At 74.8% G+C, this 57,671-nt stretch carries 47 protein-coding genes and 1 tRNA gene (1 of these 48 running past the window's edge); 19 read left to right on the top strand and 29 right to left on the bottom strand.

What is annotated here, in order from left to right:
- The 4 genes in view from FB00_RS08190 to FB00_RS08175 are tightly spaced (at most 40 nt apart) and all read right to left on the bottom strand, a layout consistent with a single transcriptional unit that may run on beyond the window.
- A protein-coding gene (locus FB00_RS08190) for a sacsin N-terminal ATP-binding-like domain-containing protein (protein WP_047232422.1) crosses the window boundary here: on the bottom strand, positions 1–2,943 show its 5' portion. Its footprint begins 198 nt before the window's first position; the window shows 2,943 of its 3,141 coding nt (coding positions 1–2,943); it begins with the start codon at positions 2,941–2,943; its stop codon lies off the left edge, out of view.
- On the bottom strand, positions 2,940–3,881 hold the full coding sequence (locus tag FB00_RS08185; protein ID WP_047232421.1) for a DUF3027 domain-containing protein: 942 nt from the start codon (positions 3,879–3,881) through the stop codon (positions 2,940–2,942). The genes FB00_RS08190 and FB00_RS08185 overlap by 4 nt, the downstream gene beginning before the upstream one ends.
- A gap of 1 nt (position 3,882) precedes the next feature.
- Positions 3,883–4,266 (bottom strand): cold-shock protein, encoded by a 384-nt coding sequence (locus tag FB00_RS08180; protein WP_047232420.1) that lies wholly within the window; start codon positions 4,264–4,266, stop codon positions 3,883–3,885.
- Positions 4,267–4,306: 40 nt separating this feature from the next.
- Positions 4,307–5,056: a TetR/AcrR family transcriptional regulator gene (locus FB00_RS08175; RefSeq protein WP_047232419.1), complete on the bottom strand. Its 750-nt coding sequence runs from the start codon at positions 5,054–5,056 to the stop codon at positions 4,307–4,309.
- A 121-nt stretch (positions 5,057–5,177) separates the two neighbouring features.
- On the opposite strand from FB00_RS08175, the gene FB00_RS08170 reads away from it, so the two are divergent.
- The 6 genes from FB00_RS08170 (at position 5,178) to FB00_RS08145 (ending at position 16,063) form a co-directional block, all read left to right on the top strand.
- Positions 5,178–6,116 (top strand): NAD-dependent epimerase/dehydratase family protein, encoded by a 939-nt coding sequence (locus tag FB00_RS08170; protein WP_047232418.1) that lies wholly within the window; start codon positions 5,178–5,180, stop codon positions 6,114–6,116.
- Between the two features lie 51 nt (positions 6,117–6,167).
- A complete protein-coding gene (locus FB00_RS08165; protein ID WP_047232417.1) occupies positions 6,168–8,684 on the top strand; it encodes a helicase-associated domain-containing protein in 2,517 nt (838 codons plus the stop codon).
- A gap of 84 nt (positions 8,685–8,768) precedes the next feature.
- Positions 8,769–10,448, top strand: a complete 1,680-nt coding sequence (locus FB00_RS08160) for a DNA repair helicase XPB (protein ID WP_047232416.1) — start codon at positions 8,769–8,771, stop codon at positions 10,446–10,448.
- A 309-nt stretch (positions 10,449–10,757) separates the two neighbouring features.
- Positions 10,758–12,956, top strand: a complete 2,199-nt coding sequence (locus FB00_RS08155; RefSeq protein ID WP_156186341.1) for an adenylyl cyclase — start codon at positions 10,758–10,760, stop codon at positions 12,954–12,956.
- Positions 12,957–13,098: 142 nt separating this feature from the next.
- On the top strand, positions 13,099–15,153 hold the full coding sequence (locus FB00_RS22975) for a TPM domain-containing protein (protein WP_047232415.1): 2,055 nt from the start codon (positions 13,099–13,101) through the stop codon (positions 15,151–15,153).
- A 106-nt stretch (positions 15,154–15,259) separates the two neighbouring features.
- The gene (locus tag FB00_RS08145) at positions 15,260–16,063 is read left to right on the top strand and encodes a PspA/IM30 family protein (RefSeq protein WP_047232414.1); all 804 of its coding nucleotides are present in this window, start codon (positions 15,260–15,262) and stop codon (positions 16,061–16,063) included.
- A gap of 7 nt (positions 16,064–16,070) precedes the next feature.
- On the opposite strand, the gene FB00_RS08140 is transcribed toward FB00_RS08145, so the two are convergent.
- On the bottom strand, positions 16,071–16,829 hold the full coding sequence (locus FB00_RS08140) for a type 1 glutamine amidotransferase (protein WP_047232413.1): 759 nt from the start codon (positions 16,827–16,829) through the stop codon (positions 16,071–16,073).
- A gap of 92 nt (positions 16,830–16,921) precedes the next feature.
- Here FB00_RS08140 and FB00_RS08135 point away from each other — a divergent pair, with 92 nt between their 5' ends.
- Positions 16,922–17,521, top strand: coding sequence for an NYN domain-containing protein (locus FB00_RS08135; protein WP_047232412.1), 600 nt, complete (start codon positions 16,922–16,924; stop codon positions 17,519–17,521).
- Between the two features lie 21 nt (positions 17,522–17,542).
- Here the strand turns inward: FB00_RS08135 and FB00_RS08130 are convergent, their stop codons facing one another.
- The gene (locus FB00_RS08130; RefSeq protein WP_047232480.1) at positions 17,543–18,772 is read right to left on the bottom strand and encodes a winged helix DNA-binding domain-containing protein; all 1,230 of its coding nucleotides are present in this window, start codon (positions 18,770–18,772) and stop codon (positions 17,543–17,545) included.
- Positions 18,773–18,888: 116 nt separating this feature from the next.
- Here FB00_RS08130 and FB00_RS08125 point away from each other — a divergent pair, with 116 nt between their 5' ends.
- The 4 genes from FB00_RS08125 (at position 18,889) to FB00_RS08110 (ending at position 22,706) form a co-directional block, all read left to right on the top strand.
- Complete coding sequence (locus FB00_RS08125) at positions 18,889–19,626, top strand: response regulator transcription factor (RefSeq protein WP_047232411.1); 738 nt, start codon at positions 18,889–18,891, stop codon at positions 19,624–19,626.
- Positions 19,623–21,308, top strand: a complete 1,686-nt coding sequence (locus FB00_RS08120; RefSeq protein ID WP_082141127.1) for a sensor histidine kinase — start codon at positions 19,623–19,625, stop codon at positions 21,306–21,308. The genes FB00_RS08125 and FB00_RS08120 overlap by 4 nt, the downstream gene beginning before the upstream one ends.
- A gap of 248 nt (positions 21,309–21,556) precedes the next feature.
- On the top strand, positions 21,557–22,288 hold the full coding sequence (locus tag FB00_RS08115; protein ID WP_047232410.1) for a hypothetical protein: 732 nt from the start codon (positions 21,557–21,559) through the stop codon (positions 22,286–22,288).
- A 124-nt stretch (positions 22,289–22,412) separates the two neighbouring features.
- Positions 22,413–22,706: a WXG100 family type VII secretion target gene (locus FB00_RS08110; RefSeq protein WP_047232478.1), complete on the top strand. Its 294-nt coding sequence runs from the start codon at positions 22,413–22,415 to the stop codon at positions 22,704–22,706.
- Positions 22,707–22,734: 28 nt separating this feature from the next.
- On the opposite strand, the gene uca is transcribed toward FB00_RS08110, so the two are convergent.
- The 7 genes from uca to urtA all read right to left on the bottom strand — a co-directional run bounded on the left by uca (position 22,735) and on the right by urtA (position 32,933).
- Positions 22,735–26,442 carry an urea carboxylase gene (gene uca, locus FB00_RS08105; protein ID WP_047232409.1) on the bottom strand — a complete coding sequence of 1,236 codons (3,708 nt, stop codon included), beginning with the start codon at positions 26,440–26,442 and terminating at the stop codon, positions 22,735–22,737.
- A gap of 535 nt (positions 26,443–26,977) precedes the next feature.
- On the bottom strand, positions 26,978–27,676 hold the full coding sequence (locus FB00_RS08100) for a GntR family transcriptional regulator (RefSeq protein ID WP_047232408.1): 699 nt from the start codon (positions 27,674–27,676) through the stop codon (positions 26,978–26,980).
- Positions 27,677–27,787: 111 nt separating this feature from the next.
- Positions 27,788–28,480 (bottom strand): urea ABC transporter ATP-binding subunit UrtE, encoded by a 693-nt coding sequence (urtE, locus tag FB00_RS08095; protein WP_047232407.1) that lies wholly within the window; start codon positions 28,478–28,480, stop codon positions 27,788–27,790.
- Positions 28,480–29,406, bottom strand: coding sequence for an urea ABC transporter ATP-binding protein UrtD (urtD, locus tag FB00_RS08090; RefSeq protein ID WP_082141126.1), 927 nt, complete (start codon positions 29,404–29,406; stop codon positions 28,480–28,482). The genes urtE and urtD overlap by 1 nt, the downstream gene beginning before the upstream one ends.
- Positions 29,403–30,596: an urea ABC transporter permease subunit UrtC gene (gene urtC, locus FB00_RS08085; RefSeq protein WP_082141125.1), complete on the bottom strand. Its 1,194-nt coding sequence runs from the start codon at positions 30,594–30,596 to the stop codon at positions 29,403–29,405. The genes urtD and urtC overlap by 4 nt, the downstream gene beginning before the upstream one ends.
- Complete coding sequence (gene urtB / locus FB00_RS08080) at positions 30,593–31,477, bottom strand: urea ABC transporter permease subunit UrtB (protein WP_047232406.1); 885 nt, start codon at positions 31,475–31,477, stop codon at positions 30,593–30,595. The genes urtC and urtB overlap by 4 nt, the downstream gene beginning before the upstream one ends.
- 190 nt (positions 31,478–31,667) lie before the next feature.
- Positions 31,668–32,933, bottom strand: a complete 1,266-nt coding sequence (gene urtA / locus FB00_RS08075; protein WP_047232405.1) for an urea ABC transporter substrate-binding protein — start codon at positions 32,931–32,933, stop codon at positions 31,668–31,670.
- A gap of 373 nt (positions 32,934–33,306) precedes the next feature.
- Between urtA and FB00_RS08070 the strand changes: the two genes are divergently transcribed.
- A complete protein-coding gene (locus FB00_RS08070) occupies positions 33,307–33,801 on the top strand; it encodes a GNAT family N-acetyltransferase (protein WP_047232404.1) in 495 nt (164 codons plus the stop codon).
- Positions 33,802–33,970: 169 nt separating this feature from the next.
- Here FB00_RS08070 and FB00_RS08065 read toward each other — a convergent pair whose 3' ends face one another.
- The 8 genes from FB00_RS08065 to groL form a co-directional block, all read right to left on the bottom strand.
- The gene (locus FB00_RS08065; protein WP_047232403.1) at positions 33,971–35,017 is read right to left on the bottom strand and encodes an energy-coupling factor ABC transporter permease; all 1,047 of its coding nucleotides are present in this window, start codon (positions 35,015–35,017) and stop codon (positions 33,971–33,973) included.
- Position 35,018: 1 nt separating this feature from the next.
- Positions 35,019–35,996, bottom strand: a complete 978-nt coding sequence (locus tag FB00_RS08060; protein WP_052877541.1) for an urease accessory protein UreD — start codon at positions 35,994–35,996, stop codon at positions 35,019–35,021.
- Between the two features lie 20 nt (positions 35,997–36,016).
- Positions 36,017–36,850, bottom strand: a complete 834-nt coding sequence (gene ureG, locus FB00_RS08055) for an urease accessory protein UreG (protein ID WP_231581773.1) — start codon at positions 36,848–36,850, stop codon at positions 36,017–36,019.
- Positions 36,843–37,751: an urease accessory UreF family protein gene (locus FB00_RS08050; protein WP_231581772.1), complete on the bottom strand. Its 909-nt coding sequence runs from the start codon at positions 37,749–37,751 to the stop codon at positions 36,843–36,845. Before FB00_RS08050 ends, ureG begins: the two co-directional genes overlap by 8 nt.
- Before the next feature lie 3 nt (positions 37,752–37,754).
- Entirely contained in the window at positions 37,755–39,473 is a 1,719-nt protein-coding gene (locus FB00_RS08045) for an urease subunit alpha (protein WP_047232402.1), read from the bottom strand.
- 3 nt (positions 39,474–39,476) lie between these two features.
- Positions 39,477–39,926, bottom strand: coding sequence for an urease subunit beta (ureB, locus tag FB00_RS08040; protein WP_082141124.1), 450 nt, complete (start codon positions 39,924–39,926; stop codon positions 39,477–39,479).
- A 53-nt stretch (positions 39,927–39,979) separates the two neighbouring features.
- Positions 39,980–40,282, bottom strand: coding sequence for an urease subunit gamma (locus FB00_RS08035; RefSeq protein ID WP_047232401.1), 303 nt, complete (start codon positions 40,280–40,282; stop codon positions 39,980–39,982).
- A gap of 168 nt (positions 40,283–40,450) precedes the next feature.
- On the bottom strand, positions 40,451–42,076 hold the full coding sequence (gene groL / locus FB00_RS08030; RefSeq protein WP_047232400.1) for a chaperonin GroEL: 1,626 nt from the start codon (positions 42,074–42,076) through the stop codon (positions 40,451–40,453).
- A 479-nt stretch (positions 42,077–42,555) separates the two neighbouring features.
- Between groL and FB00_RS08025 the strand changes: the two genes are divergently transcribed.
- On the top strand, positions 42,556–43,005 hold the full coding sequence (locus tag FB00_RS08025) for a hypothetical protein (RefSeq protein WP_047232399.1): 450 nt from the start codon (positions 42,556–42,558) through the stop codon (positions 43,003–43,005).
- 66 nt (positions 43,006–43,071) lie between these two features.
- On the opposite strand, the gene FB00_RS08020 is transcribed toward FB00_RS08025, so the two are convergent.
- The 4 genes from FB00_RS08020 to FB00_RS08005 form a co-directional block, all read right to left on the bottom strand.
- A complete protein-coding gene (locus FB00_RS08020) occupies positions 43,072–44,571 on the bottom strand; it encodes a phytoene desaturase family protein (RefSeq protein WP_047232398.1) in 1,500 nt (499 codons plus the stop codon).
- 19 nt (positions 44,572–44,590) lie between these two features.
- On the bottom strand, positions 44,591–44,794 hold the full coding sequence (locus tag FB00_RS08015; RefSeq protein WP_047232397.1) for a cold-shock protein: 204 nt from the start codon (positions 44,792–44,794) through the stop codon (positions 44,591–44,593).
- A gap of 181 nt (positions 44,795–44,975) precedes the next feature.
- Positions 44,976–45,629, bottom strand: a complete 654-nt coding sequence (locus tag FB00_RS08010) for a LytR C-terminal domain-containing protein (protein WP_047232396.1) — start codon at positions 45,627–45,629, stop codon at positions 44,976–44,978.
- A gap of 80 nt (positions 45,630–45,709) precedes the next feature.
- The gene (locus FB00_RS08005) at positions 45,710–46,030 is read right to left on the bottom strand and encodes a DUF3263 domain-containing protein (protein ID WP_047232395.1); all 321 of its coding nucleotides are present in this window, start codon (positions 46,028–46,030) and stop codon (positions 45,710–45,712) included.
- Positions 46,031–46,272: 242 nt separating this feature from the next.
- On the opposite strand from FB00_RS08005, the gene FB00_RS08000 reads away from it, so the two are divergent.
- Both FB00_RS08000 and FB00_RS07995 read left to right on the top strand, forming a co-directional pair.
- A complete protein-coding gene (locus FB00_RS08000) occupies positions 46,273–46,932 on the top strand; it encodes a uracil-DNA glycosylase (RefSeq protein ID WP_269430000.1) in 660 nt (219 codons plus the stop codon).
- A 473-nt stretch (positions 46,933–47,405) separates the two neighbouring features.
- Positions 47,406–48,275 carry an SGNH/GDSL hydrolase family protein gene (locus FB00_RS07995; RefSeq protein ID WP_419865521.1) on the top strand — a complete coding sequence of 290 codons (870 nt, stop codon included), beginning with the start codon at positions 47,406–47,408 and terminating at the stop codon, positions 48,273–48,275.
- Between the two features lie 58 nt (positions 48,276–48,333).
- Here the strand turns inward: FB00_RS07995 and FB00_RS07990 are convergent.
- The 4 genes from FB00_RS07990 to FB00_RS07975 all read right to left on the bottom strand — a co-directional run bounded on the left by FB00_RS07990 (position 48,334) and on the right by FB00_RS07975 (position 51,833).
- Positions 48,334–48,409, bottom strand: a tRNA-Thr gene (locus FB00_RS07990).
- Between the two features lie 92 nt (positions 48,410–48,501).
- The gene (locus FB00_RS07985; protein WP_047232394.1) at positions 48,502–49,356 is read right to left on the bottom strand and encodes a DsbA family protein; all 855 of its coding nucleotides are present in this window, start codon (positions 49,354–49,356) and stop codon (positions 48,502–48,504) included.
- An 88-nt stretch (positions 49,357–49,444) separates the two neighbouring features.
- The gene (locus FB00_RS07980) at positions 49,445–50,020 is read right to left on the bottom strand and encodes a hypothetical protein (protein ID WP_156186340.1); all 576 of its coding nucleotides are present in this window, start codon (positions 50,018–50,020) and stop codon (positions 49,445–49,447) included.
- An 88-nt stretch (positions 50,021–50,108) separates the two neighbouring features.
- Positions 50,109–51,833: a serine/threonine-protein kinase gene (locus FB00_RS07975; RefSeq protein ID WP_052877539.1), complete on the bottom strand. Its 1,725-nt coding sequence runs from the start codon at positions 51,831–51,833 to the stop codon at positions 50,109–50,111.
- 192 nt (positions 51,834–52,025) lie between these two features.
- Here FB00_RS07975 and FB00_RS07970 point away from each other — a divergent pair, with 192 nt between their 5' ends.
- The 4 genes from FB00_RS07970 (at position 52,026) to FB00_RS07955 (ending at position 57,631) form a co-directional block, all read left to right on the top strand.
- The gene (locus tag FB00_RS07970) at positions 52,026–53,489 is read left to right on the top strand and encodes an alpha,alpha-trehalose-phosphate synthase (UDP-forming) (protein ID WP_419865520.1); all 1,464 of its coding nucleotides are present in this window, start codon (positions 52,026–52,028) and stop codon (positions 53,487–53,489) included.
- Positions 53,486–54,352: a trehalose-phosphatase gene (gene otsB, locus FB00_RS07965; protein WP_197088778.1), complete on the top strand. Its 867-nt coding sequence runs from the start codon at positions 53,486–53,488 to the stop codon at positions 54,350–54,352. The genes FB00_RS07970 and otsB overlap by 4 nt, the downstream gene beginning before the upstream one ends.
- Positions 54,353–54,601: 249 nt before the next feature.
- Positions 54,602–55,729, top strand: a complete 1,128-nt coding sequence (locus tag FB00_RS07960) for an ABC transporter ATP-binding protein (RefSeq protein WP_047232391.1) — start codon at positions 54,602–54,604, stop codon at positions 55,727–55,729.
- Between the two features lie 189 nt (positions 55,730–55,918).
- Positions 55,919–57,631 (top strand): discoidin domain-containing protein, encoded by a 1,713-nt coding sequence (locus FB00_RS07955; protein ID WP_082141123.1) that lies wholly within the window; start codon positions 55,919–55,921, stop codon positions 57,629–57,631.
- Positions 57,632–57,671 lie beyond the last annotated feature (40 nt).

The raw sequence follows: 57,671 nt of genomic DNA, 5'->3' as shown, positions 1-57,671 counted from the left end.
CCACCACGAGACCGCGACCCCGCCCACGCGGAGGTCGTCGTGGCGCTCCCAGGTGCGCGGCACCGGCCCGTCGAGGACCGCGTGCACCACCTCGGGGACGTCGGCACGACGACCGGCGGCGTCGGGGGCGGGGGCGTCGCGCGGGACGGTCGCGACGTCCAGGAGATCGGCGACCTCAGCGACGAGGCCCGGCGGCGCGGGGAGGACCGCGCGGACGGGCGACCACATCGGGTCGGGCGAGACGGCGACGTCGTCCGCGCCCACCACGAGCACCGCGCCGGCGCGCAGCGCGGGCACCCGGTCCGGCGGCGGGTCCAGGCGCTCGCCCCGGCCCGCGAGGACGCCGAGCGCACGCCAGAGCGTCAGCGCGGCCTGCGCGTCGACGTCCTGCCCGACGCCGGGCAGGACGTCCAGGAGCTCGACCCACTCGTCCGGCTCGAGCTCGGCGAGGTCCCGCACGCCGCCCAGCGCGACCAGCGCCTCGTCGTCGAGCCCTGCCACCTCCGGCGGCGCCGGGCGCAGGAACGGGACCCGCCCGGGGCCGGTCCCGAGCGCGAACGCCCCACCGAGCTCCTCGCGCAGCCACCACGCGGTGTACGAGCGTGCCGTCGCGCCCCGACCGCCCTCGGCCCGCACGGGGGCGAGCAGCGCCTCGCGCGCGGCAGGGTCCGCGGCGAGGCGCGCGAGGACGTCGGGCCACGCGACGTCGTCGACGGCGTCCAGGTCCGCGACCGCGACGACGTCGCCCACGTACGCCTCGGGGCCGAGGGTCGTCGCGAGGTACGCGAGGTACCCGCCCCAGTCGGACAGCCACCCCTCCGGCGCGTGCGGGTCCAGGTCTGGCTCGTCGTCGGCCGACGCGGGCGTGAGCACGTCGTGCACGCGCAGCACCCCGAGCCCGACGGCCGCACCCACCGCGCGCAGCACCGGCTCGCCCCAGCGGTCGACGACCGCGGGATCGACGAGGCCGAGCGTGCCGAGCGCGTCCGCGGCCCACGTCCCGGGCAGCGCGCAGCCGCGCACGGGTGCACGGTCGCCGTCGGCCGTCGGGACGGGCAGCTCGCCCCACCAGAACGGCAGCCCCGCCCGCGCCGCGTCCGGCACGTCCCGTACCGCCGCCGCGACCAGCGCGAGCAGCCGCTCGACGTCCGAGGAGGGGTCGTCGCCCGCCTCCGCCGCGTCCGACGCCGCGAGGACGCGTTCGCGGACGGCCCCGTCGGCGAGCACCGTCCGCAGGTCGGTCACGCGCACCCCGAGGCGTTCCAGCAGCGGGTGCGCCGCGCGCGGGTCGACGACGCGTAGCCCGAGGTCGGCCGCGTCGCGGGCGTCCAGCACCCCGCCGCCGGCGTCCGACTCCTCGCCCGGCCCGGCGTCCAGGAGGAGGAGGCCGCGGGCGCCGCGCACGACCTGCCCGCCGAGCAGCGGCACAGGGAGCGCGCCCAGCGCCTCGAGCACCGACCGGTCGGCGGCGTACGGCGCGAGAGCGTCGTACAGCGCCCGCCAGCGCGCCGGGTCGGCGACGAGCGGGAGGTCGTCCACCACGTCCGCGAGGTCCACGACCCGCGCCCCGAGAGACCGCGCGACCGCGCGGAGCGGACCCGAGACGTCCACCAGGTGCGCGACCCCGAGCTCGGCCCGCACGCGCGCGTCGCCCACGTCGCCCGCGAGGACGCGCGCCTCTGCCGGCGCGACCAAGGAGTGCCGGGCGGCATCGGCGTCCTCGTCGTCGGCCACCCAGGTCGGCTCCTCGGCGCCACGCGCCGGCGGCGCGTCGAGCGGGAGGAGCGGGGTCCGCGCGAGCTCCGCCTCGGCCGACGCCCGCACCTCGGCGTCGACCGCGCTCGCCGGCAGCCCGGTCGGGACGAGGGCCAGCACGTCGGCGCCGCGCGACCGCGCCAGCCCGCCGAGCAGCTCCGCGTACGCCCGCCCCGCCGCGCGCGCGACGTGCGCGGTGAGCGGCCCGGGCGGGACGTGCCGGCGCGCCGGGTCCAGCGGGAAGGTCGCCAGCAGGAGCGCGGGGAACGTGAGGTGCTCGTCGGTGGGAGTCGGTGCGTGCAGGACGTCGGTGCGCGCACCGACGTGGGGCAGCGCCCACGTGACCGTCCACCGCGTCGTCGCGCGTTCCTCGACCGGGCGGTCCGCGAGCAGCGCCGGGTCGATCGCCCCCTCCCGGCGCAGGACGGTCCACCGGTCGGCGACGTCGGCGACGCGGCGCTCCTGGACGCCGTCCCCGACCACGACGACCTCGGCGAGCGCAGGGAGCGCGAGCAGGAGCGGGTCCCCCACGTCGGCGAGCTCCGCGCGGACGGCGGCGAGCGCCTCGGCGTCACGCAGCTCGAGCTCGACGACCGTGTCGTAGCCCGACGGCACCTCGACGCGGGTCGGGAACGGGAGCCGCAGCACCGGGAGCCGGTCGCCGCGGCGCGCCACCTCGGCGGCGAGGTCAGGGCGGTCGGCGACCACGTCGTCGAGCGCGGCGCGCGTGCGCGCGAGCGACAGCTCGACGGCACGCTCCCCCGCGCCGACCCGCACTCGGTCGGAGACCGAGCGGACGGCGGCGAAGCCGACCCCGAACCGGCCGACCGTGGCCGTCCCGCCGTCGGCGTCCCGCGTGCCCCGCCCCGTCGCGGACGCGCGCAGCGCCACGAGCGACGCGACGCCCGGCGCGTCCAGCGGCTCGCCGGTGTTCGCCGCGCGCAGGACCCAGGTCCCGTCAGGAACCGACGGCGCGCGCAGGCTCAGGCGCAGCCGCCCCGGGACCCCGGCACGGGCCGCGGCGTCCGCGGCGTTCTGCGCGAGCTCGACGACGACCCGCCCCCGGTACGACCCGTGGGCGTGGTCCTCCTCGGTGTTCGCGTCCTCGCGCAGACGCGTCGGCGACGACCGCCACGCCTCCAGGACCGCACGGCGCAGCGCGGCCGTCCCGAAGACGTCGTCCGTCACTCCTGCGGCTCGTCCGCCGCGGGCTCGGAGGCCGGCCGAGCGTCCGGCTGCGCGTCGACCGAGACCTCGTCGAGCACGGGCCCGGGGTCCGCGTCCGCCGACGCGACCACCGCGGTCGCGGGCTGCGCCGTCGGGGCGACCGACTCGAGCAGCGAGACGATCTCGACGTGCAGCTCGTCGACGAGGGGGTCGGCGTCGGGCCAGTCGCTCCGCTGCGGCTCGACGTCGGTCTCCGAGTGCGCGCCGCAGCCGTGGTCGAGGCTCACGACCTTGCCGTCGTCGGGCGACCACTCGTTCGCGCACACGCCGAACACCTGGCCGAGGCTGCCCTGGAGGGTGACGAGGAAGCCGCACGACCCGCACTCGGCGGCCGACGCGACGGCGCCGCGCGCCGTCGGGCCGCGCGAGCCGCGGTACCAGCGCTCGGCGGCCTCGTCCCGGCCCTGCGGGGACAGGACGCGGGCGCGTGCGAGGGCGAGCTCGTCGATCGCGACGGCGTCCTCCTCCTCGTCGCCCGTGGGCACGTAGCCGGGCTCGAGGCGCGGGTCGTCGGCGCGGAACGGGAGCACGTCGCCCGGCCCGACGTCGCCCGGACGCAGGCGCTCGGACCACGGCAGCCACGACGGCGCGAGCAGGGCGCCGTCACCCGGCAGCAGCTCGACCTCGCACACCGTGGCCGTCCGACCGCGCGGCACGCGCGCGAGCGTGACGGTCCAGTGCCAGCCGCGGTAGCCGCGCATCGTGCACGCGAACCGGTGCGAGATGAGGCGGTCCGCCTCCGCGTACGTGCCGAGGTGCTCCCCGACGTCCTCGGGGCTCTCGGCGACCTCCTGGGCCGCGGCGCGCGCGAGCTCGACCGCGCCCGTGAGCACGGCGTCGCGCGCGGCACGCGCGGACACTCCCCGGGAACGCTCCTCTGCGGCAGCCACGGCGACCATGTCAGCCCTCGATCTCGTCGGCGACCACGCGCAGGACCTTGGCGACCATCGTCGCCTTGCCCTTCTCCGGGTAGCGGCCCTTGCCGAGCCCGTCACGGATCCGGTCGAGCTCCTTGATGAGGTCCTCCACGATGACCGCCATCTCGTCCGCCGAGCGACGCTTCGCCTTGACCACGGACGGGGCCGGGTCGAGGAGCTTGACCGCGAGCGCCTGCGGGCCGCGGCGGCCGTCCGCGACGCCGAAGTCGACGCGCGCACCCGGCTTGGGGGCGGGCGCGTCCGCGGGCAGCGCGGAGGCGTGCAGGAAGACCTCGCCGCCGTCGTCGTTGGCGATGAAGCCGAACCCGCGTTCGGTGTCGAACCACTTGACCTTGCCGGTGGGCACGTGAACCTCGTTCGTGCTCGTAGGAACCAGAACCCCCAGGCTACCGGCCGTGCGGCGGCAAAGCCGCATCCGTACCGCGGGGGACGACGCCGGCGTCCGCCCCCACCCGCAGCGCGACGGCGTCGAACCAGTCGGTGTAGTCGGCCACCGTGCGGTGGAGGTGGCCGAACAGCTCGAAGGAGACCGTGCCGAACAGCGTGGTCCAGGCCATGAGCGTGCGCACGACGGCCTCCGCCGGGGCGTCGGGCGTGACGAGGCCTCGCGCGCTCACGAACGCGAGGGCCGGGGCGACCAGCTCGGCCGCGTCACCTCCGGCGCGCGGGGCGCGTGCGGGGCCCGCGCCGCCGGCCCAGGAGTCGGCGACGATCCCGACGAGCGCGCGCACGACCCGGGTCGCGGGCTCGACGGTGTCCTGCGGCGCCGCGTACCCCGGGACGGGCGTGCCGTAGAGCAGCGCGAAGTCGCCGGGACGCTGGACGCACCACGACCGCAGCGCGCGGCACGCGGCGAGCCACCGGCCGGTCAGGTCGTCGCGCGCGACGGCGGCCTCCGCGGCCTCGACGGCCGCGCCGAGCTCGTCGTAGCACTCGACGAGGAGCGCGGTGAGCAGCGCGTCGCGGCTCGGGAAGTAGCGGTAGACGGCCGACGACACCATGCCGACGTCGCGCGCGACGGCGCGCAGGGAGAGCGCGGCGGGGCCGTCGGCCACGAGCCGCGCTCGGGCGGCGTCGAGGATGTCGCGCGTCAGGGTCTCGCGCGCCAGGGCGCGCGCCGTGCGAGGGGCCGTCATCCCGCCAGGGTGGCAGACGAGAGCGCCGCCCACAAACGAGAGCACCGATCTTGCACTGGAGCGGCACCCGTGCCATGCTCCTCGACGAAGCGAGAGCACTGCTCTCGGAAAGGAGACCACCATGTCCAGCACCCCGTCCTCCTCCGACCGGCACGTCGTCGTCGGCGCCGGTCCCGTCGGCCGGCACGTCGCGGCCGAGCTCGCGGCCCGCGGCTCGCACGTCACCGTCGTCACCCGCAGCGGCCGGGACACCGGCCTCGACGGCGTCACGCACCTCGCCCTCGACGCGTCCGACGCCGACGCCCTGACCCGGGTCGCGGAGGGCGCCGACGTGCTCTACAACTGCGCCAACCCCGGCGACTACACGCAGTGGGAGCGCGTGTGGCCGCCCCTCGCGACGGCGCTGCTCACCGCCGTCGAGCGCACCGGCGCGGTGTACGCGATCACGGGCAACCTCTACCCGTACGGTCCCGTCGACGGGCCGATGACCGAGGACCTGCCCGACGTCGCGACCGACCACAAGGGCGTCCTCCGCGCCCGGCTCTGGGCCGACGCGCTCGCCGCGCACCGCGCCGGTCGCGCGCGCGTCGTCGAGGTCCGCAGCTCCGACTTCGTCGGGCCCGGGGTCGGGAGCAACGGGCACGTCTCGCGCGTCGTGCCGGCCGCCCTGCGCGGGCGCGCCGTGACGATGATCGGGCGCACCGACCTGCCGCACTCGTTCACCGACGTCCGCGACGCCGCGCGCACGCTGGTCGCGGCGGCGGCCGACCCCGACGCGCACGGCCGCACGTGGCACACCCCGAGCAACCCGCCGCGCACGCAGCGCGAGGCACTCACGGACGTCCTCGCGAGCGTCGGGCGACCGCCCGTCCGGGTCCGCTCCCTGCGCGGCGCGGGCCTCACCGCCGCCGGCCTCTTCTCACCCCTCCTGCGCGAGCTGCGCGACCTCGCCTACCAGTGGGACCGCCCCTACGTGCTCGACGACACGGCAGCGCGCGACCGCTTCGGGATCGAGCCGACGCCCTGGGACGAGGTCTGCCGACGCACCGCCCGCGGCTGAGCACCCGGACCGTCCGCGGGCCGTGGCCGCGCGGCGCGTAACATCGAACGGATGGCCACCTCCCGGCCCGAGCGGGCTCCGACGTACAGCGAGTCGCTGCGCCAGCGCGACGACGCCGCCCTGGTCGCGCTGCTCGGACGGCGGCCCGACCTCGCGACGCCGTCGCCCTCGACCCTCCTCTCGCTCGCCGCGCGCGCGATGAACCGGACGAGCCTGGAACGCGCGCTCGCGGGGCTGGACGAGCTCACGCTCCACGTCCTGGAGTCGGTGCTGGTCCTCGACTCCGTGGGGACCTCCGCGACGGCGGCGGCGGTCGCCCGGGCGACGGGCGTCGACCGGGCCCGCGTCACCACCGCGCTCGCCCTCCTCGACGAGCTCGCGCTCGTCTGGACGCCCGGCACCCGGTCGGCCGGGTTCCGCCCGGCGCCAGGTGTCGCCGAGGTCCTCGGCCCCCACCCCGCCGGCCTCGGCCCCGTCGCGGCTCTCGCCGCCGGCGACGCGAGCGCGGCCGGGACGAGCGCGCCGCCCGGCGACCTGCCCGACGACGCCCCGCCGGGCGCCCGGGCGATCCTCGACGCCCTGGCCTGGGGGCCGCCCGTCGGGGTCGCGCCCCGCGCGGACGCGTCGGCCCGGCGCGCGACGGGCTGGCTCGTCGAGCACGGCTACCTGCGCGCCACGGACGAGCGGCACGTCGTGCTGCCGCGCGAGGTCGGGCTCGCCCTGCGCGGCGGTCGCACGCACCGCGACGTCCGGACCGCGCCGCCCGTCCCGGAGGTCCGCGAGCTCCCGACGACGACGGTCGACGCGGAGTCCGCGAGCGCCGGGCTGGAGGCCGTGCGGCTCGTCGCGCGGCTCGTGACGCACTGGACCGAGCACCCGCCGGGCGTGCTGCGCGCCGGCGGGCTCGGGGTGCGGGACCTGCGGCGGGCCGCGCTCGCCCTCGAGGTGGACGACCCGACGGCGGCCGCGGTCGTCGAGCTCGCGGCGGCGGCCGGGCTCGTGGCCGACGACGGCGACGACCCGCCCACGTTCGCCCCGACCCTCGCCGCGGAGGACTGGCTCGACGACGACCTGGGCGACCGCTGGGCGACGCTCGCCCGCGGCTGGTGGCGCTCGCGCCGCACCCCCTGGCTGGTGGGGAGCCGCGACGAGAAGGGCGCCCTGCGCGCCGCGCTCGACCCGGAGCTGTGGCGCCCGTGGGTGCCCCGGCTGCGCCGGTCGGTCCTGGACGTCCTCGACCTCGCCCCCGGGCGCCCGCTCGCCGCGGCCGACGTCGTCGCGGTGCTCCGCTGGCGCACGCCCCGGGCGGTGCCGCCGGAGCAGGCCGTGGCGGGGCTGCTGCGCGAGGCCGCGCTGCTCGGGGCGACCGGTGCGGGCGCGCTCGCTCCCCCGGGCCGGGTCCTCCTCGGGTCCGACGACGCGGCGTCGCCGACCGGGACCGTCCCGGCCGACCTCGGCGCCGCCTTCGAGGCGGTGCTCCCGGCCGAGGTCGACGACCTGCTGCTCCAGGGCGACCTCACGGGCATCGTGCCGGGGCGGCCGTCGCGCACGCTCGAGCGGCTCGTGGAGGTCGCGGCCGACGTCGAGTCCCGCGGCGCCGCGACGACGGTCCGGTTCACCCCGGACTCCGTCCTGCGCGCGCTCGACCGCGGCGCGACGGCCGACGAGCTCCTCGCCGAGCTCGCGGCGCACTCGCGCACGCCCGTGCCGCAGCCGCTCGAGTACCTGGTGCGGGACACGGCCCGCCGCCACGGCCGGGTCCGTGTGGGGACGGCGTCGTCGTACGTGCGCGCCGAGGACCCGGTCCTGCTGGCCGGGATCGCGGAGGACCCGGCACTGCGCGGGCTGGGCCTGGTGCTCCTCGCACCGACCGTGCTCGCGTCGGCCGCGCCCGCGGGAGAGCTCCAGGAGGCGCTGCGCGCCCGCGGCGTGCCGGCGGTCGTCGAGGGCCCGGACGGCCGCGTGCTCATCGCGGACCGGGCCGGGCGGCGGGGCGCACCCGACGCCGTCGCACCGTCCCGACGCGGCCGGGTCGCCCCCGCGGGGCGGCGCGCGGGCGGGCGCTCGCGGACCGGCGTCGTCCCCGGTTCCGGGGCGCGCGTCGACGAGCCCGGCGGCTCCCCCGAGCGCACGCAGCGGTTCGCGGACCTCGTCGCACGCCTGCGCGCGGCGGACGCGCGCTCGGCCGAGCGCGCGGGTGACGGAGCGGGCGGGCGGCCCGGTCGGACGGCCCACGCGGAGGGCGACGGGCCGCGCGCGGGCGAGCGGACGCCGTCGGGCACGAACGGACACCGCGACGGGTACGCCCCCGCGGAGGGAACATCCGACCCGGTGGCCGCGTTGGGTCTGCTGCGTGAGGCCATCGCGGACGGGGCGTTGGTCTGGCTCGAGGTGGTCGGGCCGACGGGCTCGCAGGACCGCCGCCGCGTGCGACCCCTCACGCTCGACGCCGGACGGCTGCGCGCGCAGGACCCGGCGCGCGACGCGGAGCTCACGGTCGCGGTGCACCGCATCGCGTCCGTCGCCCCCGACACCCCGCCGACGGAGAGCCCTGGTGGCGCGAGGTAGAGCCGTGGTCACGACCACGCCTCGACCTCGCGGTGCCACGGCTCTACCCCGCGAGACCACGGTTCTACCTCGGCAAGGAGACACATGACCGACGGACCACTCATCGTCCAGAGCGACAAGTCGCTGCTGCTCGAGGTCGACCACCCGCGCGCCGACGACGCGCGCCGCGCGATCGCGCCGTTCGCCGAGCTCGAGCGCGCCCCCGAGCACGTCCACACCTACCGGCTCACGCCGCTCGGGCTGTGGAACGCGCGCGCGGCCGGCCACGACGCGGAGCAGGTCGTCAACACGCTCATCGAGTACTCGCGCTACCCGGTGCCGCACGCGCTGCTCGTCGACGTCGCGGAGACGATGTCACGCTACGGGCGGCTCACGCTCGCGCAGCACCCGACGCACGGCCTCGTGCTCGAGGCGACCGACCGCGCCGTGCTCGCCGAGGTGCTCAAGTCCAAGCGCACCGCCGGGCTGGTGGGCGAGCGGATCGACGACACGACCGTCGTCGTGCACCCCTCCGAGCGCGGCCACCTCAAGCAGGTGCTCGTCAAGCTCGGCTGGCCCGCGGAGGACCTCGCGGGGTACGTCGACGGCGAGAAGCACGCCATCGCGCTCAGCCCGACGACGCCCCCGCGCGCCGAGGGCGAGGCGCCGAAGCCGTGGGAGATGCGCCCGTACCAGGCGCAGGCGGTGGACGGGTTCTGGCACGGCGGGAGCGGCGTCGTCGTGCTGCCGTGCGGCGCGGGCAAGACGATCGTCGGCGCGGGCGCGATGGCGAAGTCCGGGACGACGACGCTCATCCTCGTGACGAACACCGTGAGCGCGCGCCAGTGGCGCGACGAGCTCGTGCGGCGCACGACGCTCACCGAGGACGAGATCGGCGAGTACTCCGGCGCGCGCAAGGAGATCAAGCCCGTCACGATCGCGACCTACCAGGTGCTGACGACCAAGCGGAAGGGCGTGTACACGCACCTCGAGCTGCTCGACGCGCGCGACTGGGGCCTCGTGGTCTACGACGAGGTCCACCTGCTGCCCGCGCCGATCTTCCGCATGACGGCGGACCTCCAGGCGCGCCGCCGCCTCGGGCTCACCGCGACGCTCGTGCGCGAGGACGGCCGCGAGGACGAGGTGTTCTCGCTCATCGGCCCCAAGCGCTACGACGCGCCGTGGAAGGACATCGAGGCGCAGGGGTACATCGCGCCCGCCGACTGCGTCGAGGTGCGCCTCACGCTGCCGGAGTCCGACCGCATGACGTACGCCGTCGCGGAGCCGGAGGACAAGTACCGGCTCGCCGCGACCGCCACGGGCAAGAACCGGGTCGTGGAGCAGATCGTCGCGCAGCACCCGGACGACCAGGTGCTCGTGATCGGCCAGTACCTCGACCAGCTCGAGGAGCTGTCGCAGCACCTCGACGCGCCGCTCATCACGGGCGCGACGACGGTCCGCGAGCGCCAGCGCCTGTTCGACGCGTTCCGCTCGGGCGAGATCTCGCGGCTGGTCGTGTCGAAGGTCGCGAACTTCTCCATCGACCTCCCCGAGGCGTCCGTCGCGATCCAGGTCTCCGGGTCGTTCGGGTCGCGCCAGGAGGAGGCCCAGCGCCTCGGCCGCGTCATGCGCCCGAAGTCGGACGGCCGCACCGCGCACTTCTACGCCGTCGTCGCGCGCGACACGGTCGACCAGGACTTCGCGGCCCACCGCCAGCGGTTCCTGGCGGAGCAGGGGTACGCCTACCGCATCGTCGACGCGGAGGACCTGGGCGTCGTGCAGTGACGGGTGGGGGCCCCGCGACGCAGGAGCGCGGCACCCGCCCGGCACGGAACGACGCCCAGTCCGACCGAGAGCACGAGGACCTGGGCGTCGTGCAGTGACCGCCCCCGTTGAGTGCGTGAAATGTGTCGTCTCGAACCGATTCGGGGCGACATGTTTCATGCACTCACGGGTCTGTCCCACGATGTGAGAGCGCTCCCAGCAAGTTACTGACAAGACAGTCAGTCGTGCCCTAGGCTCCCCGCATCGGCGCGACGTCGCGCCGGCGTCGGTGCGTTGCGCCGGCCCCCTGTTCGAAGGAGAACACCCACCGTGACCTTCTCGACGACCATCCCCGGCGCGAGCAGAACGGCCCGTCGCGCCCGTGCCGCCGGCGCGGGCGTGGCGGCGCTCGCCGTGGCCGCGACGGGCGTGGCGCTCGGTGCGCCCGCGACGGCCGCCCCGGCCACCGACCCCGACCTCGGACCGAACGTCGTCTTCATCGACGACTCGTGGTCGGTGGACCAGATCAACACCTACCTCGCGTCGATCAACGACGAGGCGGAGTTCAGCCAGGACCGCCACGCCGTGTTCTTCGAGCCCGGCGTCTACGGCGACGCGTCCGGCGCGAACGACCCGGCGACGGCGACCGGCATCGTCAACGCCGAGGTCGGCTACTACACCGCGATCGCCGGCCTCGGCGCGCAGCCCGACGACGTGCTCATCAACGGCGCGCTGAGCGTGCAGCCGGTCGTGAGCTGCCCGAACAACCCGTGGAGCTGCCAGGACCCGGGCTCGCTGACGCGCTTCTGGCGCTCGCTGAGCAACGTCGCGATCAACCCGATCCAGCGCCCGGTCGACGAGGACGTGAACCGCCCGTTCCCGGCCGGGATCACGGACCCGCACCAGCTCCGGTTCGCCGTGTCGCAGGCCGCGCCGCTGCGCCGGGTCGACATCCAGGGCGACCTCACGGTGTTCGGCCGCTTCGGCGAGTACGCGAGCGGCGGCTACCTGGCCAACTCGCGCGTCTCCGGCCGCCTCGTGACCGGCTCGCAGCAGCAGTGGTACACGCGCAACTCCGAGGTCGGCACCTGGGACGGCGGCGTGTGGAACATGGTCTTCTCCGGCGTCGAGGGCGCCCCGGCCACGGACTTCGGGCCCCGGCCCGACGGCACCGCCGGCAACAAGACGACGCTCGACACGACCCCGCTGAGCCGGGAGGCGCCGTTCCTCTTCCGTGACGGCGAGGACCTCGCCGTGTTCGTGCCGAACGCGCGGACCGAGACGCGCGGCGTCGACTGGTCGACCGACGCGGACGCGGGCCAGAAGCTCTCCCTCGACACGTTCTTCGTCGCCCACGAGGGCGACTCGGCGGCGGAGATCAACGCGGCCCTCGCCACCGGAAAGAACCTCCTGCTCACCCCCGGCGTCTACCACCTCGACGAGGCGATCCAGGTCGAGAACCCCGACACGGTCGTGCTCGGCCTCGGCTACGCGTCCCTCGCGCCGACGTCGGGCACCGCGGCGCTGGAGATCGGCGACGTCGCGGGCGTGAAGGTCGCGGGCATCACGGTCGACGCCGGACCGGTGGAGTCGGACGTCCTCGTGCGCGTCGGTCCGGCGGACGCGCACGTGGCGGACGCCGCCGACCCGACGACGCTCACCGACGTGTTCGTCCGCGTCGGCGGCCCGTGGGTCGGCAAGGCGACGACGAGCATCGAGGTCAACAGCGACCACGTGCTGCTCGACCACATCTGGGCCTGGCGCGGGGACCACGGCAGCGGCATCGGGTGGGACCAGAACACGGGCGACCACGGCGTCGTCGTGAACGGCGACGACGTGACCGCCACGGGCCTGTTCGTCGAGCACTACCAGAAGAACCAGACGATCTGGAACGGCGAGCGCGGACGCACGGTCTTCTACCAGAGCGAGATCCCCTACGACGTGCCGAGCCAGGCCGCGTTCATGGACGGCGACCGCAAGGGGTACGCGTCGTACCGGGTGGGCGACCACGTGCAGCGTCACGACGCCGTCGGGCTGGGCGTGTACTCGTTCTTCAACCAGGGCGTCGACGTGCGCGTCGCGAGCGGCATCCAGACGCCGGTCCGCGCGGGCGTGACGTTCCGGTCCATGACGAGCGTCTTCCTCAACGGGTCGGGCGGCATCGACCACGTCGTCAACGAGACGGGCGCTCCCGCCGTCGGCTCGTTCGCCTCCCCGCAGGTCGTCGCCTACCCGACCGACCTCCCCGCGGAGGCGGACGTCACGGTCGAGGCCACGACGCGCTGCCTCGCGGGCAAGGCGTACGTCGCGGTCCGGGCGACCAACGGCGGCGACGCGCCGCTCGCGGTGACGCTCTCGACGCCGTTCGGGTCGCGCACCGTCGCGAGCGTCGCCCCGGGCGCGAACGCGTACCAGTCGTTCGCGGTGCGCGCCGCCTCGGTGGCGGCGGGCGACGCTGTCGTCAGCGCGGTCGCCGGAGGCGTCACGAGCGAGGTCAGCGCGCCCTACGCGGCGCTGACCTGCGGGTGACCGACCGCACCGGTCGAGCGTCACGAGGCCCGTCTCCCCGAGAGGGAGGCGGGCCTCCGCCGTCGTGCCCGCCGACGGCGGTACGCCCCACGGCGCCCCGGCCCCGATTGCGGGACCCCAGGGGCTGGGAAAGGATCGGCGCGTGAGCACGGCCCACCGTCCCTCGCTCCCCCGCGCCGCCGCGGACCGTGGCGCGCGCGCGTCGCTCGCCCTCGTCGCGGCGGCGCTCGTCGCCCTCGTGACCGGCCTCGCCCTGCTCCTCCCCGCCGCGACCGCTCACGCCGTGGCCCCGTTGGACGTCGCGGGCGAGATCACCGACCCCGACGGCGTGCTCGGCAACCAGACCGACGAGGTCCAGGACGCGCTCGACCGCCTCGCGCAGGACACCGACCTCCAGCTCTTCGTCGTGTACGTCGCGAGCTTCGACGGCATGGACGGCGTCGACTGGGCGAACGCCACGGCCAACACGTCCGGGCTCGGGGTGGACGACCTGCTCCTCGCCGTCGCCACCGAGGACCGGCGCTACGGGCTCTCCTACGACAACAACGTGTCCCTCACCGACGCCGAGCTGGACCGGATCTCCGCCGCGGTGGAGGACGAGCTGCGGGACGACGACTGGGCGGGCGCCGCGATCGCCGCGGCCGAGGTCGCGCGCGGCGCGAGCCAGGGCTCCGGCGGCGTCTCCTGGTTCTGGGTCCTGCTCGGGCTCGGCGTGCTCGTCCTCGTCGTCGTGCTGGTCGTGCGCGCGGTCGCCAGACGCCGCCGCACCGCCCCGGGCGGGGGTCCCGCGGAGGGTGGCCTCGCGGCCCTGCCCACCGACGAGCTCAACCGGCGCGCGAGCGCCGCCCTCGTCGCGATCGACGACGCCGTGAAGACGTCGGAGCAAGAGCTCGGCTTCGCGCAGGCCCAGTTCGGCCTCGAGGCGACGCAGCAGTTCTCCGCGGCGCTCGCCGAGGGCAAGCGGAAGGTCTCCGAGGCGTTCGCGCTCCGTCAGCAGCTCGACGACGACCGGCCCGAGACCGAGCCGCAGGCCCGGGACGCGATGGCCCGCATCGTCGCGCTGTGCGACGAGGTGGCCGAGTCCCTCGACGCCCAGTCCCGCACGTTCGACGAGCTGCGCGACCTCCAGGCACGCGCCCCGCAGGTGCTCGACGAGACCGCCCAGCGCGCGAGCGAGGTCCTCGCCCGCGTCGAGCCCGCACGCGCGACCCTCGAAGGTCTCGCCCGCACCTACCCGCCGACGTCGCTCGCGTCCGTCGCGCAGAACCCCGACCAGGCGCAGGCACTCGTCGCGAACGCCCGGGAGTCCGTCGCGCGGGGCCGGGAGGCGCTCGCCGGCAAGGACCGCGCGACGGCGGTCGCGCTCGCGCGGGCCGCGCAGAACGCCGTCGGGCAGGCGGTCACGCTGCTCGACGCCGTCGACCGGGCCGGCACGGACCTCGCCGAGTCGGGCCCGCGCCTCGACAGGGGGCTGGCCTCCATCACCTCCGACATCGCCGACGCCGGCCGGCTCGCACCCGCAGACCCCGCCGTGGCCCCGGCCCTCGCGGAGGCGCAGGCGGCCGCGACGGCGGCGAGCGCCGCGCGCGACGGCGGTGACCCGCTGGCGGCCCTGCGGCGCCTCACCGCGGCCGAGGCCGCTCTCGACGCGGCCCTCACGCCGTTCCGCGAGCGGGCCGAGCAGGCGGCGCGCGCCAACGCGCTCCTGCGCGACACGCTCGCTCGCGTCGACTCCCAGGTCCGCGCGACGAACGACTTCATCGAGACCCGGCGGGGCGCCGTCGGTCCCGAGGCGCGCACCCGGCTCTCGGAGGCGATCCGCCTGCTCGGCGAGGCCCGCGCCCTCCAGCCGACCGACCCCGTCGCCGCGCTCGACCGCGCGCAGCAGGCCGACGCGCAGGCGCAGTCCGCCGCGCAGCGCGCCCAGCAGGACGCGTCGAGCTGGCAGTCGTCGCAGGGCGGCGGGATGTTCGGCGGTGGCGGTGGTGGGGGGAGCAACGTCGGGGGCATGGTGCTCGGCGGCATCCTGCTCGACTCGATCCTGCGCGGAGGAGGGGGTGGGGGCCGCTCCGGCGGGTTCGGCGGCGGCAGCTTCGGGGGCGGGTTCGGCGGGGGCGGGTTCGGAGGCGGCCGGTCGGGCGGGCGCTCCGGCGGCCGGTCCTCGGGCGGTCGCTCGGGCCGCGGCGGCCGCTTCTGACGAGGACCCGGAGCACCCGCGACCAGACCAGCACGGACGGACGGACGGACGAGACCAGCACGCAGCACCCGACCAGTACGAGACGGCTCACCAGAGAGGGACGACCATGGCGGAGAAGCAGAGCATCTTCGGACGGATCGCGCAGCTCGCCCGCGCGAACATCAACGCACTCCTGGACAACGCGGAGGACCCGCAGAAGATGCTGGACCAGCTCGTGCGCGACTACACGAACAACATCGCCGACGCCGAGCAGGCCGTCGCGCAGACCATCGGCAACCTGCGCCTCGCGGAGCAGGACTACAACGAGGACGTCGCCGCCGTGCAGGAGTGGGGACAGAAGGCCGTCGCCGCGTCCGCGCAGGCCGACCGCTACCGGCAGCAGGGCGACACCGCCAACGCCGACAAGTTCGACAACCTCGCCAAGATCGCGCTCGGCAAGCAGATCTCCGCCGAGGGCGAGGTCCGCCAGGCCGAGCCGCTCATCGCGTCGCAGCGCGAGTCGGTCGAGAAGCTCAAGTCAGGCCTCGCGATGATGAAGGACAAGCTCGGCGAGCTGAGGTCCAAGCGCGACTCGCTCGTCGCCCGGCAGAAGAGCGCCCAGGCGCAGCAGACCGTCCAGGGCGCGATCAGCTCCATCAACGTGCTCGACCCGACGAGCGAGATCTCGCGCTACGAGGAGATCGTGCGGCGCGAGGAGGCGCAGGCGATCGGCCAGGCCGAGGTCGCGGCGTCGAGCATCGACTCCCAGTTCGCCGAGCTCGAGACGTCCGGCGAGGCCGTCGAGATCGAGGCGCGCCTCGCCGCCCTCAAGCAGGGCTCGTCCCCGGCTCCGCAGGTGTCGCCCACCCAGGTCACGCCCGCGATCGGGTCCGGAACCACCACCCAGGACGCTCCGACCTCCGACTGGTGAGCCTCGGTCAGGCCGGGACGCTCCGCCCGACGGTCGCGCGGACCTCGGCGGCGAAGGCCTCGGCGAGTCGGCGGCCGCCGTCGAGGATCTCGGGCGCGTGCTCGTCGAACCCGGCGAGGGCGGCGGCGGTGTCGACGTCGTCGAACGCGTCGCACCACGTCTCGAAGCCCGAGCGCGTCGCCTCGGGGTGGAACTGCACGCCGAGCGCCGAACCGAGGCGGAACGCCTGGTACGGGTACATGTTGGACGACCCGAGCCAGACGGCGCCGGAGGGAAGGTCGACGACGGCGTCGGCGTGCATGCTCGTCACGTACCGCACCGGCGCGTCGCCCGCGGCGAGCGCGGAGAGCACGGGGTCCGTCTCGGCGTCGGCGCGCCAGAAGACGCGGGTCGCGCCGGCCTCGCGCCCCGGAGGCGCGGAGACCTGGACGTGCCCACCGCCGGCGACGGCGAGGAGCTGGGCCCCGAGGCAGATGCCGAGCGTCGGGACGCCGGTCGTCGCGGCGGCGAGCAGGGTCTCGCGCAGCGCGGGCAGCCAGGGGGCGCGCTCGTCGTCGTGCGCGGACATGTGCCCGCCGAGGACGACGAGGCCGTCGCCGACCTCGTCCGCCGTGGGAATCGCGTCGCCGTCGTACGGGCGCACGACCCGCAGGTCGGCGGCGAGCTGGTCGGCGTAGGCGTCGAGCGCGACGTCCGGGGAGTTCTGGACGACCGTGATCCGGACGGTTCCGGTTGCGGCCGTGGCGTCGGTGTCGTACGTGGTCACGAGGTCCGACGGTACCCACTCCGGGGTACCCCGACGCAAACACCCACGTCGTGGACATGGCAGGCGACCGTCGCGCGGATAGGCTGACCAGCATGTCCGACCTCCAGACCTCCGACGGCCGAGCACCGACGACGCCGCGCCGCACCTACCTCGTCGTCGACGGCGAGAACATCGACGCGACGCTCGGCATGAACGTCCTCGGGCACCGTCCCGCGCCGGAGGAGCGGCCACGGTGGGACCGGATCGTGGAGTTCGCACGCCAGGCCTGGGGCCAGGACGTCACGCCGCTGTTCTTCCTCAACGCGTCGTCGGGCCAGATGCCGATGTCGTTCGTGCAGGCGCTGCTCGCGATGGGCTACCGGCCGATCCCGCTCGCCGGGTCGAGCAGCGAGAAGGTCGTGGACATCGGTATCCAGCGCATGCTGGACGCGATCGTCGACCAGCCGGGCGACGTGCTCCTCGCGAGCCACGACGGCGACTTCCTGCCGCAGGTCGAGACGCTGCTCGACGACCCCGACCGCCGCGTGGGCGTCCTCGCCTTCCGCGAGTTCGTCAACGTGCGGCTCACCGAGCTCACCGGGCGCGGGCTGGAGGTCTTCGACCTCGAGGACCACGCCGGCGCGTTCACGACCGTGCTGCCGCGCGTGCGCATCATCCCGCTCGACGAGTTCGACCCGCTGCGCTACCTCTGACCGACCTGCTGGGCTCCACCGTCAGGCGTGGAGCTCGCGGTACAGGGGCGTGGGGAACGAGGCCGTCACGCCGTCGCCTCCGAGGAGCGCCGCGATGCGCTCGGCCTCCGCGGCGACGGTGCGCTCGGCGTCCGACCCCACGTCCTCGAGCAGCCGGAACGCGGGCTCCCCGCCCGGGCGCACGGCCCAGGCGCCGACGATCCGGCCCTCCCACCAGACGGTCGCGCCGGCGTTGCCGATCGTGTCGAAGATCGCGGCCTTGTGCGGGCCGAGGTACCAGTCACGTGCGGCCCAGCCCATCGTCGTCGGGTCGAGCGACGGCAGGAGCGCGACGTGCCCCGCGAGCGGGACCTCGTCGGGCGGGGGCACGTCGGTCCCGCGCAGCATCACGCCGGCCTGCGGGGCCGGGTCCTCCGGCGTGCCGGTCTCGACCTCGACCTCGACGACGTCGAGCGCCGCGAGCGCGGCGCGCGTGTCCCGCTGGTTCCAGCCCGTCCACCACGTCAGGTCCTTGACCGTCGCCGGCCCGAACACCTCGAGCCAGGACCTGGCGAGCGCCGCGCGCGCGGCCGCCTCCTCCATCGCGGGGATGCCACCCGGGAACCAGTCCTCGACGGGCGACCAGACGTGCCGGTTGGACGACCACGACCCGCGCGGCTCGCCGCGCACGACCGCGCCCTCCGCGGAGAGCAGCGACATGAGCTGGGACGTCATGGTGCGGCGTACGTCCCACGTCTTGGCGGTGGTGGGCAGGAACGCGGTGCGCAGGAGCGGCGCGGCCTTCGACAGGCTCGCGCCGTCCATCGGCCCGTGCTCCGCGAGCGCGGCGTGGACCTGGGCCTCGACGGCGGCGAGGAAGGTCGCCGCGTCGTCGACGGGCGGGTCCGTGGGCAGCGTCGCGAGCTCCTTGAGCAGCCGGGCGCGCAGCCGCCGGGCCACCGCGAGCGCCGCGGCCGCGTGCACGACGGGCACCGTCTCGCGCCGCACGACGAACATCGTGCGCCGCATGGCGAGCACCTTGACCAGGGTGCGACGCCGGAACACGGCGTCCCGGACGTCGTCGAGCACGAGGCCGGGGACCCGCGCGAGGACGGAGAGGTAGACGCTCGGGGCGTCGGTGGCGTGCAGGGCGAGAAGCCGGTCGACGACGTCCTCGGGGGTGCGGGCCGCCGGGCGTCCGGGCAGGTCCGTCGCGAGCGCGAGCTGTTGCGCGACGAGCCGTCGTCGCCTCTGGTCCACCGTGATCCGCACGCCCGCCATCCTGCCCGACGCCGCCCACGCGCACCGCGCCGGAGGCCCCGCACGAGCGGGCCGCGGGTGGAGCCCGTTCCCAGGCGACTCCCAGACCGCGGGAGGACACTGGGGGCATGAGCACCACGCCTGAGGCACGCCTCGTCGTCGTCGACGACGAGCCGAACATCCGCGAGCTGCTGGCCACGTCCCTGCGCTTCGCCGGGTTCGAGGTCCACGCCGCCGCGGACGGGCAGAGCGCCCTGCGGCTCGTGCGCGACGTCGAGCCCGACCTCGTCGTGCTCGACGTCATGCTGCCGGACATGGACGGGTTCACCGTCACGCGCCGCCTGCGGGAGAAGGGGCAGCACACGCCCGTCGTCTTCCTCACCGCGAAGGACGACACGCGCGACAAGATCACCGGGCTCACCGTGGGCGGCGACGACTACGTGACGAAGCCGTTCAGCCTGGAGGAGGTCGTCGCCCGCATCCGCGCGGTGCTGCGCCGCACGCACGCCGAGCCCGTCGAGGACGCGGTGCTGCGCTTCGCCGACCTCGAGATGGACGAGGACTCGCACGAGGTCCGTCGCGCGGGCGTCGACGTCGACCTGTCCCCCACGGAGTTCAAGCTCCTGCGCTACCTCATGCTCAACGCGGGCCGCGTGCTGTCGAAGGCGCAGATCCTCGACCACGTGTGGCAGTACGACTGGGGCGGCGACGCGAACATCGTCGAGTCCTACATCTCCTACCTGCGCCGCAAGATCGACAACCTCACGGTGCCCGGTCCCGACGGCGAGCCCGTCGCGCTCCCGCCGCTCATCCACACCAAGCGGGGCGTGGGCTACCTGCTGCGCCAGCCGCCGACGACGTCATGACGTCCGGCCCCGACCGCACGACGACGGGGTCCCGACCGGTCCCACCGCCCCCTCCCCCGCCCCCCGGCTCGGGCACGACGCCCGCCGACCCCGCGCCGTCGGGCACGGGCGACGCCCCCGGGTCGGGAGCCCCCGCCTCACCGGGCGACGGCGGCCCGACGGCGGAGCGCCCCTTCGGCCGTCCCGTCCCCACCGAGGGGTGGGGCTGGTTCGCGCGCGTGCCGCTGCGCGCCCGCCTCGTCGCCATCACGGTGCTCCTGCTCGCCGCGGGGCTCGGTCTGGCATCGGTCGTCACGACGACGGTCGTGTCGAGCCACCTGGTCCGCCAGGTCGACCAGCAGCTCGAGCGGTCCGCGGGGTGGGTCGCACGCGCCACGCTCAACGACCGCACCGGCGCGAGCTCACAGCTTCCGAGCGACTACTACGTCCTCGTCCGGCCGAACGACGGCACCGAGATCCCCTTGCGGTGGCCGGCCACCGCGAACCTCTACGGAGTCCCCGCGATCCCTGCCATGTCGGACCCCGAGGTGGAGGCCAGCCTCGGCGAGCCCTTCACCGTGAGCTCCGAGGGCGGCACCGACCCTGCCCAGTGGCGCGTGGTCCCGTTCTTCTACGGCTCCGAGCTGACGAGCCAGCGGGACGGCACCGCGTTCGTCGCCCTCCCGCTCACCGGCATCCACGAGACGGTCAAGGTGCTGGGTCGCGCGCTCGCGCTCTCGGCGCTGGGGATCGCGCTCGTCGGCGGCGCCGTGGCCTACCTCGCGGTGCACCGCGCGCTGCGCCCGCTGCGCGAGATCGAGGAGACGGCGGCGGACATCGCGGCAGGTGACCTGTCGCGGCGCGTGCGTCCCGCCCCGCCGACGACGGAGGTGGGCTCGCTGGCCGCGTCGCTCAATGCGATGCTCTCGCAGATCGAGGAGGCCTTCGCGGTCCAGGAGGCGTCGGAGGAACGGATGCGGCGGTTCGTGTCCGACGCGAGCCACGAGCTGCGCACCCCGCTCGCGACGATCCGCGGCTACGGCGAGCTGTACCGGATGGGTGCGCTCGACACGCCCGACAAGGTCGACGACACGATGGGGCGCATCGAGGACTCGGCGACCCGCATGGGGACGCTCGTCAACGACCTGCTGGCGCTCGCCCGCCTCGACGAGGGCCGGCCGCTGCGGCACGAGCCCGTGGACCTCGTCTCGCTCGCGCGCGACTCCGCGCAGGACCTGCACGCGCTCGACCCGACCCGGGACGTCCGGCTGGTAGGCCTGGGCACCGGTGCGAAGGCGCCCGCGGCGCTGCGCGTCGTCGGCGACGAGGACCGGCTGCGGCAGGTGCTCGCGAACCTCGTCGGCAACGTCGCGCGCCACACGCCCGCGGGGACGCCGGTCGAGATCGCGCTGGGCGCCGTGCGTCCCGCGACGCCCACCGACGACGCGCAGGCCGGCTCCCCCGGCACGGTCGCCGTGCTCGAGGTGCGCGACCACGGACCGGGCGTCCCGAGCGACCAGCGCGGCCGCGTGTTCGAGCGGTTCTACCGCGCGGACTCCTCGCGCAACCGGGCGTCGGGCGGCTCGGGCCTCGGCCTGGCGATCGTCGCCGCGATCGCCGGCGCGCACCGGGGTCGGGTGTCGGTGCACGAGACGACGGGTGGCGGGCTCACCGTCCGCGTGGACCTCCCGCTCGCCTCCTGACGGGCGCGCACCCCGCCCCACCTGCGGGTCTGCCGCGGCGCGCCTGACGCGCCGCGCGGAGGCGGCTTCCAGGTTCCCGAGGCACCTCCGAGTGCGGCTACGATGGCGGGTCGTCCCGCGAGACCTAGGCTGGTGGAGAGGCCGCGCGGCGACGCGGGGGCCTCCGCACCAGGCACCACGCCCGGTGACGACCACCTCCGTCATCTCCTCGTGTCCGTCGAAGTGTCCGTCGAAGAAGGCGAAAGTTCATGGGCGTCAACAGCGCCGACGCACCGCAGTGGTTCCTCTCCTCGTTCGTCCGCAGCGCCCGTGGCGCCGGGGCGACCGCCCCGGACGACGAGGTCCGCGCCGTCGGGCAGGGGCTGCTCGACCGCTGGGACCAGCCGGACCGCCACTTCCACAACCTGCGCCACCTCGCCGACGTGCTCGGGCGGGTCGACGAGCTCTCCCAGGAGACGCACGACCCCGACCTGGTACGCCTCGCCGCCTGGTACCACGGCGCGATCTTCGACGCGAAGAGCCGTGCGACGTACGCGAACAAGGGCGGCGAGGACGAGTCGGCGAGCGCCGCGCTCGCGAGCGCCGAGCTCACGAGCCTGGGGGTCCCCGAGCAGGCGGTCCGCCGCGTCGCGTACCTCGTGAACGCGCTCGTGCGGCACGCGCCGGACGCGTCGGACTTCGACTGCGCGGTGCTGTGCGACGCCGACCTCGCGATGCTCGCCGCGGAGCCGCAGCGCTACAAGGAGTACCTCAAGGACGTGCGCGACGAGTACGCGCACATCCCGAAGCCCGACTACGTGCGGGCCCGCATCGCGATCCTCACCAAGCTGCTCGACCGCCGGTCGCTCTTCTCGAGCCCGCTCGGCGCCGCGTGGGAGGAGCCCGCGCGGCAGAACCTCGACGCGGAGCTCCAGCGGCTGCGCAAGGAGCAGCTCAAGCTGGCAGAGGCGTCGGCGCCGTCCACAGGCCCCGCTTCCTGATCCGTCGTCCACAGGGACGTCGCCGCGCCTGCGGCTCCCGGTGTCCCGTGGCTAGCGTCGTCGTCGCACCGGCGCCCGCCGCGTGCGGGACGGCCCGCGGGCCGACGAGACGACGGAGGACGACATGAGCCGGTACGAGGTCGACAGCGCACGGGTCGCCCAGGCGAGCGCGGCGGTGAACGGCTCGGTCACGGCGATCCGGGCGGAGGTCGGGGCCATGATGCGCCATCTCACCGACCTTCAGGCGTCGTGGCGCGGTGGCGCGGCGACGTCCTTCACGGGCGTGATGGCGCAGTGGCAGACCACGCAGAACCAGGTCGAGCTCGCGCTCGACGACATCACGGCGGCGCTCGGTGCGGCCGCCCAGACCTACGCCGACGCCGAGTCCCAGGCCGCGCGGCTGTTCACCACGCGGTAGGCACCCGGGCGCGTCGGTGCTGGGCGCGTCATGGGTCGAGGTGCACGACGGCGAGCCGGTCGCCGGCACGCACGTGGTCGCCCGGGCGCACGTGGACGTCGACGACGACGCCGTCGGACGGTGCCAGGACCGGCAGCTCGAGCTTCATCGCCTCGAGCACGACCACGGGGGTTCCCTCCGCGACGCGCCGCCCCGGCAGCGCCTCCACGCGCCACACCACCCCGCCCAGCGGCGCGCGCAGCACGACGCGCGCCGGGTCGTCGAGGTCGGCGGAGGCGCGCTCGGTGTCGCGTGCACCGGCCGGCGCCGGGCCCGGTCCGCCACGCGCGGTCGCGCGGGCGGCGGACCCGACGAGCTCGCCCGCCTGTGCCCAGGCCGCGGCCTCGCGTGCGAACGCCGCGCGGCGCGCCGCCCCGACCGCGGCGATGTCGTCGGCCTCGCGCGCGAGGAGCGCGGCGTGCTCCCGGCCGGAGAAGACGCCGTCCTCGACCGGGACCTCCAGGACTCCCGCACGGGCCGCCGCGCGACGCTCGCCGAGCTCGTCCGCGTCGACCGGCTCCCACACGATCCGGTCGAAGTGTCGGAACAGCCACGGGACGCCCGGGCGGAACGGCGGGTGCTGCGCATGGGCCGACCAGACGGGGACGGTCCGGCCCACGAGCTGGTAGCCCCCGGGGCTCGCCATCCCGTACACGCACAGGAACGCGCCCCCGAGGCCGACGGCGTCGGACGGGGTCCAGGTGCGCGCCGGGGTGTACTTGGTGGTGAGCAGGCGGTGTCGCGGGTCGACCGGCACGGCGAGCGGCGCGCCCAGGTACACGTCCCCGAGCCCGAGCACGAGGTACTCGGCGTCGAGGACGGTCCGTCGCACGTCCTCGACGCTCGCCAGTCCGTTGGCCCGCCGGACGAAGTCGACGTTGGACGGCAGCCACGGCGCGTCCGACCGGACCCCGGCCGCGTACCGCTCGACGGCGTCCCGGATCGCGGGGTCGTCCCAGCTCAGCGGCAGCCGGAGCACGCGGCTCGGCACCTCGATCTCGTCGCTCGGCGGCAGGTCCTCCTCCAGCTCGCGCAGCAGCCCGACGAGCCGTGGCACGGGCAGGGTCTCGGGATCGACGTGCAGGTGGAGCGTGCGGACGCCCGGTGTCACGTCGAGCACGCCCCGCGGGGCCGCGGCCTCGAGACCGCTCGCCAGGGCGTGGACGCGCAGACGGTCGTGCAGGTCGAGCCCCGCTCCGCCGCCGTACTCGACGAGGAGCGCGTCGTCGGCGCCGCGGAGGTAGCGGACCGCAGGTCGCCGGTCGGCGCGCGGCGTCAGTTCGCCCGAGGGTCGGACGTCGTCGCCGACGAAGGCCCCGACGTCCCGGCCCCGGACGGCACGCACCGCCGTCGGGACGCGCGCCGCCGCCCGGGCTGTGTCGTCGCGACGCAGCCTCTCGGCGCCGTCGTCGTGGACGGTCACGAACCGCACGACGTCGCCCGGCCGCATCTGCCCGAGCTTCCACCGGGAGCCGGCGACGACGGTGAGCGCGCACACGAATCCGCCGAGGCTCGGCCCGTCCGGGCCGAGCAGGATCGGCGTGTCCCCGCTGATGTTCAGCGCACCCACCGAGTACGGGTTGTCGAGCACGTTGGACGGGTGCAGCCCCGCGTCGCCGCCGTCGGGCCGCACCCACGTGAGCGGCGGCCCGGCGAGCCGCACGCCCGTCCGGTCCGCGTGCGGGAGCACCCGCCACCAGGACGTCCGCAGCCGACCGAGCGCGGCGGCGGTGAGCGCCGCGGACTGCGGTCCCGTCGTCACCGCGAGCTCCCACGAGTGCCCCATCCGGGGGCGGGCGTCGGGCGGCACCGAGCCCGTCGCACCGAGCCCGGGAGACACCGGCGCGCCCGGCCGACCGGCTGTCCCGGGACCGGTGGTCCGAGGATGCAGCGCGTCGCCCGCGACGAGCGCGCGCCCGGCCGGGCCGCCGACGGCGCCGAGGACGAAGGTCCCCGCCGACCCGAGATACTCCGGGGCGTCCAAGCCGCCCGCGACGAGCACGTACGTCCGCAGCCCGACGGCGTGCGGCGCGCCCACGGCGAGCACGCCGCCCGCGGGGACGACGACGGGCTCCCACTGCCGCACGGGCTCGCCGTCGACCGTCACGGGCGCCGGCGCCCCCGTGACGCACACCGTCGCCTCGTGCGAGAACCGCAGGGTCGGGCCGGTGAGGGTGCACTCGAGCCCCGCCGCGCCCTCGGGGTTGCCGAGCGCGCGGTTGCCGGTGCGGAACGACAGGTCGTCCATCGGGCCCGAGGGCGGGATGCCCACACCCCAGTAGCCGGTGCGTCCCGGCCAGTCCTGCACCGTGGTCAGCACGCCGGGGTCGAGCACGTCGACCCAGGGCTCCGGGTCGTGCACGGTCGCGAGCGTGGTGGTGGTCGCCGACCCCTCGGCGACGGCGGGGTCGGCGAGCGCCGCGCGCAGCAGCGAGACGTTCGTGGGGAGGCCGTCCACGCGCACGTCCCCGAGCGCGGCGTGCAGCCCCGCGACCGCGCGCGTGTGCGACGCCGCGTGCACGACGACCTTCGCGAGCAGCGGGTCCGCGGCGGGACCGAGCTCGTCGCCCGCGCTCGCGCCGGTCTCGACGCGGACGTCCGTCCCCGCGCCCGAACGCGGAAGGTCGAGCCGCGCGAGCGTGCCTGCGGCGGGTCGCCCGTGGCGCACGTCCTCGGCATAGACGCGCGCCTGCGCCGCCACCCCCCGGACCGCGGGGCCCGACGGCGGCACGTCGTCGAGCACGGTCGTGTCGCCGAGGGCGAGACGCAGCATCCAGGCCACCAGGTCGACGCCGGTGACCTCCTCGGTCACGGTGTGCTCGACCTGGATCCGCGGGTTCACCTCGAGGAACGTGACCTCGCCGGAGCCGACGTCGAGCAGCGCCTCCAGCGTCGCGGCCGAGCGGAGCCCGACCCGCGCCGCGAGGCGACGGGCGCCGTCGTGCAGGGTCGCGCGCACGCCAGGATCGAGGCCGGGCGCGGGCGCGACCTCGACGACCTTCTGGTGGCGGCGCTGGAGCGAGCAGTCGCGGTCGCCGAGCGAGACGACCCGGCCCGCCCCGTCACCGAACAGCTGCACCTCGAGATGGCGTGCCCGGTCGACGTGGCGCTCGACGAACAACCGCCCGGACGATCCCGGCCGCGACGACTCCCGCCGCCACGCCCCCGCGAGCGCCGCCGCGTCGCGGCACACGTGCACGCCGGTCCCGCCCCCGCCACCGGCGTCCTTGAGCACGAGCGGGAAGCCGATCTCGTCCGCCCACCCGAGCGCGTCCTCGAGGCCGCCCAGCACGGGCGACCCCGGCAGCACCCGCAGGCCGCACTCCCGCGCGAGCGCGCGGGCTCGGGCCTTGTCGCCGAGGGCGCGGAGCTGCTCCGGGGTCGGGCCCGCGAACGCGACCCCGGCCGCCTCGACCGCCGCGGCGAACTCCGCGTCCTCCGCGCGGAAGCCGTAGCCCGGGTGCAGCACGTCCGCCCCCGAGGCGAGCGCCGCGTCGAGGAGCCGGCGACCGTCGTCGTACGAGTCGGCGACCGGTGCCGGACCGATCCGCACCGCCTCGTCCGCGAGCCGGACGTGCCGCGCCCCACGGTCCGCGTCGGAGTGCACGGCGACCGTGCGCAGCCCGAGCTGCCGCGCGCTGCGCAGCACACGACAGGCGATCTCGCCGCGGTTCGCGACGAGCAGCGTGGCGGCCATCGCCCTCCCCGGGCCGGTACGGGCGCGAGGCCACGCCTCGCCGTCGGACAGAACGGCCCCAGCCTAGAGCCCACCGCGCCGCGCCGAGCCCTCCCACCTCGGCTCCCCGGTCCGCGTGATGGCGTCCGCGGCGCGGATGGCCTGCCCGGCCGGACTTGCGGATGCTGGCTCGGCACGAGCACGACCAGGCCGACCCGGCGGGTCGGGCAGGCGACGTGGCCGCGTCCCGCGACCCGGACGCACACAAGCCGCCTGCTGGACGCGACGGCACCGCGTGGTGGGGCGAAAGGCGACTCGGCACCGCGGGCAGTCGCCCAGGCGAGCCACGACCAGGGCGAGACGACGCCGGGCGGGGTGGGTGGTGGTGCCGCGTCGTGGCGGGCCTGGCGGGAGCCGCGAGGAACGAGCGGCGGATGGTAGACGCGGCACCACCACCCACCCCGACCACCCAGGCCAACCACACGCCGTCGAGCACAAGAACCACGGCTCTACCTCACGCAACCACGGCTTTACCTCGGCGAACCGGCGCCGAGCGTCAGACGGCGAGGGCCATGCGGGAGAGCGCGCGCGCCGCGCGTTCCATGACGACCGCGAGCGACTCGCCGACGTGCAGGTGGAGCGCGGTGCGGGCCTCGGGGAGGCGGTCCGCGAGCGCGAGCTCGAGGATCTCGATGTGCTCGTCGATGGTGATGCGGATGCGCTCGGACTCGACGAAGTCGTACATGCGCACGGCGCGCACCTTCTCGTTGACCTCGACGAGCGCCTCGGTCAGGCGCTCGTTGCCCGCGGCGCGGGACAGCACGGTGTGGAAGCGCTCGTCGAGGAGCACGAAGCTCGGGTCGGGCTCCGGCGGCGCGGCGCGGAGCTCGACCCACCGGCCGAGCTCGTCGCGCAGCGCGTCGGTGTCGTAGTGCAGCTCGGTGTTCTCGATGATGCGCTCGACGCCGCGCAGCTCGAGGGTCACGCGCAGCTCGTACAGGTCGCGCAGCTCGGCGAGGCTGGGCACGACGACGGCGTACCCGAAGTCGGTGCGCTGGATGAGCCCGTCGGACAAAAGGCGGGACAGCGCCTCGCGCACGGGCGTGCGCGACACCTCGAACCGTCGGCTCAGCTTGGGCTCGGTGAGCCGCTCGCGCGGGTCGACCCGGCCGTTGAGGATCTCGGCGCGCAGCCGCGTGTAGACGGCGTCGCGCAGCGAGGTCGCGGCGGGTTCCGGCGCGGTCACGATGTCCATGCGGGGTCTCCTGGTCGTCCGGCCCGTGCGTCGTGGTCCTGCCCTGCCATCATCCCGCACCGTGACCCGGCGGCGGTGCCGGGCACGGCCCGAGGGTCGACGCCGCGTCGGCTACACGGCCATCGCCGCACGGACGCGCTCCTCGGCCGCCTCGCCGCCCGACCCCCGGCTCGTCACGCGCCCGGACTGGAGGACGACGTAGTCGCGCGCGGCGCCGAGCGCGAACCCGACGTGCTGCTCGACCAGCAGCACCGAGAGCCCGCCCGCGTCGGTGAGCGCGAGGATCGCGTCCTCGATCTCGGTGACGACGGACGGCTGGATGCCCTCGGTCGGCTCGTCGAGCACGAGCACACGCGGGCCGGTGATGAGGGCGCGCGCGATGGCGAGCTGCTGGCGCTGGCCGCCGGACAGGAGCCCGGCGCGCCGCCCGAGGAGCCCGCGCAGCGCCGGGAACAGGTCGAGCGCTTCATCGAGGCGCCGCGGCCCCTCGCGCGACGTGTCGGCGACGAGCTGGAGGTTCTCGCGCGCCGTGAGGTCGCCGAACGACTGCTGCCCCTGCGGCACGTACGCGAGGCCGCGCCGCACGCGCTGGTGCGTGGGCAGCCGGGTGACGTCCTCGCCGTCGAGCACGACGCTGCCCGACCGGGCCTTGAGCAGCCCGAGCGCGGTCCGCAGGAGCGTCGTCTTGCCGGCTCCGTTGTGCCCCAGCACGGCGGCGACGCCGCCCGCGGGCACCGTGAGGTCGACGCCGTGCAGCACCATGGTCCGGCCGTAGCCCGCGTGCAGTCCCGTGAGCTCGAGCATCACGCCTCCTTCTCGTCGGTCGTCGTGGCCGACGTGGGCGCCGTGCCCCGTCGCCGGGCACCGCGGGTCGCGCCTGCGCTGCCGAGGTAGACCTCCTGCACGCGCGGGTCGGCCTGGACCTCGGCGTACGTGCCTTCGGCGAGCACCTGGCCCAGGTGCAGCACGGTCACGGAGCTCGCGAAGGCCCGGAGGAACTCCATGTCGTGCTCGACGACGACGACCGTCCGCTGGGCGCCGATGCGCTGGAGCAGCTCGCCGGTCTGCTCGCGCTCGGACTGGCTCATGCCCGCGACGGGCTCGTCGAGCAGCAGCAGCCGGGCGTCCTGGACGAGCAGCATCCCGATCTCGAGCCACTGCTTCTGCCCGTGCGCGAGGATCCCGGCCTGGACGTCGCGCAGGTGCGCGAGCCCGACGGTCTCGAGCGCCTGCTCGACGGACTCGGGCGTCGACGTACGACGTCGCAGGAGCGTGAGCGGCCCGCGCCCCGCACCCGCGGCGATGTCGAGATTCTGGAGCACGCTGAGCTCCTCGAACACGCTCGCCGTCTGGAACGTGCGCCCGACGCCGGCCCGCGCGACGCGGTGCGTCTTCTTGCCGAGCAGGTCGACGCCGCCGAACTGCACGGAACCCGACGCCTTGGCGAGACCCGTGATCGCGTCCACGATCGTCGTCTTGCCCGCGCCGTTGGGCCCGATGAGGAACCGCAGGTCGCCCGCCGTGACGGTGAGGTCGACGCCCTGGACGGCGACGAACCCGTCGAACTCGACCCGCAGGCCGCGCACCTCGAGGTAGTCGTGCCGGAAGCGCGAGTCGTCGACGCCGAGGACGGACTGCGCGGCCTCGAGGTCGAGCCCGTCGCCCGCGACGCCGGTCTCGAGCACGGTCTCTCCGGTGCCCGACGCCGGTCCGGTGGGTTGCGTGGTCATGCGGTCCTCCCGGTGGTCGCGGGGTCGTGGTCGACGGCGGTCGCGTCCTCGTCGTCCGGCGCGCCCGAGGCGCCGTCGTCGGCCGGGCCGGGGGCGCCGCCGTCGGGCACCGCGCCGCCGCGGGAGCGGCGCCACCGCGTGAAGAGCTCGGCGAGGCCGCCGGGCAGGAACGCGACGACGAGGATGAAGAGCGCGCCCTGGGCGTAGATCCACCCGGACGGGAAGGTCTCGGACAGGCTCGTCTGCGCCCAGCTCACGGCGATCGACCCGAGCACCGGGCCGAGGAGCGTCGCCCGGCCGCCGATCGCGACGCCGATGAGGAACCCGATCGACGGGACGACGCCCACGTCGGCGGGCGAGATGATCCCGACGATCGGGACGAACAGCGCGCCGCCCACCGCGGCCATGAACGCCGCGACGGCGTACGCGACGACCTTGACCTTCGCGGGGTCGTAGCCGAGGAACCGGACGCGGTTCTCCTGGTCGCGCACCGCGACGAGCAGCTCGCCGAAGCGCGACACCATGAGCTGGCGCGCGATCGCGACCATGACGAGCAGGGCGCCGGCGGCGATGAAGAAGACCATGCGCTTGTTCACCGGGTCGGCGAGGTCGTAGCCGAAGAACGACCGGAACCCGTTGAGGCCGTTGGTGCCGCCCGTCGTCGCCTGCTGACCGACGAGCAGGATCGCGAACGCCGCCGCGAGCGCCTGCGACAGGATCGCGAAGTACGCGCCCCGCACGCGCCGCGTGAAGACAGCGAACCCGAGCAGCGCCGCGAGACCGGCAGGTATGACCGCGATGGCGAGGATCGTCACGACCGGCGACCGGAACGGCTCCCACCAGCCCGGCACCTCGCCCGAGCCGTAGAGCATCATGAAGTCCGGCACCCCGCCCGGCCCGGCGTCGGCAAGCTTGAGGTGCATCGCCATGATGTAGGCGCCGAGGCCGAAGAACACGCCCTGCCCGAGCGTGAGCATCCCGCCCCGCCCCCAGGCGAGGCCGATGCCGACCGCGACCATCGCGAGGCACAGGAACTTGCCGAGCAGACCGAGGCGGAACGTGGAGAGCGTCGCGGGCGCGACGGCGAACAGCAGGACCGCCGCGACGGCGAACCCGACGATCACGCGGGCGCGCGAGGAGCGGTACAGGGCGGAGAGCCGGGACGTGCCCCCGGTCGTGACGGCGCTCATGCGAGGCTCCTCGTCCGGACCGACACGAGGCCCTGGGGTCGCACCTGGAGGAAGACGACGATGACGACGAACACGAGCACCTTGGCGATGCTCGCCGTCGTGGAGTACTCGAAGGTCGCCTGGAGCAGCCCGAGCGCGAACGCCGCGATGACCGTGCCCTTGATCTGGCCGATGCCGCCCGCCACGACCACGAGGAACGCGTCGACGATGTAGCTCGTGCCGAGCGTCGGGCCGACCGACCCGAGGAGCGTGAGCGCGACGCCCGCGATCCCGGCGAGGCCGGACCCGATGAAGAACGTCAGGCGGTCCGTGGTCCGCGTGGAGACGCCGCTCGCCTCGGCGAGGTCGCGGTTCTGCACGACGGCGCGGATCCGCCGCCCGAGCGGCGTCACCTTGAGCACGACGGCCAGCGCGACGACCGCGACGAGCGCCAGCGCGAGGATGAACACGCGCGTCTTGGGGACGGCGAGCCCGAACAGGTCGACGGCGCCGCTCAGCCAGGCCGGGGCGCGCACGTCGACGTTCGGGGCGCCGAACACGTCGCGCGCGACCTGCTGGAGGACGAGCGCGACGCCCCACGTGACGAGGAGCGTGTCGAGCGGCCGCTTGTACATGCGGTGGATGAGCGTCGCCTCGAGCAGCAGGCCGAGCAGCCCGCCGACGAGGAACCCGAGCGGCAGCGACACGAGCAGCGAGACGCCGGCGTTCCCGACGACCCCCTGCACGACGAACGCCGTGTAGGCGCCCGCCATCATGAACTCGCCGTGCGCCATGTTGATGACGCCCATCTGGCCGAACGTGAGCGCCAGCCCGAGGGCGGCGAGGAGCAGGACCGAGCCGAGGCTCAGCCCCGCGAAGAGCTGCGAGAACAGCACATCCATGGGCGTCGTGCCTTCCGGTGGGTGCGTAGCAGGACGGGTGACGTGACCGCCGAGGTGGGGGCCGGGGGTGTGCGTGCCGGGTCGTGGCGGGACTGGCGGAAGCCCGCGAGGAACGAGCGGGCGGATGGTAGACCCGGCACGCACACCCCCGGTCCCCGCCGGACTCAGCGGGTCGGGAGCGACGAAGTCGTCAGGAGAGGCCCTCGGCCCAGTCGTAGCCCTCGAGGTACGGGTCGGGCTCGATCGGCTCGCCCGAGCTCCACTCGGTGTAGATGAGGCCGTCGGGGCCGATCTTGCCGATCAGGGCGGTCTTGGCGATGTGGTGGTTGTCGCCGTTCACGGTGACGGAGCCCTCCGGCGCGTCGAAGGTGACGCCGTCGGCGGCCTCCTGGACGTCGGCGACGTCGAACGACTCGGCCTTCTCGACCATGCCCTTCCAGAGGTAGAGCGACGTGTACGCCGCCTCCATCGGGTCGGACGTCACGCGGTCGGCGCCGTACTTCGCCTGGAACGCCTCGACGAACGTGGTGTTCTCCGGGCTGTCGAGGGTCTGGTAGTAGTTCCAGGCCGTGAGCTGGCCCTCGACGTTCTCGACACCGACGCCGCCGACCTCCTCCTCGGCGATCGACACCGACACGACGGGCATCGTGTCCGGGCCGAGTCCGGCGTTCTTGTACTCCTTGAAGAACGCGACGTTGGAGTCGCCGTTGAGCGTGTTGAAGACGGCGTCCGCCCCGGCGGACTTCACCTTGTTGACGATCGTCGAGAAGTCGGTGTGGCCGAGGGGCGCGTACTCCTCGCCGAGGACCTCGATGCCGTTCGCCTCCGCGTAGGCGTTGATGATCTTGTTCGCCGTGCGCGGGAAGACGTAGTCGGAGCCGACGAGGAAGATCGACTCGATCCCCTGCTCCTTGAGGTAGTCGAGCGCGGGGACGATCTGCTGGTTGGTCGTGGCGCCGGTGTAGAAGATGTTCGGCGACGACTCGAGGCCCTCGTACTGGACCGGGTAGAAGAGCAGCGAGTCCTGCGCCTCGAAGACCGGGAGCATCGCCTTGCGCGAGGCGGACGTCCAGCCGCCGAACACCGCGGCGACGCAGTCGCTCGTGATGAGCTTCTCCGCCTTCTCGGCGAAGACCGTGGGCTCGGACTGGCCGTCCTCCTGGACGATCTCGAGCTGCTTGCCGAGCACGCCGCCGTCGGCGTTGATCTCCTCGGCGGCGAGGGCGAGCGAGTCGGCGACGGTCTGCTCGGAGATCGCCATGGTGCCGGAGAGCGAGTTGAGGAAGCCGATCTTGACGGTGTCGCCGGAGGTGTCGACGCAGCTCTCGGCGGCGCTGGTCGCGGCGCCCGCACCGTCGCCGGTCTCCGTCTTCGCGCCGCACGCGGTGAGCGTGAGCGCGAGGACGACGAGAGCGGCGGCCGGGGCGAGACGGGTCGTGGCGCGTGAAGGTGTCACGAGAGTCCTTTCAGCGAGGTTCGCACAGCGGAGGTCTCCGCAGGTTTCTCAGCAGGGGGCCGGCGGCCGCCGAGCAGGCGGTCGCTCGCCGCAGGCACATCGGGTACAGGTCTGTATACGTACCTGTGCCCGGGGTGGTGCCCACTGATGTCGACGCTAGTGACGCCGTGTTTCGGCCGATCTGCCCGTCCTGTTAACGGCGCGTGTCACACGGTCACGATCCGGTCACGCGCCCGAGTCCTGCCGAGAGATAACCCCGGTAGCGCGAGGTAGAGCCCTGGTCCGCCGAGGTAGAGCCCTGGTCGTGGAGCGTTCTCGAACCTCGTCTCTACCTCGCGGGACCGGAGCTCTACCTCGCGACTACGGTCGTCCCGTGCTGCTCCGACCTGCCGAGCCCGACGACGCCGCGCGTCTCGCGCTCGTGCACCACTCCGTGTGGCGCGCGACCTACGCCGGCCTCGTGCCCGACACCTTCTGGAATACGGCCACGCTCGAGGAGCGCACCTCGTCGTGGGAGCGCTGGCTCGCCCCGGAGGCGCCGCCCGGCCGCGGCGAGGTCGTCGTCGCGGAGGTGGACGACGCGGTGGTCGGGTTCGGCATCGGCGGCCCGTCGCGGGACGTGGGCGGCCACGCGCCCGTGCGGGACTTCGAGCTGTACTCGCTGTACGTGCTGCCCGAGCACCACGGCAAGGGTGCGGGACAGGCCTTGCTCGACGCCGCCGTCCCGCCCGGGCCGGCGCAGGTCTGGGTGGCCGAGGACAACCCCCGCGCACGACGCTTCTACGCGCGCAACGGGTTCGAACCCGACGGCCCTCGGCACGCCGACGCCCGCTTCGGCGGGATCGTCGAGATCCGGTTGGTCCGGTAGCGCAGGGCCGAGGCCCTGCGACGCACCGGGGGTGCCTGGGCGGCGCGGTAGAACCCTGCTCGTGGGCAGCTCTCCGACCAGGGCTCTACCTCGGCTGACCAGGGCTCTACCTCGCGCGACCAGGGCTCTACCTCGCGCGACCAGGGCTCTACCTCGGCAGGGGTGACCGTCAGGCGGCCGGGGCGGTCGCCGTGCGGCGGCGGGCGGTGGCGCGCAGACCGGCCGTGAGGAGCCCGGCCGTGAGCGCGACGACGAGGGCCACGCCCACGAGGCCCGCGACGCCGACGAAGATCCCGCCGACCTCGCCGTAGTCGGCGAGCGGCATCCCCGCGAACGCGTGGTCGCGCGCCGCGTCGGCGAAGCCGACCGACTCGGCCGTCGCCTCGAGGCCGTCAGGCGTCGCTGCGGCGAACGACGACACGACGACCGCGGCGAGCAGCGCGCCCGACCCGAGCGCGAGCACCGCACGCCGCACCGCGCCGACCGGGGCCGCCGCGAGCGACGTCGCACCCGGCGAGACCGCCGCACCGGGCGAGGCCACGGCGTCGGGCACGAGGGCGCCGTTCGCCGCGGAGCGAGCCGGGCCCTCGATCGCCGCGACGCCTGGCGCGACGGCGAGCACGAGACCCACGACGCCCGCGGTGATGAGCGCCTCGCCGAGGCCGACGAGCACGTGCACGGAGAGCATCTGACCCACGAGCTCGCCCACCGGGACCGGGACCGTCCCGCCGACGGCGAAGAGCCCCGCGAACACCGCAGCCGAGGCGGGCACGCTCACGAGGGCTCCCACCCCCGCGGCACCGGCGGCGCCCCGGCCCCGCGTCAGGCGCAGCACCCCGCGCGTCGCCGCCCAGCCGACGAGCGTCCCGACCACTGCCATGAGCAGCACGTTCGTGCCCAGCGCGGTGAGCCCGCCGTCGGCGAAGACGAGTGCCTGGACGAGCAGCACGAGCGTCACGGACAGCACGCCGAGCCACGGACCGACGAGCGCGGCCGCGAGCGCCCCGCCCATGAGGTGGCCGCTCGTCCCGGACGCGACGGGGTAGTTGAGCATCTGGACGGCGAAGACGAACCCGGTCGTCGCGGCCGTGAGCGCGACGCGGCGCGGGGTGAGGTCCTCGCGGGCCCGGTACGCGGCGTAGCCGACGGCGGCGAGGGACACGACGGCGGTCGTCGCCGAGGTGGGGTCGTCGAGGAAGTGGTCGGGGACGTGCATGTCAGGCTCCTGTCGTCAGCAGTGTGGTGCGGGGTTCCGGAAGGTCGGTGTCCGACGGCGCGGCGTGGGAGTGCAGCGGGTCGTCGGGCAGGTCACCAGCGATGCCACGGGCGGCACGCACCGCCGTCGTCCAGGCCGCCACGACGGCGTCGATCCCGGCGTCGTGGGTGCTCGGGCCGAGGTGGCGGCCGATCGCGCCGGGGCCGTCGAGGTCGAGCCGCAGCGGTGCGGGCGTGGTGCTCACGGGCCGGTCCGCCGCGAGCGCGACGAGCGGGGCCGGCGGGCGCGTCCCGAGGCACAGCACCGAGTCGACGACGCGCGCGTCGCCGAGGATCCCGGGCAGGGCGCGGTCGTCGTCGAGGTCGAGGTCCTCGACGAAGAGCTCGCGCACGTGCTCCGGTCGAGCGGGGTCGCTCCGCCATGCAGTTCCCGACCCGTGCGGTGCAGCGGACTCACCGGTCCCGCCGACCCCGCGGGACGTCGAGGCGGCACCAGGTGCCGACAGGTCGACGCGCGTGCGCGACCGCAGCCGGCCGCCGACCTCGCCCGAGCGGCCCAGGACCAGCGTCTCGCGCAGCAGCGCGACGCCCCGCTCACGCCGCGCTCCGCCGTCCGCGAGCGACACGCGCGTGGTGCGCTCGACGTCGGCCCCGTCCGCCACGACGAACGGCAGCGCGTCCCACACGAGGAGCCCGCCGGCGTCGACCCGCACGTCCACGTCCCACGAGGCCGACCGGCCCCGCCCGGCGTACGCGACGGTCCCCGACACCTCGACGAGCTCGAGCTCGACGCCCTCGCCGACGTGCACCTCGACCCGCACGCGGTCGCCCCCGAGGAGCAGGGCGCGCGTCGCGACGAGCGCGACCCGGGCCACGCCCGGCCCCGTGGACAGGACGCGCGGGCTGAGCGCGCCGGGGCGCAGGTCGCAGCGCACCCTGTGCGCGTCCCGGTACGCCCCCACCCGCGTCACGTCGTTCACGAGCGTCTCGCCGCGGACCCTCAGTCGCGCCCGACGGCGGCCACCGGCTCCGTGGCCGCGTCGCCGTGCTCGTCGGCGTGGGGGTGGTCGTGCCCGTGGGTGTGCGACGCGTCGCCCTCCTCGTGCGTGTGGAGGAAGCCGTTGCCGTCCTCGTCGGCGTGGAAGTGCGGCGCCATCGGACCCGGGTCCTGCGGCACGTGCGCGCCCGCGCGGTGCGCCGCGAGCAGCGTCTGCACCCACGTGGTGAGCGCGTCGATCGACTCGCGGTCGAGGCGCGAGAGGGCGAGCACCGGGGCGCCGTCGCGCGCGGCCGTCGCGTCGAGGACCATCCGCGGCACGTCGACGCCCACGTAGGGCGCGAGGTCCGTCTTGTTGACGACGAGCAGGTCGGCCCGGGCGATGCCCGGCCCGCCCTTGCGCGCCACGTCGCCGCCGCCCGCGACGTCGAGCACGAAGATCTGCGCGTCGACGAGCGCGGGCGAGAACGTGGCGGTGAGGTTGTCGCCGCCCGACTCGACGAGCACGACGTCGAGCGGCGCGAAGTCCTCCTCGAGGTCCTCGACCGCGAGCAGGTTGGCAGTCACGTCGTCGCGGATCGCGGTGTGCGGGCACGCGCCGGTCTCGACCGCGCGGATGCGCTCGGGGTCGAGCACGCCCGCGGAGCGCAGGAACCGCGCGTCCTCGTCGGTGTAGATGTCGTTCGTGATGACGCCGAGCTGGAGCACGCCGGACAACTCGCGGCACAGGAGCGCGATGAGCGAGCTCTTGCCCGTGCCGACGGGGCCGGCGACGCCGAGTCGCAGGGAGCGGGTGGAGCGGTTGTCGGGAGTGTTCTCAGGCAGGTTGTCAGGCACTGAACAGCCTCTCGGTGGTGCGGGCGTGAATCTCGGCCCACTGCTCGACGAGCGGTGCGCCGTGCGCGGGGATCGCGCGGGGGTCGGTCAGGTGGGCGACGTCGTGAGCGAGCGCGTCGATCGCGGGCTGGGCCGCGACGACCCAGCCCGTCGCGACGACGGGATCGACGGGCTCGAGCTTGAGCGTCGCCGCGGCGACGGTCTGCACGTCCTCGTACCCGACGAGGCGCGCGACCTGCAGCGCGGACAGCCCCGCGCACGCGGCGGTCACGCCGAGCACCACCGGTCGCGGGGGCTGCGGCGCCCTGCGGCCCGCCGCACCCCGACCCCCCGCGCCGTGTCCCGCGCCCGACGGAGCCGGCGCGGCCGACGTGGCGCCCTCGTGCGGGTCGGACATCCCGTCGGCGCGGCGCGCGTCGGCGACGAGCACCGCGGCCTCGTCCAGCGCAGCGACCGCGGGATGCCCGGCCCACAGCCGGCGCAGGAGCCGCAGATAGCCGCGGCCGAGCCGCTGCGACGTCTCGCGGAGCGCGGGCGACGGCGTCCGCGCCGCCCAGGCGAGCCAGGTGTCGGCGAGGTCGCGCGCCGCGGACGCCACGCCGTCGGGCACCCTGGCGGACGGTGCGCGATCCGCGGGGGCGGATCCGGCGCCGTCGGGCCCGGGACCGGCCGCGAGCGCCACGTGCCGTGCGACGACCGCCGTGGCCGCCTCGACGCGCGTGACCGTGGCGAGGCGGGCACGCACGTAGTCGGGCACGCGCGGAGCGGGCATGCCCGCCCGCAGCGCGGGCTCGAGGCCCGCCGACTGCGTGTGCCCGCCGGTGGGCAGGCGCGCGTCCGCGAGCAGCGCGAGCATGAGCTCCGCGCGCCCCTCCACGTCGACCTCCCGCATCTCGCTCATGGCTCAGAACAGCGAGTAGAGCTGCGCGAGGGGCAGCCGGTCGGCGGGCGCGGGGACGACGAGCTCGCCGTCGACCTCGATCGCGAAGGACTCCGGGTCGATCTCGATCTGCGGCAGGTAGTCGTTGTTCTTCATCTGCGCCTTGCCGACGCCGCGCGTGGCCGCGACCGGGAGGAGCTGTCGGGCGAGCCCGAGCCGCTCCTCGAGGCCGTCGTCGAGCGCGGCGGGCGAGACGAACGACATCGAGACGTCGGCCCCGATCGCGTCGGCGAGCGCCGGACGCATGAGCACGGGCTGCGGCGACGGGATGGACGCGTTCGGGTCGCCGAGCGCGCCCCACACGAGCGCGCCGCCCTTCATGACGACGCTCGGCCGGACGCCGAAGAGCTTGGGCTCCCACAGCACGAGGTCGGCGACCTTGCCCGGCTCGACCGATCCCACGTACGCGTCGATCCCGTGCGCGACGGCCGGGTTGATCGTGTACTTGGCGACGTACCGGCGAGCGCGCAGGTTGTCCGCCGGCAGCTCCGGCCCGCGCGCCCCACCCGGGTGCGCGCCGCGCCGCGCCTTCATGACGTGCGCGACCTGCCACGTGCGCGTGACGACCTCGCCGATACGGCCCATGGCCTGCGCGTCGGACGACGTGATGGACATGGCGCCGAGGTCGTGGAGCACGTCCTCGGCGGCGATCGTCGTGCCGCGGATGCGCGACTCGGCGAACGCGAGGTCCTCGGCGACCTGCGGGTTGAGGTGGTGGCACACCATGAGCATGTCGAGGTGCTCGGCGACGGTATTGACGGTGTGCGGGAGGGTCGGGTTGGTCGAGCCGGGGATGACGTTCGGGTGGCTCGCGACGGTGAGGATGTCGGGCGCGTGCCCGCCGCCCGCGCCCTCGGCGTGGAACGCGTGGATCGAGCGGCCGCCGATCGCACGCAGCGTCGACTCGACGAACCCGGCCTCGTTGAGCGAGTCCGAGTGCAGCGCGACCTGCAGCCCCCAGTCGTCGGCGGCGCGCAGCGCGGCGTCGATCGCGGCCGGCGTCGACCCCCAGTCCTCGTGGACCTTGTAGCCGCCCGCGCCCGCCATGGCCTGCTCGCGCAGCCCTTCCGCGCTCACGGTGTTGCCCTTGGCGAGCAGCAGGACGTTCACGGGGAGGCGGTCGAGCGAGCGGTGGATCGCCTCGAGGTGCCAGGCCCCGGGCGTGACGGTCGTGGCCTTGGTGCCCTCGCTCGGCCCGGTGCCGCCGCCCGCGACGGTCGTGATGCCGGTGGCGAGCGCCTCGACCACCTGGGACGGCGAGATGAGGTGCACGTGCGAGTCGATGCCGCCCGCGGTGAGGATCTTGCCCTCGCCGCTCACGACGTCCGTGCTCGGCCCGATGTGCAGGTCCGCGTGCACCCCGTCCGCGACGTCGGGGTTGCCCGCGCGCCCGAGCGCGACGATCCGCCCGTCCCGGATCCCGACGTCCGCCTTGACGATCCCCCACCAGTCGAGGACGACGGCGTTGGTGATCACCGTGTCGAGCGCGCCCTCGGCGCGGGTCGTGGACCCCTGCGCCATCGACTCGCGGATCGACTTGCCGCCGCCGAAGACGACCTCCTCGCCCCCGAACGTGCGGTCCTCCTCGACCTCGATCCAGAGGTCGGTGTCGCCGAGGCGCACCTGGTCGCCCGTCGTCGGGCCGTAGAGCGCGACGTAGCGCTCGCGCGAGATCGCGACCATGCGTCAGTCCTCCTCGGGGGTGGTCGTGCCCGACGGCGACAGGTCGCCCGGAGCCGTCGTCCCGCCCGGGCCCCCGGGCACCTGGGGCGACGTGGGCACGCGGTCCAGCGCGCCGCCGTCGGGCTTGCCGCGCTGGAGCCCGGGGACGCGGCGTCGGCCCCGGAGGGCGACGGCCTCGACCTCCGCCGACGCGCCGGGCTCGAAGCGACGCGACGTGCCGGACGGGACGTCGAGCCGGAACCCGTGCGCGGCGTCCCGGTCGAACGAGAGCGCGGCGTTGGCGTCGGGAAGGTGCAGGTGGGAGCCGATCTGGACCGGGCGGTCCCCGGTGTTCGTCACGACCAGCGTCACGCGCTCGTCGTCGGTGCGGTCGCCGTTGAGGACGACGGGCACGTCCTCGGTGCCGCGCTTGAGCCGGATCGCGCCGGGTCCGCTCGTGCTGATGCCTGCCATGGGTCGCCTCGCTCTCGCTGGGATGCCGTCCGTGCCGCAGGGTCCGGGCCGGGTCAGGCGATCGGCTGGTGGATGGTGACGAGCTTGCGTCCGTCGGGGAACGTCGCCTCGACCTGGACGTCGGGCAGCATCTCCGCGACGCCGTCCATCACCTCGTCGCGCCCGAGCACCTCGCGTCCGGAGACCATGAGCTCCTCGACGCCCGCCCCCTCGCGGGCGCGCTCGATCACCCACGTGGTGAGCAGGGCGACGGTCTCGGGGTAGTTGAGCAGCACGCCGCGCTCGCGCCGGTCGCGCGCGACCATGCCCGCGACGGCGAGCAGCAGCTTCTCGGTGTCCGCGGGTGTCAGGTGCATGGCGGAGATCCTGCCGGGCGTTCGTTTCCGGCGTGTATACACCGCGTTATACGTCCGTGTACCGGGAGGCTCCCGGCACGACGAAGGCCGCCGACCGGGAGAACCCGGCCGACGGCCTTCGATGTCCTGCGACCTCCCGGACCAGTCCGGGAGAGGGTCAGGCGTGGATCAGAAGTCCATGCCGCCCATGCCACCGTCGCCACCGGGGACGGCCGGAGCCTTCTCCGGCTTGTCGGCGACGACGGCCTCGGTCGTGAGGAAGAGCGCCGCGATGGAGGCGGCGTTCTGGAGCGCGGAACGCGTGACCTTGACCGGGTCGTTCACGCCGGCGGCGAGGAGGTCCTCGTAGACACCGGTCGCGGCGTTGAGGCCCTGGCCGGACGGGAGGTTGCGCACCTTCTCCGCGACGACGCCACCCTCGAGGCCCGCGTTGACGGCGATCTGCTTGAGCGGGGCGTCGATCGCGGCGCGCACGATCTGCGCGCCGGTCGCCTCGTCACCCTCGAGCTCGAGCTTCTCGAACGCCACGGCACCGGCCTGGATGAGCGCGACGCCACCACCGGCGACGATGCCCTCCTCGACGGCCGCCTTCGCGTTGCGCACGGCGTCCTCGATGCGGTGCTTGCGCTCCTTGAGCTCGACCTCCGTCGCGGCACCCGCCTTGATGACGGCCACGCCGCCGGCGAGCTTCGCGAGGCGCTCCTGGAGCTTCTCGCGGTCGTAGTCGGAGTCCGACTTCTCGATCTCGCCACGGATCTGGTTGACGCGACCCTGGATCAGGTCGGCGTCGCCCGCACCCTCGACGATCGTGGTCTCGTCCTTGGTGACGACGACCTTGCGCGCCTGGCCGAGCAGGTCCAGCGTCGCGTTCTCGAGCTTGAGGCCCACCGTCTCGGTGATGACCTGGCCGCCGGTGAGGATCGCGATGTCCTGGAGCATGGCCTTGCGGCGGTCGCCGAAGCCCGGAGCCTTGACGGCGACGGACTTGAACGTGCCACGGATCTTGTTGAGCACCAGGGTCGCGAGCGCCTCGCCCTCGACGTCCTCGGCGATGATGAGGAGCGAGCGGCCGGCCTTCATGACCTGGTCGAGGACCGGGAGCAGGTCCTTCACGTTCGAGATCTTGGACTCGACGATGAGGACGTACGGGTCCTCGAGCACGGCCTCCTGGCGCTCGGGGTCCGTCTCGAAGTAGCGCGCGAGGAAGCCCTTGTCGAAGCGCATGCCCTCGGTGAGCTCGAGCTCGAGGCCGAACGTGTTCGACTCCTCGACCGTGATGACGCCCTCCTTGCCCACCTTGTCGAGGGCCTCGGCGATGAGCTCGCCGATCGCGGGGTCGCCGGCGGAGATGGCGGCCGTGGCGGCGATCTCCTCCTTGGTCTCGATCTCCTTGGCGGCGTTGAGCAGCTGCTCGGTCACCGCGTCGACGGCCTTCTCGATGCCGCGCTTGACGGCGATCGGGTTGGCGCCGGCCGCGACGACGCGCAGGCCCTCGCGCACGAGCGCCTGGGCGAGCACGGTCGCGGTGGTGGTGCCGTCACCCGCGACGTCGTCGGTCTTCTTGGCGACCTCCTTGACGAGCTCCGCACCGATCTTCTCGTACGGGTCCTCGAGCTCGATCTCCTTGGCGATGGAGACGCCGTCGTTCGTGATGGTCGGCGCGCCCCACTTCTTGTCGAGCACGACGTTGCGGCCCTTGGGGCCGAGGGTGACCTTGACGGTGTCGGCGAGGGCGTTGAGCCCGCGCTCCATGCTCCGACGAGCCTCCTCGTCGAAGGCGATGATCTTGGCCATGGGGAATGATCCTCCGCTGGTGGCGTATGGCGGTCGGCCGGCGCCCGCGACGGACGGCCCGCGACGGGCGGCGTTCATGTCACGCCGCCGGGGCGGGCCTCACCTGTCGACCTGGTGTGGTGCGCCGCACCCGCGGTGAGCGGCTGCCTGCGCTGGTCACTTCTGTCACTCTCATGACGAGAGTGCTAACGCCATTATTGGCACTCGCAGGGGGCGAGTGCAAGACAGCCCGCCACGGCCCTCCCCCGTATCGCGACGGGCGAAACCCGGCGTACCTCGCGATCGCCCTAGGATGCGCGGTGTGATCCGCGCAACACCGTCGTGGCGCCTCGCCGCAGCCCTGGCCGGCTGCGTGCTGGTCCCGGCCCTCGGCACCGCCGGTCCCCTGCTCGCCGGGCTCGAGGCCGCGGCCGACGTCTACGCCGCGACGGGCGACACGGCGCGCCACCGACGCGACGCTCGGCGCCGCACGGCTGCGCATGGCCGTCGAGCGGTCGTTCGGATCGCAGGGCTACCCGCGCCACGTCACCGGCGGCGCGCGCGACGCGTCGACCGCGTTCGTCCTGCCCCCGTTCCAGCCCGAGCCGCTCGCGGGAGCGGACGTCGCGTGGCGCGCGTCCGTCACCGAGATGCTGCGCCCCGCCGGTGGGCTCGCTCCCGGGGCGGGCTGGCGTGAGGACGGCATCTCCTGGACGCCGCAGACGACGCTCTACGCGCTCACCGCCGCGTCGCCGTCCGAGCCCGAGGACGTCGCGGACGCCGAGGAGTGGCTGCGGTGGGTCGACGACCACCGCACCGCGTCGGGCGCGATCCCGGAGAAGGTCCTCGCGGACGGGTCGCCCGCCGTCGCACCGCTGTCGTGGAGCTCCGCGCTCGTCGTGCTCGCGCTCGTCGAGCTCGACACGACCACCGCCGCCCCGGCGAGGTAGAGGCGTGGTCAGGCGAGGTAGAGGCGTGGTCGCCTGGGGTCGAGGCGTGGTCCCGGACCGCGAGCGCTACCTGGCACCCACTCCCGACGTCGGCGCCAGATCGGGCTCCGCGCGGACGTCGAACTCCCGGCGCAGCACGCGCCGCGCCGCGTACCAGCCGCCGAGCCCGTGCACGCCCGGCCCCGGCGGCGTGGAGGCCGAGCACAGGTACACGCCCTCGAGCCCGACGGCGTACGGGTCGAGCCGGGGCGTCGGGCGCGCGACCATCTGCCACATGCTCACCGCGCCGCCCGCGATGTCGCCGCCCACGTAGCTCTCGTCGTGCGTCGCCATCTCCGCGGCAGGCACGCAGCGGGACGCGACGACGAGGTCCCGGACCCCCGGGGCGAACCGTTCGAGCTGACCGAGGACGTCCTCGGTCACGTCGCGCGTCGAGCCGGCGGGCACGTGCGCATACGTCCACAGCGGGCGCAGCCCGCCCGTCCCACGGCCGGGGTCGACGACGGTCGGGTCGCTGACCAGGACCACCGGGCGCGGGGCGTGGCGCCCGGCCGCGACGTCGGCCTCGGCGCGCGCCATCTCGGCGCGCGTGCCGCCGAGGTGCACCGTGCCGGCATGCCCCACCTCCGCGTCCGCCCACGGGACCGGCCCGGAGAGCACGAGGTCGACCTTCGCGGCCGCGTCGCCGTGCCGGAACCTCCGGAGGGCCCACTCGGTGCGCGGCGTCAGGCGGTCGGCGAACACGTCCGCGACGACGCGCGGCGCCGTGTCGAACACGTAGGCCCGAGCCCGCGGCAGGTCGGCCCGCGTCCCGACGCGGTGGCCCGTGACGACCTCCCCGCCGTGAGCACGCAGGTCGTCCAGGAGTGCTGCGACGATCGCGCCCGAACCGCCCCGTGGCAGCGGCCACCCACCCGGCGCGTGACCGAGCGAGGCCAGCAGGAGCGCCGTCCCGGCGGCGGCCAGCGACGGCAGGCGGGCGATCGCGTGCGCCGCGACGCCCGTGAGCAGCGCCCCGGCCTCGTCCGTGCGGAACCGCCGCGTCCACGCCGCGCTCCCCTGCTCGAGGACCGCCGCGCCGAACCGTGCCGCCGCCCCTGCGCCGCTCGGCGTCAGCACGCGCCCCGGCACCGACCGCTTGTCACCCAGGGCGACCGCGACGACGTCGCGCCAGCCCTCGGCGAGCGGGCCGAGCAGCGCGCGCCAGGCGGCACCGTCGACGCCGAGACGCTCCACCGTGCGGTCGAGGTCGTGGTAGGCGATGCCCGCGCGGCCGCCGTCGAGCGGCTGCGCGTACGACACCTCGGGCACGAGCAGCTCCACGCCACGCGCGCCCAGGTCGAACTCCTCGAAGAACGGGGACGCCCACGCCATCGGGTGCACGGCCGAGCACACGTCGTGGACGATCCCGTCCGCGAGTCCGAGATCGAGCGTGCGCGAGCCGCCACCGATGGTCGGCTGCGCCTCGAGGACGCGCACGGCGAGGCCGGCGCGTGCGAGGGTCACGGCGGCGGCCAGCCCGTTGGGGCCCGAACCGACGACGACGGCGTCGAGGTTCTCCGTCACGCGACCCTCGGGTGCCGCGTCAGAGCGGCCGCACCTGCTCGGCCTGCGGACCCTTGGTGCCCTGGCCGAGCTCGAACTCGACCTCCTGGCCCTCGTCGAGCGTGCGGTAGCCGTCGGTCTGGATCGCGCTGAAGTGCACGAAGAGGTCCTGTCCGCCGGCCGCGGGCGTGATGAACCCGTAACCCTTCTCGGAGTTGAACCACTTCACGGTGCCCTGAGCCATTGACGTTCTCCTCGTGCATCGTCGCCCGCGAGGCGACCCCCGCCCCGTGGTAGCCCGAGCCTAGCCCGGGAGCGGCGTGCACGGAAGGTCGACGAGACCCGTTTCCTCCTGCGGAGCGCGCGTGAACCACCAGGTCAGCGCGACGGCCCGACCAGGGGCACAAGGTCCCGGGTGGGGAGCGTCAGCCGACCGGCGCGAGCGCGGACTTCACGACGACGACGACGTCGCCCTCGCGCAGCGACGGGACTTCTTCGACGTTCTCGGCCGGGATACCCAGGGCCGCCGCCACGGCTGCCGCAGTGTCGTTGCGGTTCGGGACGTACCAGACGGTGTTGGCCTCCTGCCCGGAGCCGCCGTCCGGGTAGGACGCGAACTGGACGTTGGTGAAGCCCTGGGCCTCCAGAGCATCCTTGCCGACGCGGGACTCACCCTCCGGGCCACCGTCGTTCAGCACGCGGACGTACGCGCTCGGGTCGGCAGCGGCCATGAGCGTCGCGAGGTCCGGCGCGGCGGGCGTCTCCTCGACGGGCGGCTCCTCCGTGGCCGGGGGCTCCTCCTCCGCCGGAGGCTCCTCGGTCTCCTCGGCGGGCGGCGCCTCGGTCTCCTCGGCCGCGGGCTCGGTGGACTGCGCCTGCGGCGGGTTCTCGGTCGCGCCGTTGTCCGACAGCAGCGCGACGCCCCCGTACGCGAGGCCGGCGAAGACGACGGCGACCAGCAGGAACGGCCACGTCTTGCTCCACCCGCTGCGCGGCGTGCGGTGCACCCCCACGGGCGCGCCCTGCTGCGCGGGCGCGTCGAACTCGTCGGGCGCGTAGGGGTAGCGGCTCTTCGTCACGGCGACAGGGTAGCCCGGTCGGGCCCGTTGGCTAAACGCCCGGTTCGCGCGAACTTCACGGGCGAGGGGTGCACCTCAGGTCACAGACCCTCGAGCCGGCGGGCCGTCCGGGCCCGCTGCCTGGTGGAACGCATCCGGCGCAGCCGCTTGACGAGCATCGGGTCGTGCGCGAGCGCCGCCGGTGAGTCGATGAGCGCGTTGAGCACCTGGTAGTAGCGCGTCGCGGTCATGTCGAAGAGCTCGCGCACCGCCTGCTCCTTGGCGCCCGAGTACTTCCACCACTGCCGCTCGAACGCCAGGATCTCCTGGTCCCGCTCGCTCAGGCCCGACGCCGGGCCCTCCTGGGCGGTCGGGTCGCCGACGCCGTCGGGTCCGTCGAGCACGTACGCCGCCTCGCTCATCGTTCCCTCCCTGCACTCTCTCGTCACGGGACCTGCGCACCCCGGTGCGCCCGGCCGCCTCTCAGCGTACGCACGAACCACACGAGTGTCATTCATCCTCGCCGGAGTCGCCGGAGGCGTCCCCGGGGGCCTATAGGCTCGTGGCCGTGGAGAGCGCACCCGCCCAGCCCGTCGACGTCGACCCGGGCAACACCCCGGCAGTCACCGATCCGGCGACGGCCCCCCGCCCCCCGCTCGCGAGCATCATGGCGCCCGACTGGGCCGAGGCGCTCGCGCCCGTCGAGCCGCAGCTCCACGCGCTCGGGGACTTCCTGCGCACCGAGGTCGCGGCCGGACGCGAGTACCTCCCCGCGCCGTCGGCGATCCTCAACGCCTTCTCGCGGCCGCTCGCGGACGTCCGCGTGCTCGTCGTCGGGCAGGACCCGTACCCGACGCCGGGCCACCCGATGGGGCTGTCGTTCTCCGTGCAGCCGCACGTGCGCCCGGTGCCGCGCTCGCTCCAGAACATCTTCGCGGAGCTCGCGGAGGACGTCGGCGCCCCCACGCCCGCGAACGGCGACCTCACCGCGTGGAGCGACCAGGGCGTCATGCTCCTCAACAGGGTGCTCACCGTCCGCCCCGGCGAGCCCGGCTCGCACCGCGGCCAGGGGTGGGAGGCCGTCACGGAAGCCGCGATCCGGGCGCTCGTCGCGCGCGACGCCCCGCTGGTCGCGATCCTCTGGGGTCGGGACGCGGCCACCCTGCGCCCGATGCTGAGCGACACCCCCGTCGTGGCGAGCGCCCACCCGAGCCCGCTCTCCGCACGCCGCGGGTTCTTCGGCTCCCGCCCGTTCTCCCGCGTCAACGAGCTCCTCGTCGCCCAGGGCGCCGCCCCCGTCGACTGGACCCTCCCGACCGCGTAGCCCGCCCCCGCCGAGGTAGACCCGTGGTCCGGCGAGGTAGAGCCCTGGTCGGTCGAGGTAGGGCCGTGGTTCTCGTGCCCGACGGCGCGGGGTCGCCCTGAGAGGTCGGGGTGGTGGTGGTGCCACCACTCACCCCGCCCGAATTCGTCTCACCGTGGTCTGGGCTCGCCCCCGGCGAACCCCGCGCGGCGGGGCTCGTCCTACGCCGCCAGACGTCCGAGCGCTCGCTGGACCCGCTGCGACCCGCCCGGTCGGCCCTTCGGGTCATCTGGGCAGCGGCCGAACCCTCACGCGTGGTGACCTGATCGCGATCGGTGACCGGCCGCCGTCAGGCATGACCTCGGCTCTACCTCGACCAACCAGGCCTCTACCTCGCGGAACCACGGCTCTACCTCGGCGGACCACGGCCCTACCTCGACCGACCAGGGTTCTGCCTCGGTGGGGCACGGGACCGACGGGAGCAGAATGGGCGGGTGACGACGCAGAACCCGACGACCACTCCCCTGGCCGGTGACGCCTCTGACGCACACCGACCCGACGACGCCCCGCCCCGCTGGTCGAGCTACGTCGCGATCGGCGACTCGTTCAGCGAGGGCCTGTGGGACCCCTACCCCGGCGAGGCGGACCACCAGCGCGGCTGGGCCGACGTCCTCGCGCAGCACCTCGCCGCCCGCCGCGTCGCGGCGGGCGAGGAGCCGCTGCGCTACGCGAACCTTGCGATCCGCGGGCGCAAGCTGCGCTCGATCCTCACCGAGCAGGTCCCGGCGGCGCTGGCGCTGAAGCCGGACCTCGTGAGCGTCATCGGCGGCGGCAACGACATCCTGCGGCCGAACGCCGACGTCGACCGCCTCGCGCGCAACCTCGAGCACGCGGTCTCACGCCTGCGCGGCGCGGGGATCGACGTGCTCATGGCCACCGGCTTCGACGCCTCGCAGTCGCCGCTCGTCGGCCTCACGCGCCCGCGCGTCGGCGTGTACAACGCGCACATCTGGTCGATCGCGCGCCGCCAGGGCGCGTACGTGCTCGACCTGTGGGGCATGCGCGCGCTCCAGGACTGGCGCGTGTGGTCGGAGGACCGCATCCACCTGACGCCCGAGGGGCACCGGCGGGTCGCGCAGGCCGCGCTCGTCGGGCTGGGCCAGGCGCCCGACGACGCGGCGTGGGACGACCCGCTCGCTCCCCTGCCGCCGCTCCCGGCGCTGGACCGGGCGCGGCAGAACGCGCAGTGGGTGCGCACGCACGTCGTGCCGTGGGCGCAGCGCCGGATCCGGGGGACGTCGTCGGGCGACGGTCGGCTCCCCAAGGCGCCCGAGCTGTTGCCGGTCCCGCTCGCGCAGGACTGACGCCCCCGTCCACCGGGCACGACGACGCCCCCGGCTCCGCGAACCGGGGGCGTCGTGGTGGAGCCGCCTGTCGGGTTCGAACCGACGACCTTTCGCTTACAAGGCGAGTGCTCTACCAGCTGAGCTAAGGCGGCGTGCCCGGGCTGCCGGGCGAGCGAACAGACTACCTGCTCGCCCGGCGAGCCCCGGACCGCGGCCGGCGCCGCGCGCGGCGCCGACCTGCGGGTCAGCCCTGCGCGGCCGTGACGGCGTCCGAGAGCGCGTTCGGGTCGCTCCAGTTGCCGTCCCAGCGCTCGCCGTCGATCGTGATCGTCGGCGTGCCGAAGCCGCCCGACTGCGGGTTCACGAGGGCCTCGTCCTGCGTGACGAGGCTCGTCGCGGTGGCGGCCCAGTCGCCGTAGGTCTCGACGGCGGTCCCGTCGGCGATGCCCGCGGCGACGTCGGCCGGGACGCCGGCCTGCTCGGCCAGGTCCGCGATCTGCTCGTCGGTGAGGGTCGAGACGTTCTCCTCGGGCTGGTTCTGGAACATGATCGCGTTGAACGCGTTCATCTGCTCCGGTGCGCGGTCCGCGATCCACGCGGCGGCGGCCGCCGAGCGGGTCGAGAACTGCTGCGCGTTCGCCATGCGGTCGAGGATCGAGACGGGGTGCAGGACGACGGTGATGTCGCCCGACTCGCGGAGCTGGTCGAGCGTCGCGCCGTTCGTCTCCTCGAACTGCCCGCAGATGGGGCACATGTAGTCGAGGTAGACGCCGACCTCGACCGCGCCCTCGTTCTCCGTCCCGGCCGCGCCGTCGGCACCCATCGGGATGCCGCCGTCGTCGCGCGACGTGGACGGGCTCGTCACGTCGGCGAGGTTCCCGGCCGCGACGGCGTCGATCGTCTTGTTCTGGTCCTTCATGGCCGGGATCCACACGGCGAGGAACACGCCGACGAGCACGAGGACGCCCGCGACGAGCGCTCCGATCGTGATGAGGCGGTTCCGCTTGTCGCGCTTGGCCTGCGCCTCGCGCAGCGCGAGGGCCTCGGCGCGCGCGGCCTCGCGGCGCTGGGCCTTGGTCTGGGCTTCGTTGCTGGGCATGGTCGTCCTCCGAGGGAGTTCCGAGAGCTGGGATGTGTCGGGGTGCGCGCCGACAGGGGTCGCGCGGGCCGTGCGTCCGACGGCGTCGTCAGAGCAGGGCGAGCCGCGGCGGCCCGCGCCGCGTGCGCACCACCGCGTCGGCGAGGTGGTGCAGTGCAGCGGGGACGGGGTCGGGCACCGGGCGGACGACCCGCCGGGCGCCCGCGACGATCGCGCGCACCGGGTGGAGCGCGCCCCGCACGACCACCCGCAGCGTCCGCGCCGCCCCGGCCACGACGGCGCGGGAGCGCTCGTGCGCGCGCCGTGCCCACGCCGACACGCCCCACGCGACGGCCGCGACCACGACGTGCGCGACGACGACGGGCAGCGCGAGCACGCCGACCACGGTGACCATGGCGGCCGGGTCGCCGCCGAGCGCGGTGCCGGACGGGCAGTCCGGGGTCTCGTGGACGAGCGCGAGGTGCATCCCGGCGACGCCCCACGCGCCCGGCACCGTGACGCACTGGTGCACGACGGCGTACCCGCGGTCGGCGAGCTGCGTCACCAGGGCGGCGAGGAGCGTGAGGAGCAGGAGGGCGGGGCCGAGCAGCCGGCCGGTCACGGGCACGACGGACGTGCGCGTCACGCCGCGCGACCACGCGCGCGGCACCGTCGTCCGGAGCACGGCGCCCATCCTACGCATGCGTGCTGGTAGCGGGCTGGGAACGCCCGGGTTCGGGTCCACGAGGGGCCCCCGGTGCCGGCACTCCCGCTCAGCGCAACGACGGCGGCCCGGGGAAGGGCCACCACGTCACCTCGGGGTCGCCGGCGAGGAGGACGACGCACAGGACCGTGAGGGCGAGGCCGACGCCGGCGAGCACGAGGGTCCCGGTGCGGCCCGGGGCGAGCCGCGCGAGCGCGGTGCGCGTCCCGTAGCGCGTGAGGTGGGTCAGCGGCCCGGCCCACGCGAGCACGACGGCCGCGAGCGACGCGAGTCCCAGGATCACGGTCGTGACGACCGGGGAGTTCCCGCCGTCCGCGCCCTCGACGACGACCCAGCGGTCGGACTCCAGGAGCCACCACCCGGCCACGACGACGAGCACCCCCGCGCACGCCGCGACGAGCAGCGACGGGAGCGCCCCGACGACGGCGCGCACGACGTACCAGGGCGACGCCGCGACCGACCGCACGGTGTCGCGGGGCGACACGCCGCGCCGCTCGCGTCGCGCGTGCAGCGACTCCGTCGTCACCCCGACGACGCGCGCGAGGACGACGAGCACGGAGAGCACCACGAACGCGACGCCCGGGTGGAGCATGCCGAGCAGGACGAGCGGGGCCGCGAGGAGGAGCAGCGCGGTGCGGCGCGCGGCGGGCACGGGCCGTGCGTAGAGCGGCTCGCCGTCCTCCCCCACGGGCGGCGCGCCGAGGTCGTCCATGAGGTCGTGCCCGGCGGGGACGGCCATGGTGCGGCCGTCGTTGACCTGGGACTGCGAGGTGGGGAGGGGTGGCGGGACGACCTGCGCCTGGCCGGTCCACCCCTGCGCGCCGGTGCCGCCGCCCGGCACGACGGCGACGGGGGGCACGACCCGCGTGGGGCCGGTCGGCGGGCCGACGACCTGCGTCGCGGGCGCGACGTCGCCCGTGTCGGCGGCGTGCCGCAGCGCGGCGACGACCTCGGTCGGGCCGAACCGCTGCGCGGGGTCCGCGTGCAGCGCCCCGGCGAGCACGCGGGCGGTGACCGGCCCGAGGCCTGCGAGGTCGGGCCGCCCGCTGCGGGCGCGGGCCAGGACGACGTCGGTCGGCCGCACCCCGAACGGGGCACGGCCCGTCGCGGCGTAGGCGAGGAGCGCGGCCCAGCCCCACCAGTCGCTCCCGACGCTCGGGGCGGCGCCCTCCAGCAGCTCGGGCGCGAGGTAGCCGGGCGTGCCCATGACGAGGCCGGTGGACGTGACGCGCGCGTCCTCGAGGCCCTGCGCGATCCCGAAGTCGATGAGCACGGGGCCCCGCGAGGAGACCATGACGTTGCTCGGCTTGAGGTCGCGGTGCACGACCCCCGCCGCGTGCACGGACTCGAGCGCGGCCGCGAGCTGGTCGGCCAGCTCGTAGAGGTCCCACGCGTCGAGCGGGCCGCCCTCGGCGACCTCGTCCTCGAGGGTCGGACCGTCGACGAGCTCGGTGACGATGAACGCGTCGGGGCCGTCGAGCTCGACGTCGAGGATCTGCGCGACGGCGGGGTGGCGCAGGCGCTGGAGGGCGAGCGCCTCGCGCCGCAGCCGCTCGCGACCCTGGGCCGCGGCGTCGAGGTCGACGTGCGCGTGCAGGAGCTTGATCGCGACGAGGTTCCCGCCGCCGTCGTGCGCGCTGTGGACGGTGCCCATGGCCCCCGAGCCGAGGCGCGCGCCGATGAGGTAGCCCCCGACCTCGCTGCCGGGCGCGGGGCCGCGCGCCGACCCGCCGGGGGCGGACCGCGCGTCGACGCGCTGCGTGGGCTCCTCCATGGTGACAAGGTAGCCGCAGCGGGCGGGACACCGCCTTCCGGACCGGCCCGACGGGCCCGGGGGGCGACTCGGCCCGGGACGGGCGACCCGTCCCGCGCGCCGGGCGGGCCCACTACCCTGGGTCTCCCAGGCGCGATCCATCGAAGCTCAAGGAGTAGTCCATTGACAGGCAAAGAGGGATTCGATCTCGTCGTGGTGGCCAACCGGCTGCCCGTGGACTTCACGGTCGGACCCGGTGGCGACGTCGAGTGGAACCGCTCGCCCGGCGGCCTCGTCACGGCGCTCGAGCCCGTCATGCAGGCGTCCGACGGCGCGTGGGTCGGCTGGTCCGGCGCCCCGGACCTCGCGAGCGAGCCGTTCGACGCGGACGACATGCGGCTCGTGCCCGTCACCCTCTCCGCCGACGAGATCGAGCGCTACTACGAGGGCTTCTCCAACGACACGCTCTGGCCGCTCTACCACGACGTCATCTCGCCGCCCACGTACCACCGCACCTGGTGGGAGGCGTACCGGCGCGTCAACCAGCGCTTCGCCGACGCCGCGGTCGCGCAGGTCTCGCCGGGCGGCGTCGTGTGGGTGCACGACTACCAGCTCCAGCTCGTGCCGCAGATGATCCGCGCCCAGCGCCCGGACGTGCGGATCGGGTTCTTCAACCACATCCCGTTCCCGCCCCTGGAGCTGTTCCAGCAGCTCCCCTGGCGCCGACAGGTGCTCGACGGGCTCCTGGGCGCGGACCTCGTGGGCTTCCAGCGCGCGGGCGACGCCGCGAACTTCATCCGCGCCGTGCGCCGCCTGCGCGCGCACACGACGCGCGGCCCCATCATCACGGTCCCCGGCGAGGACGGTCGCGACCGCCACGTGCGCGCCGCGGCGTTCCCCATCTCGATCGACTCGCGCCGCTTCGACGAGCTCGCCCGCACGCCCGAGGTGCAGCAGCGCTCGCGCGAGATCCGCGCCGACCTGGGCGACCCGGACATCATGATGCTCGGCGTGGACCGCCTGGACTACACCAAGGGCATCCGGCACCGCATCAAGGCGTACGGCGAGCTCCTCCAGGACGGGCGCCTCGACGTCGAGCACGCGACGCTCGTCCAGGTCGCGAGCCCGAGCCGCGAGAACGTCGACGCCTACCAGGAGCTGCGCGAGCACGTCGAGGGCGCCGTCGGGCGCATCAACGGGGAGTACGCCGAGATCGGGCACGCCGCGATCCACTACCTGCACCACTCCTACCCCCCGGAGGAGATGGCCGCGCTGTACCTCGCGGCGGACGTCATGCTCGTCACCGCGCTGCGCGACGGCATGAACCTCGTCGCGAAGGAGTACGTCGCGGCGCGCTCCGACGACCGGGGCGTCCTCGTGCTCTCGGAGTTCACGGGGGCGGCCGACGAGCTCTCGTCCGGCGCGCTCCTCGTCAACCCGCACGACATCGACGGGATGAAGGACATCATCGTGGCGGCCGCGCACATGGACCACCGCGAGCAGCGCAAGCGCATGCGCCGCCTGCGCCGCAAGGTCCTCAGCGACGACGTCGCGAAGTGGTCGGAGTCGTTCCTCGGCGTCCTCACGGCCATGCCGTCGCGCGTGCCGCACCGCCGACAGGACGACGCCGGCCACGACGGGGCGCAGGCCGACCTCGCCGTGGAGGCCGGCGCGTGACCCGGCCCGACGGCGGACCCGAGCTGCCACCGTCCCTGCCCCGGCCCGTCGCCGAGGCCGTCCGCGCGTTCGCGGCGGACGGCAGCGACTCCCCGCACGCCCGGCTCGTCGCGCTCGACTTCGACGGGACGCTCGCGCCGCTCGTCGACGACCCGCACGCGGCGCGCATGGCGCCCGCGGCACGGGCCGCGGTGGACCGCCTCGGCGCGGTGCTCGCGGGGACGACGACGCGCCTGGCCCTGGTCTCGGGACGCCACCTCGCGGACCTCGCCGAGCGCAGCGAGCCGCCCGTCGGGACCTTCCTCGTGGGCAGCCACGGCGCCGAGACCGGCGTCGTCACGCCGTCGGGCCTCGAGGCCGTCCCGCTCGAGCTGACCGCGGACCAGGCCGACGCCCTCGCGACGCTGCGTGCGGGGCTCGCGGACGCCGTGGCGGGCCGCGAGGGCGCGTGGGTCCAGGACAAGCCGAGCGCCGCCGTCCTGCACACGCGGCTCGCGTCCCCGGCGGACACGCGGGCGGCCGAGGACGTCGCGGACGCCGTGGCCGAGCGGCTCGGGCTGCACGCGATGCACGGCAAGGACGTGGTGGAGGTCGCCGTCGTCGAGACGTCCAAGGGCGAGGCGGTCGACCGGCTGCGGGACGTCGTCGGGCACGACGCGGGGCTCCCGGACTCGCGGACGCGCGTGCTGTACGCCGGTGACGACACCACGGACGAGACCGCGTTCGCCGTGCTCGGCCCGGGCGACCTGGGGGTCAAGGTCGGGGACGGCGAGACCCGGGCGACCGTGCGCGTGCCCGACGCCGACGGGCTGGCCGCGGCGCTCGACCTGCTCGCCGACCTGCTGGGACGCGCGGAGGCCTGAGGGGCCGTCACGGGCCGCCACGAAACCGCTACCCGATCGTGACCGGCGCTGTGACGAAGCACTCAGAAGCCGGAGTAGTATCGGGTCCACGATGACGTCGGGTCCCCTGCTCGAACCAGAGGGGGTCCGACTTCTTCTGTGTCGTCGAAGACACGCTCGTCCGCCATCGCGAACAGCTACGTCGACGTGGCACGTCACTGCACAACGGATCGTCCGGCACGTACCTGCCGGTGGAGGGATGTACCAGTCATGGCTACGGTCACCTACGACCACGCAACCCGGCTCTACCCCGGGACCGAGCGTCCCGCTGTGGACCAGCTCAACCTGCACATCGAGGACGGCGAGTTCCTCGTCCTCGTCGGCCCCTCGGGCTGTGGCAAGTCGACCTCGCTCCGCATGCTCGCGGGCCTCGAGGACGTCAACGGCGGACACATCTACATCGGCGACCGCGACGTCACGGACGTCCAGCCGAAGGACCGCGACATCGCGATGGTCTTCCAGAACTACGCGCTGTACCCGCACATGTCCGTCGCGGACAACATGGGCTTCGCGCTGAAGATCGCCGGCACGCCGAAGGCGGAGATCCGCCAGCGCGTCGAGGAGGCCGCGAAGATCCTCGACCTCACCGAGTACCTCGACCGCAAGCCGAAGGCGCTCTCCGGTGGTCAGCGTCAGCGTGTCGCCATGGGCCGCGCGATCGTGCGCCAGCCGCAGGTGTTCCTCATGGACGAGCCGCTGTCGAACCTCGACGCGAAGCTCCGCGTCCAGACCCGTACGCAGATCGCGTCGCTCCAGCGCCGCCTCGGCGTCACGACGGTCTACGTCACGCACGACCAGACCGAGGCCCTCACCATGGGCGACCGCATCGCGGTCCTCAAGGACGGTCTGCTCCAGCAGGTCGGCACGCCGCGCGAGATGTACGACACCCCGGCCAACGTCTTCGTCGCCGGCTTCATCGGCTCGCCGGCCATGAACATCGGCACGTTCGTGGTCAAGAACGGCGTCGCCGAGGTCGGCCCGGCCCGCATCACGCTCGAGCGCGAGACGGCCGCGAAGCTCACCGAGGCGGACAACGGCAAGGTCACCATCGGCTTCCGCCCCGAGTCGCTCGACGTCGTGTCGCAGGCGAACGAGGCCGCGTTCCCGGTCGAGGTGAACATCGTCGAGGAGCTCGGCTCCGACGCGTTCGTCTACGGCACCCTCAAGGGCGACCTGGCCGCGCAGGCCGACGTCCACTCGGGCGCCGGCGACAACCAGGTGATCGTCCGCGTCGACCCGCGCAACGTCCCGGCCAAGGGCGAGCGCATCTACGTGACGATCCGCCCGGGTCACTCGCACGTCTTCGGCGCGGCGTCGGGCCAGCGCATCAGCAGCTGACACCGTCACGCGTACCGCCGCAGGGCGGGTCCTCCCGGTCGGGAGGACCCGCCCTGCGGCGTTTCCGTGCTGAGCGTCCGCGTGCCGTGCCGTGCCGTGCCGTGCCCGTGCCGCGGCCGGTCGGCTCGCCCTTGACAGGGTCATGGCCGGCCACAAGACTACTTTTGCACACGTGACATCAGAAGTCGCATGTTCGTCAGCCAAATCGACAACGCTGTCAATTGGAGCCTCATGCAGATCCCCCACCTTTCGCCTCGCGCACGGCGCCTCGGCGCGGCACTGACGGGCGGCGCGCTCGTCGCGTGCACGCTCGCCGCTGCCCCGGCCGTCGCGACCCCGTCCGCCGAGACCAGCCCCCCGACCGCCCTCGCCGCGGCCGAGACGTGCGGCCCGGAAGACGGGCTTCCCGACTCCAAGATCTCCATCCAGCTCTACACGCACGTCGGCGAGCTCGGGGGCTCGGGGACCCCGTCCGCCGAGACGATCGACCGCGTGCTCGGGGAGGTGGCCAACGCGGGGTTCACCAACGTGGAGCCGTACAACCAGCCCTACTCGATGCCCGTCGAGGAGTACCAGGCGATCCTCGACAAGCACGGCCTCGCGGTGTCGTCCAGCCACGGCAGCACGGACTGGGGCTCGTGGCCCCAGACCGTCGCGTACGCCGTCGCGCTGGGTCAGGACTACATCGGGACCGGCGGGATGGCCGGTGGCTACGGCACCTACGCCGAGGCGGTCGCGACCGCGGCCTACGTCAACCAGCTCGGCCAGTACGCGCACGAGAACGGCGCGAACAAGATCGTGCTGCACAACCACCAGAGCGAGTTCACCACGCGGTACCCCGACCCGGTGACGGGCGAGATGGTCAGCGCCTGGGAGGTCATCGAGGAGAACACCGACCCGCGCTACGTCACGTTCGAGCTCGACGTCGGCTGGGCGGCCGACGCCGGCCTCGACGTGCCCGCGTGGATCGAGGAGCACGGGGACCGCATCGAGCTGCTGCACATCAAGGACGCCGTGAACGTGAACGCGCCGGGCGACATGCGGCAGGTCGCCCTCGGCCGGGGCGACCTGGACCTCCCGGCGATCATCGCCGCGGCCGAGCCGTACGTGCAGTACTACACCTACGAGTGGGACTGGGCGCCGTCGTTCGAGACCTCGGCAGAGTCCTACCGCTACCTCCGCTGCTTCGAGTCCGAGGACGGGGGCGGGAACGAGGGCGACGAGTCGCTCGCCCTGGGCCGCCCGGTGACGGCTTCCAGCATCGACGAGGCCGGTCACGAGCCCGAGATGGCGGTCGACGGCAACGCCGGCACCCGCTGGAGCAGCGCGTGGAACGACCCGGAGTGGATCGCGGTGGACCTCGGAGCGAACTACGACCTCAGCAAGGTCGTGATCGACTGGGAGACCGCGTACGGGTCGGGGTACGAGGTCCAGACCTCGCCGGACGGCGAGACCTGGACCACGGTGCACACCGTGGCCGACGGTGACGGCGGGTACGACGAGCTGGACGTCGCGGGCACGGGCCGCCACGTGCGCCTCTACCTCACCGAGCGCGCGACGCAGTGGGGCTTCTCGCTCTACGAGCTCGAGGTCTACGGCACCCCGAGCGGGCAGCTCGACCTCGACGTCACGGTGCAGGCGCGGTGCCTCGCCGGCCAGGCGTACCTCGCGGTCCGCGCTGCGAACGGCGAGGACTCGCCGGTCGACGTGACCCTCGCGACCGCGTACGGCACCCGCGAGTTCGCGGACGTCGCGCCGGGCTCGAACGCGTACCAGTCGTTCGCGGTGCGCGCGACCTCGGTCGCGAGCGGCTCGGTGTCCGTCAGCGGTACCGCGACGGTCGACGGCGAGGAGGTCACCTCGACGGTCGACGTCGAGCACGACGCGCTCGACTGCGCCTGACGGCTCCCGGGTGCGTGGGCCGTCGGCCCGCACCCGGGGG

This window comes from Cellulosimicrobium funkei (genome assembly GCF_001019615.1).
In the GTDB taxonomy this organism is placed as follows: Bacteria; Actinomycetota; Actinomycetes; order Actinomycetales; family Cellulomonadaceae; genus Cellulosimicrobium; species Cellulosimicrobium cellulans_E.
The sequence above is the reverse complement of the archived record's forward strand: the minus strand, read 5'-3'. Positions and strand labels throughout refer to the sequence as shown.

What these genes read in the sequence shown, in the direction of transcription:
- FB00_RS07955 (WP_082141123.1), top strand. Translation starts at nt 55,919, where the DNA reads ATGTTCGTCAGCCAAATCGACAACGCTGTCAATTGGAGCCTCATGCAG.
- FB00_RS08135 (WP_047232412.1), top strand. Translation starts at nt 16,922, where the DNA reads ATGTCCGACCTCCAGACCTCCGACGGCCGAGCACCGACGACGCCGCGC.
- urtD (WP_082141126.1), bottom strand. Translation starts at nt 29,406, where the DNA reads ATGACCACGCAACCCACCGGACCGGCGTCGGGCACCGGAGAGACCGTG.
- FB00_RS08165 (WP_047232417.1), top strand. Translation starts at nt 6,168, where the DNA reads ATGGCCACCTCCCGGCCCGAGCGGGCTCCGACGTACAGCGAGTCGCTG.
- FB00_RS08025 (WP_047232399.1), top strand. Translation starts at nt 42,556, where the DNA reads ATGGCCGTCGAGCGGTCGTTCGGATCGCAGGGCTACCCGCGCCACGTC.
- FB00_RS07985 (WP_047232394.1), bottom strand. Translation starts at nt 49,356, where the DNA reads ATGCCCAGCAACGAAGCCCAGACCAAGGCCCAGCGCCGCGAGGCCGCG.
- groL (WP_047232400.1), bottom strand. Translation starts at nt 42,076, where the DNA reads ATGGCCAAGATCATCGCCTTCGACGAGGAGGCTCGTCGGAGCATGGAG.
- FB00_RS08175 (WP_047232419.1), bottom strand. Translation starts at nt 5,056, where the DNA reads ATGACGGCCCCTCGCACGGCGCGCGCCCTGGCGCGCGAGACCCTGACG.
- FB00_RS08005 (WP_047232395.1), bottom strand. Translation starts at nt 46,030, where the DNA reads ATGAGCGAGGCGGCGTACGTGCTCGACGGACCCGACGGCGTCGGCGAC.
- urtC (WP_082141125.1), bottom strand. Translation starts at nt 30,596, where the DNA reads ATGAGCGCCGTCACGACCGGGGGCACGTCCCGGCTCTCCGCCCTGTAC.
- FB00_RS08115 (WP_047232410.1), top strand. Translation starts at nt 21,557, where the DNA reads ATGGGCGTCAACAGCGCCGACGCACCGCAGTGGTTCCTCTCCTCGTTC.
- FB00_RS08120 (WP_082141127.1), top strand. Translation starts at nt 19,623, where the DNA reads ATGACGTCCGGCCCCGACCGCACGACGACGGGGTCCCGACCGGTCCCA.
- FB00_RS08035 (WP_047232401.1), bottom strand. Translation starts at nt 40,282, where the DNA reads ATGCACCTGACACCCGCGGACACCGAGAAGCTGCTGCTCGCCGTCGCG.
- FB00_RS07975 (WP_052877539.1), bottom strand. Translation starts at nt 51,833, where the DNA reads ATGGAGGAGCCCACGCAGCGCGTCGACGCGCGGTCCGCCCCCGGCGGG.
- FB00_RS08015 (WP_047232397.1), bottom strand. Translation starts at nt 44,794, where the DNA reads ATGGCTCAGGGCACCGTGAAGTGGTTCAACTCCGAGAAGGGTTACGGG.
- FB00_RS08045 (WP_047232402.1), bottom strand. Translation starts at nt 39,473, where the DNA reads ATGGTCGCGATCTCGCGCGAGCGCTACGTCGCGCTCTACGGCCCGACG.
- FB00_RS07960 (WP_047232391.1), top strand. Translation starts at nt 54,602, where the DNA reads ATGGCTACGGTCACCTACGACCACGCAACCCGGCTCTACCCCGGGACC.
- FB00_RS08170 (WP_047232418.1), top strand. Translation starts at nt 5,178, where the DNA reads ATGTCCAGCACCCCGTCCTCCTCCGACCGGCACGTCGTCGTCGGCGCC.
- FB00_RS08110 (WP_047232478.1), top strand. Translation starts at nt 22,413, where the DNA reads ATGAGCCGGTACGAGGTCGACAGCGCACGGGTCGCCCAGGCGAGCGCG.
- FB00_RS08100 (WP_047232408.1), bottom strand. Translation starts at nt 27,676, where the DNA reads ATGGACATCGTGACCGCGCCGGAACCCGCCGCGACCTCGCTGCGCGAC.
- urtE (WP_047232407.1), bottom strand. Translation starts at nt 28,480, where the DNA reads ATGCTCGAGCTCACGGGACTGCACGCGGGCTACGGCCGGACCATGGTG.
- urtB (WP_047232406.1), bottom strand. Translation starts at nt 31,477, where the DNA reads ATGGATGTGCTGTTCTCGCAGCTCTTCGCGGGGCTGAGCCTCGGCTCG.
- ureB (WP_082141124.1), bottom strand. Translation starts at nt 39,926, where the DNA reads ATGGCAGGCATCAGCACGAGCGGACCCGGCGCGATCCGGCTCAAGCGC.
- FB00_RS08160 (WP_047232416.1), top strand. Translation starts at nt 8,769, where the DNA reads ATGACCGACGGACCACTCATCGTCCAGAGCGACAAGTCGCTGCTGCTC.
- FB00_RS08125 (WP_047232411.1), top strand. Translation starts at nt 18,889, where the DNA reads ATGAGCACCACGCCTGAGGCACGCCTCGTCGTCGTCGACGACGAGCCG.
- FB00_RS08065 (WP_047232403.1), bottom strand. Translation starts at nt 35,017, where the DNA reads ATGCACGTCCCCGACCACTTCCTCGACGACCCCACCTCGGCGACGACC.
- uca (WP_047232409.1), bottom strand. Translation starts at nt 26,442, where the DNA reads ATGGCCGCCACGCTGCTCGTCGCGAACCGCGGCGAGATCGCCTGTCGT.
- FB00_RS08050 (WP_231581772.1), bottom strand. Translation starts at nt 37,751, where the DNA reads ATGAGCGAGATGCGGGAGGTCGACGTGGAGGGGCGCGCGGAGCTCATG.
- FB00_RS08185 (WP_047232421.1), bottom strand. Translation starts at nt 3,881, where the DNA reads ATGGTCGCCGTGGCTGCCGCAGAGGAGCGTTCCCGGGGAGTGTCCGCG.
- FB00_RS08145 (WP_047232414.1), top strand. Translation starts at nt 15,260, where the DNA reads ATGGCGGAGAAGCAGAGCATCTTCGGACGGATCGCGCAGCTCGCCCGC.